General features: G+C 30.5%; 34 protein-coding genes and 5 tRNA genes. 10 read left to right on the top strand and 29 right to left on the bottom strand.

Going from position 1 to position 43,771, the window contains the following annotated elements:
- Positions 1 to 113: 113 nt before the first annotated feature.
- Positions 114 to 2,561 (bottom strand): glycoside hydrolase family 2 TIM barrel-domain containing protein, encoded by a 2,448-nt coding sequence (locus Q0352_RS10115; RefSeq protein WP_299527180.1) that lies wholly within the window; start codon positions 2,559 to 2,561, stop codon positions 114 to 116.
- 11 nt (positions 2,562 to 2,572) lie between these two features.
- Positions 2,573 to 3,712: a glycosyl hydrolase 53 family protein gene (locus Q0352_RS10110; protein WP_299527179.1), complete on the bottom strand. Its 1,140-nt coding sequence runs from the start codon at positions 3,710 to 3,712 to the stop codon at positions 2,573 to 2,575.
- Between the two features lie 191 nt (positions 3,713 to 3,903).
- Between Q0352_RS10110 and Q0352_RS10105 the strand changes: the two genes are divergently transcribed.
- From Q0352_RS10105 to Q0352_RS10070, 8 genes are all read left to right on the top strand, one after another.
- On the top strand, positions 3,904 to 4,056 hold the full coding sequence (locus Q0352_RS10105; RefSeq protein WP_299527178.1) for a hypothetical protein: 153 nt from the start codon (positions 3,904 to 3,906) through the stop codon (positions 4,054 to 4,056).
- Positions 4,057 to 4,134: 78 nt separating this feature from the next.
- Complete coding sequence (locus tag Q0352_RS10100) at positions 4,135 to 6,759, top strand: hypothetical protein (RefSeq protein WP_299527177.1); 2,625 nt, start codon at positions 4,135 to 4,137, stop codon at positions 6,757 to 6,759.
- A 45-nt stretch (positions 6,760 to 6,804) separates the two neighbouring features.
- On the top strand, positions 6,805 to 7,635 hold the full coding sequence (rluF, locus tag Q0352_RS10095; protein WP_299527176.1) for a 23S rRNA pseudouridine(2604) synthase RluF: 831 nt from the start codon (positions 6,805 to 6,807) through the stop codon (positions 7,633 to 7,635).
- A gap of 90 nt (positions 7,636 to 7,725) precedes the next feature.
- The gene (gene tgt / locus Q0352_RS10090) at positions 7,726 to 8,856 is read left to right on the top strand and encodes a tRNA guanosine(34) transglycosylase Tgt (protein WP_299527175.1); all 1,131 of its coding nucleotides are present in this window, start codon (positions 7,726 to 7,728) and stop codon (positions 8,854 to 8,856) included.
- Between the two features lie 15 nt (positions 8,857 to 8,871).
- Positions 8,872 to 9,960 carry an LptF/LptG family permease gene (locus Q0352_RS10085; protein ID WP_299527174.1) on the top strand — a complete coding sequence of 363 codons (1,089 nt, stop codon included), beginning with the start codon at positions 8,872 to 8,874 and terminating at the stop codon, positions 9,958 to 9,960.
- Positions 9,947 to 10,843 carry a DMT family transporter gene (locus Q0352_RS10080; protein WP_299527173.1) on the top strand — a complete coding sequence of 299 codons (897 nt, stop codon included), beginning with the start codon at positions 9,947 to 9,949 and terminating at the stop codon, positions 10,841 to 10,843. The genes Q0352_RS10085 and Q0352_RS10080 overlap by 14 nt, the downstream gene beginning before the upstream one ends.
- Before the next feature lie 39 nt (positions 10,844 to 10,882).
- Positions 10,883 to 11,836 carry an acetyl-CoA carboxylase carboxyltransferase subunit alpha gene (locus Q0352_RS10075; RefSeq protein WP_299527172.1) on the top strand — a complete coding sequence of 318 codons (954 nt, stop codon included), beginning with the start codon at positions 10,883 to 10,885 and terminating at the stop codon, positions 11,834 to 11,836.
- A 53-nt stretch (positions 11,837 to 11,889) separates the two neighbouring features.
- On the top strand, positions 11,890 to 13,431 hold the full coding sequence (locus tag Q0352_RS10070; RefSeq protein ID WP_299527171.1) for an NAD(P)H-hydrate dehydratase: 1,542 nt from the start codon (positions 11,890 to 11,892) through the stop codon (positions 13,429 to 13,431).
- Positions 13,432 to 13,496: 65 nt separating this feature from the next.
- Here Q0352_RS10070 and Q0352_RS10065 read toward each other — a convergent pair whose 3' ends face one another.
- Complete coding sequence (locus Q0352_RS10065) at positions 13,497 to 14,507, bottom strand: TlpA disulfide reductase family protein (protein WP_299527170.1); 1,011 nt, start codon at positions 14,505 to 14,507, stop codon at positions 13,497 to 13,499.
- 21 nt (positions 14,508 to 14,528) lie between these two features.
- A complete protein-coding gene (locus Q0352_RS10060) occupies positions 14,529 to 15,899 on the bottom strand; it encodes a TlpA disulfide reductase family protein (RefSeq protein ID WP_299527169.1) in 1,371 nt (456 codons plus the stop codon).
- A gap of 135 nt (positions 15,900 to 16,034) precedes the next feature.
- Between Q0352_RS10060 and hutH the strand changes: the two genes are divergently transcribed.
- On the top strand, positions 16,035 to 17,543 hold the full coding sequence (gene hutH, locus Q0352_RS10055; RefSeq protein ID WP_299527168.1) for a histidine ammonia-lyase: 1,509 nt from the start codon (positions 16,035 to 16,037) through the stop codon (positions 17,541 to 17,543).
- Positions 17,544 to 17,617: 74 nt separating this feature from the next.
- Here the strand turns inward: hutH and Q0352_RS10050 are convergent, their stop codons facing one another.
- The 4 genes from Q0352_RS10050 to Q0352_RS10035 all read right to left on the bottom strand — a co-directional run bounded on the left by Q0352_RS10050 (position 17,618) and on the right by Q0352_RS10035 (position 23,199).
- Complete coding sequence (locus Q0352_RS10050; protein WP_299527167.1) at positions 17,618 to 19,780, bottom strand: S9 family peptidase; 2,163 nt, start codon at positions 19,778 to 19,780, stop codon at positions 17,618 to 17,620.
- Positions 19,781 to 20,309: 529 nt separating this feature from the next.
- Positions 20,310 to 20,897: a peroxiredoxin-like family protein gene (locus tag Q0352_RS10045; RefSeq protein WP_299527166.1), complete on the bottom strand. Its 588-nt coding sequence runs from the start codon at positions 20,895 to 20,897 to the stop codon at positions 20,310 to 20,312.
- Between the two features lie 61 nt (positions 20,898 to 20,958).
- Positions 20,959 to 21,279, bottom strand: coding sequence for a DUF962 domain-containing protein (locus tag Q0352_RS10040; protein WP_299527165.1), 321 nt, complete (start codon positions 21,277 to 21,279; stop codon positions 20,959 to 20,961).
- Between the two features lie 120 nt (positions 21,280 to 21,399).
- Positions 21,400 to 23,199 carry a TonB-dependent siderophore receptor gene (locus Q0352_RS10035; RefSeq protein ID WP_299527164.1) on the bottom strand — a complete coding sequence of 600 codons (1,800 nt, stop codon included), beginning with the start codon at positions 23,197 to 23,199 and terminating at the stop codon, positions 21,400 to 21,402.
- Positions 23,200 to 23,267: 68 nt separating this feature from the next.
- Between Q0352_RS10035 and Q0352_RS10030 the strand changes: the two genes are divergently transcribed.
- Positions 23,268 to 24,767, top strand: a complete 1,500-nt coding sequence (locus Q0352_RS10030) for a PLP-dependent aminotransferase family protein (RefSeq protein WP_299527163.1) — start codon at positions 23,268 to 23,270, stop codon at positions 24,765 to 24,767.
- A 37-nt stretch (positions 24,768 to 24,804) separates the two neighbouring features.
- Here Q0352_RS10030 and Q0352_RS10025 read toward each other — a convergent pair whose 3' ends face one another.
- The 21 genes from Q0352_RS10025 to Q0352_RS09925 form a co-directional block, all read right to left on the bottom strand.
- A complete protein-coding gene (locus Q0352_RS10025) occupies positions 24,805 to 25,119 on the bottom strand; it encodes a DUF3467 domain-containing protein (protein ID WP_291804787.1) in 315 nt (104 codons plus the stop codon).
- 2 nt (positions 25,120 to 25,121) lie between these two features.
- A complete protein-coding gene (gene rpoC / locus Q0352_RS10020; protein ID WP_299527162.1) occupies positions 25,122 to 29,396 on the bottom strand; it encodes a DNA-directed RNA polymerase subunit beta' in 4,275 nt (1,424 codons plus the stop codon).
- A gap of 83 nt (positions 29,397 to 29,479) precedes the next feature.
- On the bottom strand, positions 29,480 to 33,295 hold the full coding sequence (gene rpoB / locus Q0352_RS10015) for a DNA-directed RNA polymerase subunit beta (RefSeq protein WP_299527161.1): 3,816 nt from the start codon (positions 33,293 to 33,295) through the stop codon (positions 29,480 to 29,482).
- A 120-nt stretch (positions 33,296 to 33,415) separates the two neighbouring features.
- Positions 33,416 to 33,790, bottom strand: coding sequence for a 50S ribosomal protein L7/L12 (gene rplL / locus Q0352_RS10010; RefSeq protein ID WP_299527160.1), 375 nt, complete (start codon positions 33,788 to 33,790; stop codon positions 33,416 to 33,418).
- Positions 33,791 to 33,835: 45 nt separating this feature from the next.
- The gene (gene rplJ, locus Q0352_RS10005) at positions 33,836 to 34,351 is read right to left on the bottom strand and encodes a 50S ribosomal protein L10 (RefSeq protein ID WP_299527159.1); all 516 of its coding nucleotides are present in this window, start codon (positions 34,349 to 34,351) and stop codon (positions 33,836 to 33,838) included.
- Positions 34,352 to 34,373: 22 nt separating this feature from the next.
- On the bottom strand, positions 34,374 to 35,063 hold the full coding sequence (gene rplA / locus Q0352_RS10000) for a 50S ribosomal protein L1 (RefSeq protein WP_299527158.1): 690 nt from the start codon (positions 35,061 to 35,063) through the stop codon (positions 34,374 to 34,376).
- 14 nt (positions 35,064 to 35,077) lie between these two features.
- Complete coding sequence (gene rplK, locus Q0352_RS09995) at positions 35,078 to 35,521, bottom strand: 50S ribosomal protein L11 (RefSeq protein ID WP_299527157.1); 444 nt, start codon at positions 35,519 to 35,521, stop codon at positions 35,078 to 35,080.
- 71 nt (positions 35,522 to 35,592) lie between these two features.
- Positions 35,593 to 36,144: a transcription termination/antitermination protein NusG gene (nusG, locus tag Q0352_RS09990; protein ID WP_299527156.1), complete on the bottom strand. Its 552-nt coding sequence runs from the start codon at positions 36,142 to 36,144 to the stop codon at positions 35,593 to 35,595.
- Between the two features lie 15 nt (positions 36,145 to 36,159).
- Complete coding sequence (gene secE, locus Q0352_RS09985; protein WP_299527155.1) at positions 36,160 to 36,348, bottom strand: preprotein translocase subunit SecE; 189 nt, start codon at positions 36,346 to 36,348, stop codon at positions 36,160 to 36,162.
- 17 nt (positions 36,349 to 36,365) lie between these two features.
- Positions 36,366 to 36,438, bottom strand: a tRNA-Trp gene (locus Q0352_RS09980).
- A 62-nt stretch (positions 36,439 to 36,500) separates the two neighbouring features.
- Positions 36,501 to 37,688 (bottom strand): elongation factor Tu, encoded by a 1,188-nt coding sequence (gene tuf / locus Q0352_RS09975; RefSeq protein WP_299527154.1) that lies wholly within the window; start codon positions 37,686 to 37,688, stop codon positions 36,501 to 36,503.
- A gap of 66 nt (positions 37,689 to 37,754) precedes the next feature.
- A tRNA-Thr gene (locus Q0352_RS09970) sits at positions 37,755 to 37,826 on the bottom strand.
- A gap of 9 nt (positions 37,827 to 37,835) precedes the next feature.
- Positions 37,836 to 37,908 (bottom strand) — tRNA-Gly (locus tag Q0352_RS09965).
- Between the two features lie 47 nt (positions 37,909 to 37,955).
- Positions 37,956 to 38,036: transfer RNA gene (locus Q0352_RS09960), tRNA-Tyr, on the bottom strand.
- An 18-nt stretch (positions 38,037 to 38,054) separates the two neighbouring features.
- A tRNA-Thr gene (locus tag Q0352_RS09955) sits at positions 38,055 to 38,128 on the bottom strand.
- Between the two features lie 94 nt (positions 38,129 to 38,222).
- Positions 38,223 to 38,522 (bottom strand): ribosome-associated translation inhibitor RaiA, encoded by a 300-nt coding sequence (gene raiA / locus Q0352_RS09950; RefSeq protein WP_299527153.1) that lies wholly within the window; start codon positions 38,520 to 38,522, stop codon positions 38,223 to 38,225.
- Between the two features lie 6 nt (positions 38,523 to 38,528).
- A complete protein-coding gene (locus tag Q0352_RS09945; RefSeq protein WP_299527152.1) occupies positions 38,529 to 39,419 on the bottom strand; it encodes a tyrosine-type recombinase/integrase in 891 nt (296 codons plus the stop codon).
- A gap of 74 nt (positions 39,420 to 39,493) precedes the next feature.
- Entirely contained in the window at positions 39,494 to 39,691 is a 198-nt protein-coding gene (rpsU, locus tag Q0352_RS09940) for a 30S ribosomal protein S21 (RefSeq protein WP_299527151.1), read from the bottom strand.
- 145 nt (positions 39,692 to 39,836) lie between these two features.
- The gene (locus Q0352_RS09935; RefSeq protein WP_299527150.1) at positions 39,837 to 41,006 is read right to left on the bottom strand and encodes an acyl-CoA dehydrogenase family protein; all 1,170 of its coding nucleotides are present in this window, start codon (positions 41,004 to 41,006) and stop codon (positions 39,837 to 39,839) included.
- A 28-nt stretch (positions 41,007 to 41,034) separates the two neighbouring features.
- Positions 41,035 to 41,907 carry a helix-hairpin-helix domain-containing protein gene (locus Q0352_RS09930; protein WP_299527149.1) on the bottom strand — a complete coding sequence of 291 codons (873 nt, stop codon included), beginning with the start codon at positions 41,905 to 41,907 and terminating at the stop codon, positions 41,035 to 41,037.
- Positions 41,908 to 42,060: 153 nt separating this feature from the next.
- On the bottom strand, positions 42,061 to 43,539 hold the full coding sequence (locus tag Q0352_RS09925) for a hypothetical protein (protein WP_299527148.1): 1,479 nt from the start codon (positions 43,537 to 43,539) through the stop codon (positions 42,061 to 42,063).
- Between the last annotated feature and the right edge of the window lie 232 nt (positions 43,540 to 43,771).

Here is a 43,771-nt window from a genome sequence, read left to right as displayed (position 1 = left end):
ATGCGGCAGTCTTGAAAACTGTTGAGGGTCACACCTCCGGGGGTTCGAATCCCTCATTCTCCGCAAAAACCCAATAAATCAAATGATTTATTGGGTTTTATTTTTAAATTAATTTATTCAATTTTAATTACAACAGAGTCTTTTAGTAACCCTTTTGTTGAAGCAATTACCTTTGTATTCCCTTTTTCGAAACCAGCTGATAAAATAAGCATCGCTTTTCCATAGAAAAGGTCTACATAGTTTGACTTAAATGGCTTAAATGATTGTGGGTTTCCATTCCCAACTCCTGCAATATACCCGTTTCCTTCAGTTGTTATTTCAATTTGATTATCTGCTAAAGGACATAAATTTCCATCTTTATCAAATGCTTCTATAAGAATATAGGAAAGATTCTTCTTCGTTGTATTTATAATTGTTCTGTCCGGAGTCAATTTTATTCTATAAGGTTTTCCTGTTGTTTTTATTATTTTTTCACCAATAAACTTACCTTCCTTATAAACAATCACTTTTACTTCCCCTGGCTCATAAACAACATCATCCCACATCAATCTAAATCGCTCTGTTGAAATTTTAGAAGAAGGTTTTTTACATTGCTTTCCTTGTGTTTTTCCATTTATAAAAAGTTCAGCGCAATCACCATTTGTATATACAAATACGGGAGTTTTTTTACCTTCTCTATCTTCCCAATTCCAATGAGGCAAAATATGAATTGTATTTTCCTCTGGTTTCCAATAACTTTTATATAAATAATATCTGTCTTTCGGAATACCAACCAAATCAACAATTCCAAAATAAGAACTTCGTGAAGCTTCTTTATCTGTCATTCCCATTTTTATAACTGCTTTATTTCCATAAGGTGTTGGCTCTCCCAAATAATCAAAACCAGTCCACACAAATTCACCTGCAACATAGTTTTCATCTTGTTGCCACATAAAATCATCATCAGCTATTTCAGCCCAATCAGGTGCATTAAAATCATACGAACTAACTTGTAAAGATTTAGTGAAGTCATCCTTTTTTAAAGGCAATGGAAATTCGTAAAACCCTCTTGTACTGAGTGTAGAAGCTGACTCACTAATAATTACAGATTTATTAGGTTCAAGCTGTCTTGCCAAACGGTAACGTCTTGTATAGTTCCAACTATGCACATCGTAATAATCAAAATGACGTAAATTAGCACTTTCCAAATTGTCATTTGCCAATGTAGTTGGACGTGTTGGATCATATTTGTTCACATAATTTACCATAGTGTGCAACTTCTTAAATCCGTTATTTAAATTCCATTGAACATCTCCAATTTCATTACCAACACTCCAAATAAATATGGATGGATGATTTCGATCACGAACTACAAAATTTCGAATATTTCTATGTGCATAATCTTCAAAATTGGTTTCTGAAGTAATGTCTATTTTAGCATCATATTTATCAAATGCCTCATTAAAAACTAAAATCCCCATCTTATCACACAAATCTAATACTTCTGGTGCAGTAACATTATGACTATTTCTAATAGCATTTGCACCCATTGATTTCATAATTTCTAATTGGCGTTCCATAGCTCTTTCATTAAAAGCAACTCCTAAAGGCCCAAAATCACTATGAAGATTTACTCCTTTTAATTGTATTCTTTTATCATTCAAATAAAAACCATCATCCGCTGTAAAACGAATTGTTCTAACACCAAATAATGTTGAATAAGTATCTATTATTTCATCATTTTTATAAATGGTAGTTACCGCTTTATAAAGTATCGGATTTTCTACATCCCAACGTATTGGATTGGCTATTTGTGCTGTAACCTCAAAATCTTTTGTTATTCCTGCTGAAATATTCCCTAAAATTGATGCTCTTGCAACTTCATCACCTTTTGAATTTAATATAATTTGTTCAACTTTAATAGCTTCTAAGTCTTTTGATTGATTTTGAACGGATGTACTTATCCTAACATCGGCATAATTAGGTTTCACAATTGGGGTAGTAATATAGGTTCCCCATACGGCAACGTGAATTGGATTAACGACTAACATTTGTACTTTTCTATAAATACCTCCTCCCGGGTACCACCTACTTTCATGTTCTCTGGTGTCTGCGTGAACAGCTAAAATATTTTCACCTCCAAAATTCACAAAATCAGTAATATCTAATTGAAATGAGTTGTATCCATAATCCCATTCACCTGCTAATTTTCCATTTACATATACTTTTGGGAAAGCCATAACACCATCAAAAATCAGATAAATTCTTTTATTTATATAATTTGAGGGGATTTCTAGTTGCTTTCTATACCAACCTTCACCTTTCCAAGGAAGTTTCCCTGTATCTCCATCACCATCAATAATAAACGGACCAGTTATTGCCCAATCATGAGGAATTATAACATCTTGCCAAGAAGTAGCATCAAAATCTGTTTGGGATGCATTTTCAGGGTTTCCTTTAGTAAATTTCCAATCTTTTTGAAGTGTAAAAACATCTCTTTCTTGTGCCTTAATTTCTGAAATTGTAATAAACAACATAAAAATAAGCACTGTTCTATTCAAGAATAATTTAAGTGATTTCATTTGTGTAAAAATTAATTACTTAAGGAAGCATTGTAAAATTTCATTCCTAAAGTAGATTGGTTATTAAAATCGAATAATGTGGCATTGTCCCAATGGGAACCTTGTTCCCAAAGCGTACTGCAATTTGTTGACACCCAAGCAGGCTCCCAATAAATGAGACCTTCTCCTCCTGAAATTTCAATAATACTTTTCAATTTATTAAGATAATTTAATTGTCCTATTTGTGTTGCGGGATAGCCAGTAATTATAGCATCACTTCCAAGTATATTGTTTGCTGAATCTGCATTTTCAAGAGTGAACGGATAGGCCGTTTCAACAATCATTAGCCTTTTTTTGTATGTGTTAATTAAAGTTGTTAATGGGGTTGAAAGAGTTGCCAATGTATAATCTGACCAAATAGGATAATAGGAAAGCCCAATCCAATCAAAATCTGTAACGCCATTTTGAGTTGCTTGTTCAAACCACCACAAACCGTTTTCAGGTTGTGCAATATGAAGCATTACTTCTATTTCTTTCTTTTTTGCAGCTGAAATATCTCTTACAGCTTTAATTCCTTTATTGATAAGATATGAATTTCTATTCCAGTCTATTGGCCATTGAAGTTCGCCTTGTTGAAGAATCATTGGGTTAATTTCGTTTCCAACCTGAACAATATCTGGTAATAAATTTGCATATGCTAAATCATTAAGTATTTGGTATGTATAATTGTACAACAAGTCTCCTAAAGTTACTGTATTATTTAATTCACTTTCCCAAGCAGCAGGAATTTCTTGCTTTGATGGATCGGCCCAAGTATCAGAATAATGAAAATCGAGTAAAACATTCATTCCTTCTGCTTTTGCTCTTGAAATTGTTTTTTTTACATCTTCATAATTTGAGTAATTCGTCCAAGATGGGTTATTCCAAAGTCGAACTCTAACCAAATTTGCGCCTGCTTCCTTAAATATTTTATATGGATCTTTTGAAATACCGCTTAAATCTTTATAAACGGCTCCACAATCTTCCATTTCATTAACATAGGATAAATCTGCACCATAATAAAAACTGGGAGGCTGATTGGTTATTACTTCTTCATCATTTTTTTCATCTAGGTTTTCCCCAGATGAACAAGAAATAAAAAATAATAGTATTAAAATGGTGAAATATTTCATTATTATAAATTTTGTAATATCATAAAAATCAATGCTAAAGTACATTTCATTTACACAAAAACAAACTAGTGCTCACCCGTTTTTCTTGAGAAATATTTTTACATTTGCTCAATAGAGTTTATTTTTAGTAAAACATACGATTTCAATAAATTATTTTATCTATTGAAAATGAACTTATTCCGAATAAAGAAATGGAAATCAATACTTTCATTAATAGCGTTATTTTAAGTGGTAATGTAATTGGATCAAAAATGAAGGGTAAAGGCTTTGGAAGTTGTGCAATAAATATAATTGCTAAAAATTCCGTAAATATTGTGAATGAATTTTCAAAATTACACCATTAAAAATTCAATAATGAATGTTCCGTTTATTTCGTTTAAATTTCTAAAGGAACTCATTTAATATATTAATAATCAATAAAAATGAACTCAACTTCTCTATTTCTAAATAACTATATTCAAAATTTAAAAGGATATTCAATAATAGTATTACTTACTTTTCTTTTAAGTTTTAGTTATTCTTTTGCTCAAAATCAATCCTCAGATGCTACTATTTATGTAGATACTAATGGAATTATGAAATGGACTGAAAACAATGAAGAAGTTCATGGTTTTGGCGTAAATTATACGGTTCCCTTTGCTCATGGTTTTCGCACAGCAAAACAATTGAATATTAATCTAAAAGAAGCTATTGACAATGATGTGTATCATTTCTCACGGCTTGGATTTGATTTATATCGTGTTCATGTTTGGGATACAGAGATAAGTGATACCCTCGGAAATCTAATAGAAAATGAACACTTAGATGCTTTTGATTATCTATTAAAAAAATTAAAAGAAAAAAATATTAATTTTATTATTACACCTATTGCTTTTTGGGGAAACGGTTGGCCTGAACCTGATGAAAACACGCTTGGATTTTCGTATAAATATGGGAAAAATGATTGCCTTACTAATCCTGAAGCAATAAAAGCGCAACAAAATTATTTGTTTCAATTATTAAATCATGTGAATCCATATACTGGAATTGCTTACAAAGACGAACCAAATATTATTGCCTTTGAGATTAGCAACGAGCCGCATCATAGAGGTGATGCTGAAAGTGTTACTAAATTTGTGCAAGGAATGACAAATTCAGTACGTAAAACAGGAACTAAAAAACCAATTTTTTACAATATAAGTCACGCAGTTCATTTTGCAGATGCTTATTTTAATGGTGGTATTCAAGGTGGAACCTTTCAGTGGTATCCAACGGGTTTAGGATATCAAAGAGAATTATCTGGAAACCTTTTACCTAATGTGAATAAGTATAATATTCCTTTTGAAGAAACGATTAAAAAGCACAAAGGAGCAAAATTAGTATATGAATTTGATGCTGCCGATGTTGGAAAATCATATATTTATCCGGCAATGGCTAGAAGCTTTAGAGAAGCTGGTATTCAAATTGCTACACACTTCGCCTATGACCCGACATATTATGCAAATGTAAATACCGAATACAATACGCATTATATGAATTTGGTTTATACACCACAAAAAGCATTGAGCTTGATGATTACATCTGAAGTATTTCATCAAATTCCAATGTATAAAAACTTCGGAAGATATCCCGACAATACTTCTTTTGATAATTTTAAGGTTGATTATGAAAATGACTTAGCTGAGTATAATTCAAGTGATAAGTTTATTTATACAAATAACACTTCTTCAAAACCAATAAATGAAAAAAAATTAACTCAAATAGTAGGTTTTGGAAATTCTGAAATAGTTAACTATGAAGGAAAAGGGGCTTACTTTTTGGATAAGTTAAGTAAAGGTACTTGGCGTTTAGAAGTAATGCCCGATGCTATTTGGGTAGACAATCCGTTTGGGCACAATAGCCCTAAAAAAATTGTTGGAGTTGTAAATTGGGAGGAATGGAAAATGAGAATTAATTTAAATGATTTAGGTTCAAACTATACTGTAGAAGCTATTAATGCTGATAATAATTACTCAACCACTGTAAATGAAACTTCATTTTTAATAATGCCCGGAACCTATATTATAAGTAAAAAAGGTGTCCCTGAAAATTGGTCATCAAATGACGAATGGAAAGATAATAAATTAAATGATTTTTTTGCTCCAAAGAGTAACGTTACAAAAACATATTTAAAACATATTCCTATTAAAGAAATTTCAAAAAATAGTGAATTGGAAATCACAGCTCAAATTGTGGCGCCAAAAAATCCTACAAAAGTTGAATTACAGATATATAATGGTTTCAAGAGAGAAATACTAGTCATGGAAAGAAATGGTTATAATTATTCAGCAAAAGTTCTATCTGAAATCATAACAACTGGTTATTTAAAATATCAAATTATTGTAAAAGAAGATGATAAATGTATAACATTTCCCGGTAATTCTGAAGGCGAGCCTTATGATTGGGATTTTTATGACAAAAGTACTTATGAAATTTCTGTTGTTCCTAATTCAAATCCAATCTATCTTTTTAACGCAAAAACAGATGCTGATTTATTAGTTAAAGAATGGCGAAATACATTTAAACTTTTACCAACAAAAAATGAAAATGAAGCAGAATATCAAGTAAATATTGAAAAATTATTTGTGCAGGACAATGAAAATTTAAATGCAAAACCAATTTATGATTATAGCTTTAAGCATTTTATTATTGATAAAATTGAAGGTCGAAAATCAGATGTAACTTCAAAAGAAAATCTTGTCTTTTATGGTAACGCTTTAAATAATAAGCCTTGTAAATTGCTTATAGCATTTGTAATGAATGATGGATCTTCGTTTGGAAAAGTTATTGAAATTGGCACTGAACTAAAAGAATACGAAATTTCACTAAATGATTTAAAGCCTGTAAAAACAGTTACGCTCCCTAGACCTTATCCAAGCTTTTTACCGTATTATTTGGAGCATAACATTCATTCTAATTTTAATATCCAAAATAGTGAAAGCATCCAATTTTCAATAGGTCCTGATATTCCAAATAGTCAATTAGAAGACGCTCACGGAATAAGCATAATTAGTGTTTCTTTGAAATAAATACAAAACATAATTTAGTAACTTTGTCGCTTTAAATTTCTATACGTGGAAAATACGAACGAAAATTCAATTAATTTAAATAAATATATCAGCAGTACCGGCATTTGTTCTCGCAGAGAAGCTGAAAAATTAATTGTAGATGGAAAGGTTACAATTAACGGAAAGCCTACTCAATTAGGAAATCGTGTTACGGATGGTGATATTGTTAAAATTAACGGTAAACTTTTACAAGTAAAACCTAAAACGCTGTACATAGCTTTTAATAAGCCTATTGGAATTGTTTGTACAACAGATTCTAAAGAACGTAAAAATATTATTACCTATATCAATCACCCTGAACGACTTTTTCCAATTGGCAGATTAGATAAACCTTCGGAAGGATTAATTTTTTTAACAAACGATGGTGATATTGTAAATAAAATTCTGAGAGCAGGAAATAATCACGAAAAAGAATATATTGTAACTGTAAATCAACTAATTACAACTGATTTTATTCAGAAAATGAGTCAAGGGATTCCTATATTAGGAACTATAACAAAAAAATGCTTCGTTGAACAACTCAATAAAAATACGTTCAAAATTATATTAACACAAGGTTTAAATAGGCAAATTAGAAGAATGTGCGAATATTTAGAATATGATGTAACCAAACTAAAACGCACAAGAATTATGAATGTTACTATTGGTAATTTGGAAGTTGGTCAATGGAGAGAATTAACTTCTGAAGAAATGAATCAAATTAACGAAATGATTGCTACTTCTTCTAAAACCGAAGAAGCATCAAATGATATTCAAAAAAAGACCTTTTCGAAGAAAGAATTTTCTCCAAAAAATAGAAAACCAAATTTTCAACCAAAAAGAAGAAGGAATAGCTAAAACCAAGCTTCATGTCTAACTTCAAGATTTAATACTATCTGTCATTTAATTTTTTACTCGTTCGAAATTATATAACTATCTTTGCCGACTATGCAATTTAAATTAGAGAAAACTGACGCTCAAAGCAAGGCTAGAGCTGGTAAAATTACAACTGATCACGGTGAAATTGAAACACCTATTTTTATGCCTGTTGGTACTGTTGGTACAGTTAAAGGCGTTCACCAATCCGAATTAAAAGATGAAATAAATCCTGATATTATTTTAGGAAATACGTATCATTTATACTTACGCCCACAAACACAAATTTTGGAGCAAGCTGGTGGTTTGCATAAATTTATGAATTGGGATCGTAATATTTTAACTGATAGTGGTGGTTATCAAGTTTATTCTCTTTCTAGTAGAAGAAAAATAAAAGAAGAAGGTGTGAAATTTAAAAGCCATATTGATGGTTCTTATCATACATTTACACCTGAAAACGTGATGGAAATTCAACGTACAATCGGTGCTGATATTATTATGGCTTTTGATGAATGTACGCCGTATCCTTGTGATTACAGCTATGCTAAACGCTCTATGCATATGACACATCGTTGGTTAAACCGTTGTATTACTCATTTAGATAAAACACCATTAAAATATGATCATACTCAAGCTTTTTTTCCTATAGTTCAAGGAAGTACTTACAAAGATTTAAGAAAACAGTCCGCTGAGTTTATTGCTTCTGTTGGTGCCGAAGGAAATGCTATTGGAGGACTTTCTGTGGGAGAACCTGCTGAAGAAATGTATGAAATGACTGAAATTGTTACAGCAATTCTTCCTGAAGATAAGCCAAGATATTTAATGGGAGTTGGTACACCAATCAACATTTTAGAAAATATTGCGTTAGGAGTAGATATGTTTGACTGTGTAATGCCTACACGAAATGCGCGTAATGGAATGTTATTTACAGCTCACGGAACCATTAATATTAAAAATAAAAAATGGGAAAATGATTTTTCTGCTATTGATGATATGGGAATAACTTTTGTAGATACAATCTATTCAAAAGCATATTTACGTCACTTATTTGCCGCTAATGAATTACTCGGAAAACAAATCGCTTCAATTCATAATTTAGGTTTTTATTTATGGTTGACTCGTGAAGCAAGAAAGCATATATTAGCAGGAGATTTTACGGAATGGAAAAACCGTATGGTTAAACAATTAGACAAAAGACTTTAATAAAAAAGTTAGCAATTGAGAATACTTGATAAATACATTTTAAAAAAATATTTAGGCTCTGTTGCTTTAGTATTAACATTATTGTTACCAATTGCAATTGCAATTGATGTATCTGAAAAAGTTGATAAATTTTTAAGATATGCTGACTTATCAGTCGGTGAAATTATTAAAGATTATTATGTAAATTTTATCATCATTTTCGGAAATACTTTTTTGCCTTTAGCGCTATTTATTGCTGTTATATTTTTCACTTCAAAATTATCGAGTAATACAGAGATTATTGCAATACACTCTGCAAAAATATCATTTACTAGATTTCTCAAACCATATTTTATAGGAGCTACAATTATCACAGTATTTGCATTACTTATGAATCACTTTATTGTACCTCGTAGTAATAAAATATATGAAGAATTTATAAGAACGTATGTAATCACTAAAAAATTTGACTCTAGTTATTTAACTAATGTTAATTTACAATTGGGTCCTAATGATTATATTTTCTTAAAAAACTTTAGAGTTGAAACAAATACGGGATATAGTTTCTCCTATGAAAAATTTGAGGGAAATAAACTAACTTATAAATTATTTTCTGACAATATTAAATGGAAAGAAAGTGATAGTACATTTACATTAACTAACTATAGAAAAAGGTACATTTATAAGGATAAAGATAGTATTGAATATGGTTCAAAACTAGATACTACTTTTACTTTTACACCTAAAGATTTAGTAAATGTTGCCTATATGGCTAAAGAAATGACTTCCTTTAAATTGTATGATTTCATTCAACAATCTAAAAAACGGGGAGTTAGTAATTTAAACACTTATTTAGTAGAATTTCATAAAAGAACTAGTTTACCAATATCATCATATATTTTAACTTTTATTGCTGTTGCCCTTGCATCAAAAAAACGAAGAGGCGGAATGGGAGTTAATCTCGCAATAGGTATTTCACTCATGTTTGTTTATGTGTTTTTCTTAAAAATTGCTGAGGTATTAGGTGCTGGAGCGAATACAAATTCATTTATAATGGTGTGGTCTCCAAATATTATTTTTGGAGCATTAGCAATCTATTTATACTTTAGAAATGCTAAAAACTAAACTAAACAACTACATACATCTTCACTTTTTAGTGTTTATTTGGGGGTTTACAGCTATTTTAGGAGCCTTAATTAGTGTTGATGCAATTCCATTGGTTTGGTACAGAATGTTTTTTGCTGTTCTAATTCTTTTTATTTATTTTTTAATTAAAAAAAAGTCTCTCAAAACTACTCCTAGAGGATTGTTAAAATTTTTAATTAGCGGTACTATTATAGCTTTACATTGGGTTGCGTTTTTTTCAGCCATAAAGGTTGCCAATGTTTCAATTGCTTTAGTTGCAATGAGTACAGGAGCATTATTTACATCACTTATAGAACCTCTATTCTTTAAAAGAAGATTAATTTTTTTGGAATTATTATTTGGATTAATAGTAATTGCTGGATTATACATTATTTTTAATGTTGAAAGTCAATATACATTAGGTATCATTTATGCTTTAATAGCTTCATTTTTATCTGCTTTATTTACGGTATTAAATGGCTTATACATTAGAGAATTTGAAGCTGATGTAATCTCGTTCTATCAGTTACTTTTTGGCGTAGCATTTATCTCCGTTTATGTTTTTGCAATATCTGATTTTTCAATTCAAGATTTCTCTTTAAAAAATTCAGATATTATTTACTTACTAATATTAAGCAGTATTTGTACCGCTTATGCTTTTGTGGTTTCAGTAAAAATTATGAAATACCTAACACCATACACCGTTATGCTAACAGTAAATTTAGAACCTGTTTATGGTATTATTTTAGCTGTGTTATTTTTTGGTGATAAAGAAAAAATGAGCCCCCAATTCTATATTGGAGGACTTGTTATTGTTATTACTGTTATAATTAACGGAATTTTAAAAAATAAAAAAAGTAAATATAATAACTCTCAAAATTGATAAGTTATTATATTTGTAATTACATCCAAACTTAAAAATATGGAATATTTAGATTTTGAATTACCTATTAAAGAATTAGAAGAGCAACTTACTAAATGTGAATTAATTGGTAAAGAAAGCGATGTTGACATGACTGAAAGTTGTAAAAACATTGAGGCTAAATTACTTAAAACAAAAAAAGACATCTATAAAAACTTAACTGCTTGGCAAAGAGTACAACTTTCTCGTCATCCAAACAGACCTTATACATTAGATCATATCAATGCACTTACAGGTGATACCTTTATGGAATTACATGGAGACAGAACGGTAGGTGACGATAAAGCAATGGTTGGTGGTTTAGGTAAAATTGGAGATCAGTCATTTATGTTTATTGGTCAACAAAAAGGTTACAACACTAAAACTCGACAATATAGAAATTTTGGAATGTCTAATCCAGAAGGTTATAGAAAAGCATTACGCTTAATGAAAATGGCTGAAAAATTTGGTATTCCAGTAGTAACTTTATTAGATACTCCAGGTGCATATCCAGGTTTAGAAGCTGAAGAACGCGGACAAGGTGAAGCTATTGCTCGTAACATATTAGAAATGACTCGTTTAAAAACACCAATTATTACTATAGTAATTGGAGAAGGAGCATCAGGTGGTGCATTAGGTATTGGAGTTGGAGATAGAGTATATATGATGGAAAATACATGGTATTCAGTGATTTCACCAGAATCTTGTTCTTCTATTTTATGGAGAAGTTGGGAACACAAGGAAAAAGCAGCTGATGCCTTAAAATTAACTGCTGAAGACATGAAAAAACAAAAGTTAATTGATGGTATTATTAAAGAACCTCTTGGTGGGGCACACTATGATAGAGAAGTTGCTTTTAAAGAAGTTGAAAAAACCATTCTTAGTGCTTATAAAGTCTTAAAAGATTTATCTTCTAAAGAATTGGTAAAACAACGAATGAATAAATACGCAAACATGGGCGTTTTTAAAGGATAAAAAATTAAAAAACCTCTCAACTTCGAGAGGTTTTTTTTATTAACTTTATTAGTATGTATATACTATCTCCAAAACAACTAATAAAAGCCGACAAGGCAACTGTTTTAAACAACAATATTTCTTCTTTAGATTTAATGGAGCGTGCTGCCACACTTTGCTTTCAATGGCTAGACAGTCGTTTACAAGGTGTAAATATTCAAATTCATGTGTTTTGTGGTATTGGGAATAATGGTGGAGATGGTTTAGTAATTGCAAGACATTTATTTGAAAAAGGTTATAATGTAAAGTGTTATATTGTTAATTTTAGCGATAAAAGAACTGATGAATTTTTAACTAATTACGATCTAATAAAAGAATTAGGAAAATGGCCAACAGTAATTAATAGCGAAAAAGATTTCCCAGATATATCTGCTGAAGATATTATAATTGATGCTATTTTCGGAAATGGGTTAACAAGAAAACCTGAAGGATTTACAAAAAAATTAATTCAATATATCAATAATATAAAAGCATTTACACTTGCAATTGATACTCCTTCTGGTTTATTTGCAGATAAAACTGTCACTGATAAAAATTCAGTATTAAGAGCAGAACATACACTTTCTTTTCAAACTCCTAAATTAGCATTTCTACTTCCTGAAAACAAAGAATATATAAACACTTGGGAAGTTCTTGATATTGGTTTAGATGAAGATTATATACACAGTTTACATCCAAAATTACATTATATATCAAAAAGTGACATCATCCCTTTATACAAGCCACGTAATAAATGGTCGCATAAAGGAACCTATGGACATTCATTACTAATTGGTGGAAGTTTTGGTAAAATTGGAGCCGTTACATTAACAACAAAGGCTGCTTTAAAAATTGGTAATGGTTTAGTTACTGCTTATCTGCCAAAATGCGGTTATAACATTTTACAAATTTCAATACCTGAAGCAATGGTTGAAGTTGATGATGAGCAAGTTTTAACTTATTATAATTTTAAAACAACCCCAACTGTAATTGGCATTGGACCTGGAATGGGAACTTCTGAAAAAACTGCTATAGGATTTGATAAATTTATTAAAGAAAATAAACTGCCATTAGTTATTGATGCGGATGCTATTAATATACTTGCTCAAAATAAATCATTGCTTGACTTTTTACCCGAAAATACAATACTAACTCCACATCCTAAAGAGTTGGAACGTTTAATTGGCACATGGAAAAACGATTATGAAAAACTAGAAATTGCTTCAAAATTTTCTAAAGACTATCGAGTTATTTTAGTTATTAAAGGCGCAAACACCGTTGTTATTGATGGTAAATCTATGTATTTTAATTCTACTGGGAATCCAGCCCTTGCAACTGCCGGAAGTGGTGATGTATTAACTGGTTTAATTACAGGACTTATAGCGCAAGGTTATCAACCAAAACACGCCGCCATATTTGGGGTTTATTTACATGGGAAAACAGCTGATATTGCGATTCAAAAAACTGGTTATGAAACTTTTACTGCAAGTACTATTTTAGAATATTTACCCAATGCTATATTAGATTTATTTAATCAAGAAGGTGATCTTCAAGAAAAAGAAGAAAAGAGTTCGTGAAAATAATGACTAAACAAAAAAAACGCTGATAAATCAGCGCTTTTTTTGTTGAAATTTTTGAATTATTATATACCTAATTCAAGAAATAACTCTTTTAATTTCGGATTTGATGGTCTTTCTGCATCAGAATCAACAATATTTCCTTGAGGATCTAATAAAATAAACCTTGGAATAGAACTTATACCAAACTCTAAAATAAATTCTGATTCAAAATTATTATCCGCAAATAATTGAACACCGCCTAAACTTTCGTTCTTCACCATTTGAACCCAAGTTTCATGAGCTTCTGGTCTATCTACTGAAATACTTACAAATTCAATATTCTTTCCTTCAAATTCCTTCTCTAATGCTTTTAAATGTGGTATTTCAGCTTTACAAGGCGCACACCAAGTTGCCCAAACATCAATATAAACATATTTTCCTTTTAAATCTACCAATGAAGTAGTTCCTCCTTTACTATTCTCATAGTTAATAAATGTTGGAGAAGGTTTTCCTTTTGCAAAACGCATAACATTTTCATGCATTTTTTCATAATTAGATTCAATATAACCAAAAAACATATCATCGTTTCTTTCGTCCATTTTAACAATTAGTGTATCTAAATTATCAAATTTGACTTTATATCCTTTCAATAAAGATTTAGCTTCATTAATTTTAGCTTCATAAGCTTCTTTATCTAATTTAAAATACGTTTTAGGATTTGCGAAATCGCTCATGTAAAAAGAGCGTTTATTTTCCATAAAATTATTTGTTTCAGCTCCATTTCCTGTAAAAGAAATACCATCTGAAAATTTTTCTCCTTTAAACTCTAAATTTAAATCATAACCATTTTTTAAAAACAATGTAATTCTATCGTTCCCATTAGAAATTGCATGAACACCATCAGTTATTTTTAAAGTATCTGAGAATACTCCATTGGCATCAACTATAATATCTTTAGAAAAACCTCTTCCCTGTACCGTTATTTTTTCAACTCCAGCAGTTTTAATAGTTCCATTTAAAGTTACATAATCTTTAACCTCGTTATTACAAGATACGATTAGAGCTATTACAAAAATCCAAATTATTTTTTTCATTGATTTATATTAGTTATTATTTTAAATACTTAATTCATTAAATAAGTCAATCAATTTACTTTCAGATGGTCTTGGAGCATTAGAATTTACAATATTCCCATTTGGGTCAATTAAAATAAAACGTGGAATACCTTTTATCAAATATCCTGTTACAAAATCTGACTCCCAACTTTTATCTGCAAACAACTGAATGCCTCCTAATTCTTCTTCTTTTACCATTTCTTGCCATTTATTATGGTCATCAAGCTTATCAACCGAAAGACTTACAAACTCAATATTTTTACCATGGTATTGCTTTTCAACTTTTTGAAGAAAAGGTATTTCTCTTTTACAAGGTCCACACCAAGTTGCCCAAACATCTACATATACATATTTCCCTTTTAAATCACTTAAAGAAGTTGTTCCACCTGCAAAATTTTCATAATTATCAAATTGTGGTGATGGCTGTCCTTTAGCAACCGTTTTCAATTTATTATAGCTTTCAGTAATTAATTTATTATTGTCTTCATTAGTTGAAACCTTCATAAATTCACTATAATAAGCTTCTAAATCATTTGTGTACGTCACAGAATATTTTGCATTATCAACTAATAAATTATTTTTAATTACATCATTCTGAATAGCACCAACAACTTTTAAAAATGCAATATCTTCTGCAATAGAATCTGTTTCAACTAATTTTGCTGCTTCATCATTAAAATGTGAAGTAACCATAGACTTATAACTTTGTGAAAACGAAAAATCTTCTTCACTATCATAGCTTAAACCTTCTAATTCATTTAAAAAACCTTCTGAAGTTTTAAAATCAGGTTTTTCAGCATAATGAGAATGATATCTTTCATAAATACTTATTTTGTTTAAATAAGCATAGTCAATATTTCGTTTCTCTTTCACTTTAAATTCCTCAGAAATTCCTTCAAAAGAAGTAATCATTTCAGTTAAGGCTGTTTTAATTTTATTAAAATTAGCCTTATAATCTATTTCTTCAAGTTCATAAACTTCAGTACCATTAACTGATAATTCCTTTTCTTTTTTCTCTTTGGAGAATAAATAATTACTTATTTCAGAACCAACGCCCGAAAATATTAAACTATTTTCAAAATCATTAGCATCGTAACTAACATTTATGTTATTTCCAGCATCAATATAAACTGATGCTCTATTTTTTCCGTCAAAAAGTATGTAGGTCTCCGTTTTAACTCTAAGAGTATCGGTAAAACTTCCATCTTCAGCAACATTCATCACTTTTTTAATTAATCTATCGGCACTATTAATAGTTAGTTCACCCACTTGATTGGTAATATTTCCTGATATAATTGCATAATCAACAGGAGCTTCTTCTTTACAAGAAACCACCATTAAAACAGCAACAAAAAACCATATATATTTCATATAAAACATTTAATTTGTTAATAATTTGTCAAAGATAAAATTTATTATCTTACACAAAAGAAATAACATTACTTTAACAAATAATTTGCATATATCAATAGGATTATTGACTTTTGACATCACTAAAAACAAGACATGAACAACATACATTATATAGATTCAAAACAATTAAATTTCGAAATTTTAAGTGATATTGTATTAACTGAAAAGAAACTTAAACTTTCTGAAGAAGCTATAGTAAAAATTAATAATTGCAGAAACTATTTAGATACAAAAATAAAATCAGACTCTGCTCCTATTTATGGAATTAATACAGGGTTTGGTTCCTTATGTAATGTAAAAATTAACAGCGATAATTTACAATTGCTACAAGAAAACTTAGTGATGAGCCACGCATGTGGAACTGGAAGCGAAGTTTCAAAAGATATTGTGAAACTGATGTTAATTCTAAAAATTCAGTCATTAAGTTACGGTCATTCTGGTGTTCAGTTAAAAACGGTTGAACGACTGATAGATTTTTACAATAATGATATTATTCCCGTAATTTATTCCCAAGGTTCTTTAGGTGCTTCAGGTGATTTGGCTCCTTTAGCACATTTATCGCTTCCATTAATTGGAATAGGTGAAGTATATTATAATAATGAGCGAATTTCAGGAGAAGAACTTTTGAAGACATTTAATTGGGATAAAATTGAATTAAAATCAAAAGAAGGTTTAGCGTTATTAAACGGAACTCAGTTTATGAGTGCTTTTGGAGTTCATTTAATTTTAAAATCTTTCAAACTTTCATATTTAGCTGACTTAATAGGTGCATTATCTTTAGAAGCTTTTGATGGAAAAATTTCACCATTTAATGAACTAATTCATTTTATTAGACCTCATAATGGTCAAATAAAAACGGCAAAACGAATTAGTGATTTTTTAGATGGTAGCGAAATAATTGAACAATATAAAGAGCATGTACAAGACCCTTATTCTTTTAGATGTATGCCACAAGTTCATGGGGCAAGTAAAGATGCTTTAGATTATTGTAAAAAAACTTTTTTAACTGAAATTAACTCTGTTACAGATAATCCAAATATATTTATTGAAGATGACGAAATAATTTCAGGTGGAAACTTTCACGGGCAACCTTTAGCTTTAGCCTTTGATTTTTTATGTATTGCTATGGCTGAATTAGGAAGCATTTCTGAAAGAAGAACGTTTCAACTAGTTTCTGGTCTTCGTAATTTACCTCCTTTCTTAGTGAAAAATCCAGGATTAAATAGTGGTTTTATGATCCCTCAATATACTGCCGCAAGTATTGTAAGTCAAAACAAACAATTAGCAACACCTGCTTCCATTGACTCAATAGTATCAAGTAACGGGCAAGAAGATCACGTAAGTATGGGTGCTAATGCCGCAACAAAAGCAAAACTAATTGTTGATAATATTGAAACTATATTGGCAATTGAATTGTTAAATGCTTCACAAGCACTACATTTTAGATTGCCTGTTAAAACATCACCATTTTTAGAATCGTTTTTGAAACTTTATAGAAATGAAGTTCCTTTTATTGAAAATGATAAAGTTTTGAGTATAGAGATAAATAAAACTGTTTCTTTTATCAACAGTTTGGATATAGATATAGAAGAATTATTCTAAGATAAAAAAAAGGGTTAAAAACCCTTTTCTTTATTCATTAAACTTTTTAAAAATTGTATTATAATTTTTTAATGTTATTCTGTAATTTTTTCCAAATCAAACATAAACGCATATGTTAAAGCGGTTCGTTTATACCTTTCAAAACGTCCAGAAGCTCCTCCATGTCCAGTTTCCATATTACAATCCATAATTAATAAATTATCATCTGTTTTTAATTCCCGAAGTTTTGCAGTCCATTTTGCAGGTTCCCAATATTGCACTTGACTATCCCAGTAACCAGTTGTAATTAAAATATTAGGATACTCTTTAGCTTCAACATTATCATAAGGAGAATATGATTTCATATAATCATAATATTCTTTATTCTTAGGATTTCCCCATTCATCAAATTCAAAAGTAGTTAACGGAATTGTTTCATCTAACATTGTAGAAACAACATCAACAAAAGGTACGGCAGCTACAACACCATTCCATAATTCTGGTTTCATATTTAATACTGCTCCCATTAATAATCCACCAGCACTACCTCCATAAGCATACATATGTTCACTACTTGTATATCCTTGGCTTACTAAAAATTCACCAACATTTATAAAGTCTGTAAATGTATTTTTCTTTTTTAATAATTTCCCGTCTTCATACCAATACCTTCCCATTTCTTGTCCTCCCCTAATATGAGCAATAGCATAAATAAAACCTCTATCTAATAAACTTAATCTAGTTGAACTAAAAGTTGGTTCGGAACTACTTCCGTAGGAACCATACGAGTACAGTAATAATGGAGTATTCTCATTTTTATTAATTCCTTTTTTATATACCAATGAAACTGGAATTTTTGTTCCATCATTTGCTGTGGCAAATAAACGCTCTGATGTATAATTATCTGGTAAAAAGTTAGGATCAATTACCTCTTGTTGCTTAAGTAATACTTGATCTTTAGTATCCATGTTTATTTCAAAAGTGCTACTTGGCGTTGTTAACGATGAATAGCTATATCGTAAAACAGATGTATTATAATCTAAATTTGAAGTTGGATTTGCTAAATAAGCAGGATCACTAAAATTAAGATAATATTCATCTCCTTCCCATTTTTTAATTCGAATAGCCGTTAAACCATTAATTCGCTCTGTAAGTACTAAATGATTTTTAAAAATATCAAAACCTTCAAATAAAACGGATTCTCTGTGCGGAATAACATCTACCCAATTTTCTTTTGCAGTTTTGGAAATTGGTGTTTTTATTAATTTAAAATTCTTTGCGTTTAAATTTGTTCGTATGTAAAAATTATCCCCAAAATGATCTACATTATATAATAAATCTTTTTCTCTTGGTTGAACTATCGTCCAATTACCATTAGGATTGTCAGCATCTATATAACTATATTCCGTAGAAAGAGTCTGATAGCTTACAGTCATTATATACTTTTTAGATTTTGATTTAATAACACCACAGCCAAAAGTTTCATCTTTTTCTTCAAAAACTAATACATCATTAGATTGGTCTGTACCCAAAACATGTTTATAAACTTTATCCGTTCTTAAAGTAACAGGATCTTTTTTAGTATAAAAAACTGTTTTATTATCGTTTGCCCAAGTTGCTTCACCACTTGTATTAGTAAGAACATCTAGCAATAATTCTCCTGTTGCTAAATTTTTGAAATATATTGAATATCTACGTCTAGAAACGGTATCTATACCATATGCTAATAGCTTATTGTCTGGGCTCACTGAACGCGCACCAACTCCAAAATATGAAAAACCTTTTGCCATTTCAGGTCCATTAAGTAAAACTTCTTCCTTATCAATTTCTATTTTTTTTCTACAATAAAGCGCATAATCGGCGCCCTCCTCAAACCTCGAATAATAAGAATATCCATTATCATTTACTGGAACTGATTGATCGTCTTTTTTAATTCTTCCAACAATCTCGTTGTATAATTTTTCCTGAAACACTTCTGTATGTTTCATAGCTTCTTTTAAATAAGCATTCTCATCATTTAAATAACCTAGAACGTCATTTGTTTGATTGTCAGGTATTTCAGAGTTTTTTTGATCATCACTTAAACGCATCCAAAAATAATTATCTATTCTTGTGTCTCCATGATTAGTTAATTTTTCTGGTAAAATTTTAGCTGATGGTGCTTTTAATTGGCTATTATCTACTGATTTTTCTTCATTGATTTTACAACCAGATAAAAACAGTAAAATTGTAAAAAGAAAATATAATGTGTTTTTCATAATTTATTTAAGTTATTATTCTATTAAATATTTCAATTAACTAAAATAGTAAAAAAAAATGAAGTAATGATTTCTAAATAAGTTGTATGCTTAATTAGAAATTCAAAAATGGCAAGGAAAAATAAACACCAAAAAGTCAAATACCTTTTAATATATTACCTGTATTTATTATAAATAAAAAAGCGATAGGTATGCCTATCGCTTTTAAATTCAAATAATTATTATAATCTTTTTGTCTACTCTTATATTTCAAATCTTCTTTTACTGTTCCAAGTTATACTTTTCAAGGTTTTAAAATCAACCGTGTTTGTTCTTCCTTTGTTCTCTTGTGCTTTTTCTTTTTTCACTTTCATGCCAAAATATTTTATTAGTTTTTTGCGACTGCAAATGTACTTCATATATCCAATTCTCACAATACATTATTGTCGATTTCACATTTTATTAACAATGAATACGTTTTTCGTTATTTTATTCATACTTATTACCTTTTTTATTAACTTATTCTCAATAAGTAACAAAGATTACATAATTATAAATTATTCAATATCTCAGTAAAATTAGAACGCTCACAATAATTAGGATTATAATGTACATAACTTATCGTTTTATCGCTGTTAATTATATAAGTTGCAGGTACAGGAAGCACATTATTATCTTTCACATTATATTCTTGAATTTTATTCTTAGTGAAATCTAAATAACTTGTAACATTATTTTCGTTTACTTCGAATGCAACTTTATAATCATTCATTATTTTATTATTAATATCGTGAACAATAGAAAATGTTGAATTGAATTTTGTAGTAGTTTCCTTAGTTTTTTCGACCTTTTCAGGAGTTACTACAATAACATATATTCCCTTTTCAGTAAGCTTTTCTAGATTCTCTTGTAAGCTTGCTAAATGTTTTTTACAGTAAGGACACCAATTTCCTCGATAAAAAAGTAATAAAATTTTATTTTCTTTTAGAATTTCGTCTGAATCAATTTCAGTATTAAACTGATCAATCCCCACTATTTTTGGAGCAAGTTCGCCAACTTTCAAATGCTCATTATTAATTTGTGATGTAGCTTTTCCAATGGTAAAAACTAAAAAAAGTGATAATAATACAATTCTCATTTTAAATTATTTTAAGTTATAAACGAACAGTCGAAAATAACTTAATGTAATTACAAAAAAGCTAATCTTTTGTTGCGTCTAATGAAATTTTTCCGCTGAGAATATCAAAGTACATTTTAAAATCAGATTTCAAACTCCAAAGTGGATATTGAAATGTTGCAGGCTTATTTTTCTCAAAAAAGAAATGTCCAACCCAAGCAAATCCATAGCCGCTTATAGGTATAAAAATAAGCCAATATGGGTTTAAATGAATAATTGAAGTTAAAGCTAGTGCTAATACTATTGTTGTTCCTATTACATGTAATAATCTACACGTTTTATTACTATGCTGTTTCAAATAAAATGGGTAGAAATCTTTATATGACTTTATTTTTTCTTTCATAAAGGAACAATTTAGGTTTACATCTCAATTTACAATTTAATAATTATTTTAAATGATACAATGTTTTTAATATAAAGAAACCGAACAAAAGTTCGGTTTTTAAAAATTTATAATAACTAATTAGTAAATACTATATCTAAACCCAAACATCATATTTCCTTTAGGCATAGGCACTAAGTTAGTTTCAGTATATTCAGTATTAAAAATATTATTAACCGATAATGAAAACTCAACACCTTTTTTTACAGTTGCTAAAATTTTAGTATCTACAATATTATATGTTTCACCTCTAGATCTCTCAACAAATCTATAAGATATATTTTGACTAAATATTTTTGAAAATTTAAAATCTATTCCTGATGTTAAATGATGTTTAATGCTATTTAATGCATATCTAGTATACTCATCTTTATTTTCATCTTCAATAAAACTGTAGCCAATATTAATCTTTTGTCCAAAATCCCATAAATTAAACCTATAGCCTAAATCAATTTCAAATCCTTTTGTATTAACTTCACTAAAGTTTCTCGCTTCCCATTTCTCATCCATGTCATCTGGATTATCCTTAGCCCAATCAATTAAATCCTCCGCATTTCTATTAAACATTGCCATATTTATATCAATATTTCCAGTAGTGTATTTAAATCCAATTTCTTCAGACAATGCAGATTCTGGTTTCAAATTTGGGTTTCCTAATTCATTTCTTCCAACATAATATAAATCTGTAAATGTTGGGACTCTATAAGTATAACCAATATTACCATACAATTTAAAACGCTCAGAAAATCTATACCCAAGATCCAATCCAGGGAAAGCCTTTGTATTAAAATCTGAATATGAACTAATTGCAATTCCTGGAGTGATATCGAAATTGTCTATTTCAAAACGATGCTCTAAAAATCCAGTTATTACAGTTCTATTATGATCGTTCAAATTATTACTAACTAAAAATATTCGTGAAACATCAATACCAACACCTGTTTTACCTAATGATGAATTGATAACAACATTAGTTTCTGCTCCAACTTTATTTGAAATATGTAAATTACGATATACTGGTGGATTGTGCCTTAAATACAAATACAAATCCTGATTTCTTTTCCAATATACTCTTGGTTTAATAGTAATATTGCCTGTTGAATATTTAGCGTCTAATGCTACTAAACTTGTTTGTGTTTCTTCATATTGATCAATTGCAGCAGGACTTGCATAAAATCCATTAGCTCCAAAATCTCTCGATGTAAAAGAAGTTGTAAAATTATAGTTTCCTAAATTTGCTTTTACAAAAACTGACTTATTTTCAAAATCAGTATTGTGTCTGTAACCTTCAGATTCTTGATAATTAAATGAAGCCAATACTCCTCCATTATCAAATTTCTGACTGAAAGTAACTCCACCTTTTAAATTTTCATAAGAACCATACCCAAGATTAACATTTAAGGTATTGTCGCTTATTTTTTTTGTTACAATATTTATTGCACCTGTAAATGCATTTTGTCCATAAATACGGGCAGCAGGTCCTTTTATAATTTCAATTCTTTCAATATTATCTAAAGATAAAATTGCATTCATTGAATGGTGACCTGTTTGAGGGTCATCCATTTTAACTCCATCAATAAGAACAAGAGTCTGATCAAAATTTCCTCCTCTTATATATAAATCTGACTGCATTCCGTCTGTTCCTCTCCTTCTAATATCAACACCAACTACATTTTGTAATAAATCGGCTACATTTGTTGCCGATGATTTTATAATGTCATCAGCTGTTATTAAAGTAATAGTTCGAGAAGTTTTTGAAAATGGTAATGTTATTCTGTTTGATGAAACAATTACTTCTTTCAGATTAATAGTGTCATTTTGTGCATTTACCGTTAATGCTGTAAACACAAATAGTATAATTATTTTAATTGAATTTTTCATAAATAGTGATTTAAAAACCGCTGCAAAAGTAGTAACTTTCCGGACGATTAACATAGTCCAGTTTTAAAATGAAAGATAGTCCGGTTAATGCTCTTTTTAAACAACTAATTGATTTAGATAAATCTAAATCACAACCGCTTTATTTACAGGCCTCGGTACAAATAACAAATGCTATCCAGCGTAACTATTTAACCAAAGGAACAATGCTACCAGGAACAAGAGTATTAAGTAAATTATTAAATGTTCACAGGAATACTACAGTTGCTATCTACGATGAGTTGGCCTCACAAGGTTGGGTTGAAATTATACCAAATAAAGGTACATTTGTTATAGAACCTGAGCAAAAAAAGGCAAAAATAAAAGCAACTTCTCAAAAAATGAATGAAGTATTTATTTCTGCAAAAAAAACAGGATTTCCTTTTCAAGAGTCATTTCATTTAGCTTCAACTATTCAGTTTTCAAACACAAAGTATTCCATTAATGATGGTAAACCAGATTTACGCTTGCATCCTGTGCATCAATTCTCAAGGTGGTATAGCGCTTCAATGAAACGTAAAACTTTAATCAATAAATGGAACAGATCAGACCCTTTCTTCAACTCTTTATTCCAAACTCAATTATGTAATTACCTAAATGCAACTAGAGGTTTTCATATTAGACCAAATAATATATTAAATACACGTAGTACTGAAATGAGTTTATATGTGGTATGTCAACTCTTAATAAAACAAAACGATATTGTATTAGTAGGACATTTAAGTAATTATGCATCTAATATGATTTTTCAACAAACAGGTGCAAGAATAAAAACAATTCCAGTAGATAAAAATGGTTTAAATATTGAATATATAAAAAAGCACTACGTAAAACATAGTATTAGATGTGTATATATATGCGCTCATAGAGATTATCCAACTGTTGTTACATTAAGTGCAGCACGTCGTTTAGAGTTACTACAACTAGCTAAAGAGTATGGATTTGCTATTATTGAAGATGATTATGATTATGATTTTCAGTTTGAAGGTTCAGCAATGTTACCTATGGCGTGTTCAGATGCAAATGGTATGGTTATATATTTAGGAAAACTTGGGCAGTCCTTATTTCCAAGTTTTCAAACAGGATTTGTAATAGCCCCAGAAAATCTGATTTCGGAAGCTAAGAATTATTTAGAGTTAATAGATAAACAAGGTGATTTAATCCAAGAACAAATGCTATTGGAATTAATTAATGAAGGGGAAATATACCGGCTTACGAAAAAGAGTATTGTAATTTATAAAAAAAGACGAGATGTTTTATGCAATCTTTTAACTAAATATTTTTTAGATAACACGCAATGGGAAATTCCTTCAGGTGGCTTAGCCATATGGTTAGAGTTTGAGCCGAAAATATCGCTACTAAAACTAGCTAAAGAAGCCGAAAAAAATGATTTATTGCTACCAAAAACAATTCTTTATCAGGATAAAAACACTTGTGCTATTCGTTTTGGTTTTGGGCATTTAAATGAAGAAGAAATAGAACCTGTTATTAAAAAATTAAAAAGCGCTTATGATAAGGTAATTCTAAAATAAAAAAACCCGAACAATTGTTCGGGTTTTTTTATTTTAATTATGCTTCACCTGTAGGTCCAAAATTCATTGGAATTGGTGGCTGTTCATAATCTTTAATCTCACCATGATTTTTCTCAAATCTTTTAACATTTTCAGCTAAGGCCTTCACCAATCGCTTCGCATGTTGAGGGGTTAGAATTATTCTAGATTTTACTTTTGCCTTTGGTTGCCCAGGCATAACACTTATAAAATCAACAATAAATTCTGAAACTGAATGATTAATAATAGCGAGGTTTGCATATGTACCCTCAGCCATTTTATCATCTAATTCAATATTAATTTGCCCTTCTTTTTTAGATTTTTGATCGCTCATAATTATAATTTTGAGTCCATTTCTTCTTTAGAACCTACAATAATATTATCGTAATCTCTCATACCTGTACCTGCTGGAATTCGTTTACCAACAATTACATTTTCTTTCAATCCTTCTAAATAATCAACTTTACCACTAACAGCAGCTTCGTTTAATACTTTAGTCGTCTCTTGGAATGATGCGGCAGAAATAAATGACTTCGTTTGTAATGAAGCTCTTGTAATACCTTGCAAAATTTGCTCAGCTGTTGCTGGTTTTGCATCTCTAGCTTCAACTAAATTTTTATCTTCTCTTCGTAAAACAGAATTTTCATCACGTAATTCACGAGGTGTAATAATTTGACCTTCTTTTAAATTTTTAGAATCACCAGCAATTTCAACTACTTTCATTCCATAAATTTTGTCATTATCTTCAATAAATTCGTTTTTATGTATCAATTGATTTTCAAGGAATAAAGTATCCCCTGAATCAATAATTTTTACTTTACGCATCATTTGACGTACAACAACCTCAAAATGTTTATCATTAATTTTCACCCCTTGTAAACGATATACCTCTTGAATTTCATTTACTAAATATTCCTGAACTTTTCCAGGTCCTTCAATATTTAAAATATCATTTGGTGTAACGGCTCCTTCTGAAAGTGGCATACCCGCTTTAATAAAATCGTTTTCTTGAACTAAAATTTGATTAGAAAGTTTAATTAAATACTTTGTAACTTCTCCTAATTTAGATTCAACAATTATTTCACGGTTACCACGTTTAATTTTTCCGAAAGAAACAACTCCATCAATTTCAGATACAACTGCTGGATTAGAAGGATTACGTGCTTCAAACAATTCTGTTACACGTGGTAAACCTCCTGTAATATCTCCAGATCTACCTGATTTACGAGGAATTTTTACAATAATTTTACCTGAAGGTATTTTTTCTCCATCTTCCACAATCAAATGTGCCCCCACTGGTAAGTTATAAGATCTAATAACATTGTCATTGTCATCCATCACTAATAATGTTGGAATCGTTTTTTTGTTTTTAGATTCAATAATTACTTTTTCTTGGAAACCTGTTTGTTCATCAATTTCAACAAGATAGTTGATACCTACTTCAATATTTTCGAACTTAATTGTTCCTGCAAATTCAGAAATAATTACACCGTTAAATGGATCCCATTTACATACAATATCTCCTTTTTTAAGTTTTTGACCATTCTTAACAAAAATGGTAGAACCATAAGGAATATTATTCGTGCTTAAAGTTAATCCTGTTTTTTCATCAATCACTTTAAGTTCAGATGTTCTTGAAATTACAATATCAGCGTCATTCCCATCAGCATCCTTACTTTTAACAGTACTTAGATCTTCAATAACTGCTTTACCAGTAAATTTTGTATCTAAATGATTTTTTTCTGAAATATTACCTGCAACCCCTCCAACGTGGAATGTTCTTAATGTTAACTGAGTTCCTGGTTCTCCAATTGATTGAGCTGCAATAACTCCAACTGCTTCACCTTTTTGAACCATTTTTCTGGTTGATAAACTATGTCCATAACATTTTGCACAAATACCTTTCTTAGCCTCACAAGTTAATGCAGAACGTACTTCAACTCCAATTAGAGGAGAATTTTCAATTCTTTTTGCTATTTCAGTAGAAATTTCTTCACCTGCTGATACCAATAATTCTTCTGTAAGTGGATCTATAACATCGTGTAATGATACACGTCCATCAATTCTTTCACTTAAGCTCTCAACTATTTCATCATTCTTTTTAAGTGGTTCAACAAACAACCCTCTTAAAGTTCCACAATCAACTTCATTTACAATAACATCTTGAGAAACATCAACTAAACGACGAGTTAAATAACCTGCATCGGCTGTTTTTAATGCTGTATCGGCCAAACCTTTACGAGCACCGTGAGTTGAGATAAAATACTCAAGAATTGATAATCCTTCCTTAAAGTTAGAAAGAATTGGATTCTCAATAATTTCACCACCACCAGCAGTAGATTTTTTAGGCTTCGCCATTAATCCACGCATACCAGTTAACTGACGAATTTGTTCTTTAGAACCCCTTGCACCAGAATCAAGCATCATAAATACCGAGTTAAACCCTTGTTGGTCTTCTCGTAAACGTTTCATTGAAAGTTCTGTCAAACGGTTGTTTGTAGAACCCCAAATATCAATCACCTGATTGTAACGCTCTTTGTTTGTTAACATACCCATATTATAGTTTACCATAATATTGTCAACTTGCGCGTTAGCTTCAGCAATCATTGTATGTTTTTCTGGTGGAATAATAATATCCCCTAAACTAAATGATAGACCACCACGGAATGCAAACATATATCCCATGTCTTTCATTGCATCCAAGAATTTTCCTGTTGTAGGAACATCGGTTACCTTTAATATTTCACCAATAATATCTCTTAAAGATTTTTTTGTTAAAACTTCATTGATATAACCTGCTTCTTCTGGTACAACTTCATTAAATAAAACTCTACCAACAGTAGTTTCAATTATTTGATTTACAAGCTCTCTTTTTTCGTTAAAATCTTTTGTTCTAACTTTAATTACAGCATTTAAATCAACTTGCTTTTCGTTATATGCAATGGTAACTTCTTCAGGAGAATAAAAAGTTAATCCCTCGCCTTTAATTGGATATTCTGGAGTAGATTTTCTTTCTTTAGTCATATAATACAACCCTAAAACCATATCCTGAGAAGGTACAGTAACTGGAGCACCATTAGCAGGATTTAATATATTGTGAGAACCTAATAATAATAATTGGCACTCTAAAATAGCTTCAGGACCTAATGGTAAATGTACTGCCATTTGATCTCCATCAAAATCGGCATTAAATGCCGTACAAGCTAATGGATGCAATTGTATTGCTTTTCCTTCAATTAATTTTGGTTGAAAAGCTTGAATACCTAAACGGTGTAACGTAGGAGCACGGTTTAACATTACAGGATGTCCTTTTAAAACATTCTCTAATATATCCCATACCACTGGTTCTCTTTTATCTATAATTTTCTTTGCAGATTTTACTGTTTTTACAATACCTCTTTCAATTAGTTTTCTAATTACAAAAGGTTTGTAAAGTTCTGCTGCCATATCCTTTGGAATACCGCATTCAAATAATTTTAATTCTGGTCCAACAACAATTACAGAACGTGCAGAATAATCAACACGCTTACCTAATAAGTTTTGACGGAAACGTCCTTGCTTACCTTTTAAGGAATCTGATAATGATTTTAGTGGACGATTAGATTCAGTCTTTACTGCTGAAGATTTACGTGTGTTATCAAATAATGAATCTACTGATTCTTGTAACATACGTTTTTCATTACGTAAAATAACTTCAGGAGCTTTAATTTCAACTAATCTTTTTAAACGATTGTTACGTATAATTACTCTACGGTATAAATCATTTAAATCTGACGTTGCAAATCTACCACCATCTAAAGGTACTAATGGACGTAATTCTGGTGGAATTACTGGAATCACTTTCATAATCATCCATTCTGGACGATTTTCTCTGTTTTTATTAGCATCTCTAAAAGATTCAACAACGTTTAATCTTTTTAATGCTTCAGTTTTACGTTGCTTAGAAGTTTCAGTATTAGCTTTATGACGTAATTCATATGAAAGTTCATCTAAATCAATACGATTAAATAAATCTATTAAACAAGCTGCTCCCATTTTAGCAATAAACTTATCTGGGTCATTGTCGTCTAAATATTGATTTTCAACTGGGAAACTTTCTAGAATATCTAAATATTCTTCTTCCGTTAAGAAATCCATTTTTCGTAATGGTTCTCCTTCAGCATTTTTTGCTCCAGCAGGTTGAATTACTACATATCGCTCATAGTAAATAATCATATCTAACTTTTTAGATGGCAAACCTAAAAGGTATCCCATTTTGTTAGGTAATGATTTAAAATACCAAATATGAGCAATAGGAACTACTAAATTAATGTGTCCTACTCTATCTCTTCTAACTTTTTTCTCAGTTACTTCAACACCACAACGGTCACAAACTATTCCTTTATAGCGAATTCTCTTGTATTTACCACAAGCACATTCATAATCTTTTATTGGGCCAAAAATTCGTTCACAAAATAACCCATCTCTTTCAGGTTTATGTGTACGGTAATTAATGGTTTCTGGTTTTAATACTTCTCCTTTTGATTTCTCTAGAATTGCTTCTGGAGATGATAACCCAATAGAAATTTTATTAAACTTTTTTACAGTGTATTTCTCGATTTTTCTTGCCATGATATAATGATGGATTCGAATTTTAAAAATGAAAAAATATATAAATAGCTAAGAGGACAAACCTCTTAGCTATCTCTTTGTTGTTATTCCTCTAATCTAACGTCTAATCCAAGACCTTTAAGCTCGTGCATTAATACGTTAAATGATTCTGGTAATCCTGGTTCTGGCATTGGATCTCCTTTTACAATAGCCTCATAAGTTTTAGCTCTACCTAAAACATCATCCGATTTTACTGTTAAGATTTCTCTTAAAGTACTTGATGCACCGTATGCTTCAAGTGCCCAAACTTCCATCTCTCCAAAACGTTGACCTCCAAATTGCGCTTTACCTCCAAGTGGTTGTTGCGTAATTAATGAGTACGGACCAATAGACCTTGCGTGCATTTTATCATCAATCATATGACCTAATTTAATCATATAAATAACTCCAACTGTTGCTTTTTGGTCAAATCGCATTCCTGTTCCACCATCATATAAGTAAGTATGTCCATATTGTGGTACACCTGCTTCCTCAGTTATTTCATTAATCTGATCAATGGTTGCTCCATCAAAAATTGGTGTTGCATACTTTTTATCTAATTTTTGACCAGCCCACCCAAGAACTGTTTCATAAATTTGTCCAATATTCATACGTGAAGGTACACCAAGTGGATTTAAAACAATATCAACCGGTGTTCCATCTTCTAAGAAAGGCATATCTTCTTGACGAACAATACGTGCAACAATACCTTTGTTACCGTGACGTCCTGCCATTTTATCACCTACTTTTAATTTACGTTTTTTAGCAATATAAACCTTCGCTAATTTTAAAATTCCAGCTGGTAATTCATCACCTACTGATACCGTAAATTTCTCACGACGTAAACTTCCTTGTAAATCATTTACTTTAATTTTGTAATTGTGAATTAATTCAACTACTAATTTATTTGTATGAGAATCAGTTGTCCAAACTCCTTTTGTTAAATAAGCGAAGTCTGGTACTGAGTTTAACATTTTTAATGTAAACTTTTTACCTTTTTGAAGTATTTCCTCTCCTAAATCATTCAGTACTCCTTGCGAAGTCTTTCCACTAATTAGTGTAAACAATTTTTCAGTTAAAACAGAACGTAAATCTTCAAACATTGCAGTATACTTACTTTCTAAATTAGCAATACTAACTTTGTCTTGTGCTCTTTTAGTTTTGTCTTTTACTGCACGTTCAAATAACTTTTTACCAATAACTACACCTCTAAGTGATGGTGAAGCTTTTAATGACGCATCTTTTACATCACCTGCTTTATCTCCAAAGATAGCTCTTAGTAATTTTTCTTCAGGTGTTGGATCTGATTCTCCTTTTGGTGTAATTTTACCAATTAAGATATCACCAGGTTTTACTTCAGCACCAATACGAATCATTCCATTTTCATCTAAATCTTTAGTAGCTTCTTCAGAAACATTTGGAATATCGTTTGTTAATTCTTCAGCACCTAATTTAGTATCTCTAACATCCATTGAATATTCATCAATATGAATAGACGTAAAGATGTCTTCTTTTACAACTCTTTCTGAAATTACAATTGCATCCTCAAAGTTATACCCTTTCCAAGGCATAAAGGCTACTTTCATATTTCTACCTAAAGCTAATTCACCTTTTTGAGTTGCATAACCTTCACAAAGTACTTGTCCTTCTTCAACTCTATCCCCTTTTTTAACAATAGGTTTAAGGTTAATTGAAGTTCCTTGATTGGTTTTTCTAAACTTAATTAAGTTATATGTTTTACTATCACTTTCGAAGCTAACCATACGGTCTTCTTCGGTTTTATCATACTTAATTTCAATCGTATCTGCATCTACATATTCAACTACACCAGCACCTTCAGCATTCATTAAAATACGTGAATCTTTTGCTACTCTACGCTCTAAACCTGTACCAACAATTGGTGATTCCGGTTTCATTAAAGGCACAGCCTGACGCATCATATTCGATCCCATCAAAGCACGGTTGGCATCATCATGTTCCAAAAACGGAATTAATGAGGCTGAAATTGAAGCAATTTGATTAGGAGCAACATCCATAAAGTTTACTTTTTCAACTTCAACTACTGGATAATCTGCTTCTTCACGCACAATTACTTTATCAGATACAAATCTACCTGAATCATCTAAAGGAAGATTTGATTGTGCAAATTTCATTCCTTCTTCTTCTTCAGCACTTAAATATCTAGGCTCATCTGTAATATTTACATTACCATCTAAAACTTCTCTATAAGGAGTTTCTATAAACCCTAAATTATTCACTTTTGCAAAAACCGCTAAAGATGAAATTAAACCAATATTTGGTCCCTCAGGAGTTTCAATTGGACATAAACGTCCATAATGAGTATAGTGAACATCTCGAACCTCAAAACCAGCTCTTTCCCTAGATAAACCTCCAGGTCCTAATGCTGACAATCTACGTTTGTGAGTTAACTCAGCCAATGGATTTGTTTGATCCATAAATTGAGATAATTGGTTAGTACCAAAAAACGAGTTAATAACTGAAGACAATGTTTTCGCGTTAATTAAATCGATTGGTGTAAACACCTCATTATCACGCACATTCATACGTTCACGAATAGTACGAGCCATACGAGATAAACCAACTCCAAACTGACTTGCTAATTGCTCACCAACTGTACGTACACGACGGTTAGATAAGTGGTCAATATCATCAACTTCAGCTTTAGAATTTACTAATTTTATCAAGTTTTTGATAATAGTAATAATATCAACTTTAGTTAAAACTTTTTGATCAATACTTTCGTTTAAGTTTAACTTTTTATTCATTCTATAACGTCCAACTTCACCTAAGTTATAACGTTGTTCTGAAAAGAATAATTTATCTATAATACCTTTTGCCGTTTCAAAATCTGGCGGTTCAGCATTACGTAATTGTCTATAAATATGCTCAACAGCTTCTTTTTCAGAGTTTGTTGGATCTTTTTGTAGCGTATTATGAATAATTGCATAATCAGCCATTTCATTATCTTCTTTATGAAGTAAAATGGTTTTTGTTCCTGATTCAATTATTTCTTCAATTTGTTCTTTTTCTAGAATTGTATCTCTATCTAAAACAATTTCATTTCTTTCGATAGAAACAACTTCGCCGGTATCTTCATCTACAAAATCTTCAAACCATGTTTTTAATACACGTGCGGCTAATTTTCTTCCTATATACTTTTTAAGACCACTTTTTGAAACTTTTACTTCTTCTGCAAGGTCAAATATTTCAAGTATATCTTTATCTCTTTCATAACCAATTGCTCTAAATAGCGTGGTTACAGGTAATTTTTTCTTTCTATCAATATAAGCATACATTACTTGATTGATATCTGTTGCGAACTCTATCCAAGAACCTTTAAAAGGAATTACTCTTGCTGAATATAATTTGGTTCCATTTGCATGGAATGATTGCCCAAAAAATACCCCTGGAGAACGATGTAATTGAGAAACTACAACTCTTTCTGCTCCATTAATACAAAAAGTACCACTATGAGTCATGTAAGGAATTGTACCAAGATAAACATCTTGTACTATGGTTTCAAAATCTTCGTGTTCAGGATCTGTACAGTATAATTTTAAACGTGCTTTTAAAGGCACACAATATGTTAATCCACGTTCTATACATTCTTGAATTGAATATCTAGGTGGATCTACAAAGTAATCTATAAACTCTAACACAAAATTGTTACGAGTATCTGTAATTGGGAAGTTGTCAAGGAAGGTTTTATATAATCCTTCGGTACTTCGTTCGTCAGCTTTGGTTTGTAATTGAAAAAAATCTTGAAATGATTTAACTTGAATATCTAAAAAATCTGGATATTCAGTTACCAATTTAGCTGATGCAAAGTTTATTCTTTCGGTAAATTGTTTAGTGGCCAATGGACAAAACTTTAAGTTAAAAAAACTATTAAAATATAAGAACGAATATATACGCAAAATGGTTTAGGTCTAAGGATTACCCCTAAGACCTAAACCTTAAATTGTTTTAGATGCTAAAACTTACTTAAGTTCAACCTCTGCTCCTGCTTCTTCTAATGATGCTTTTAAGCCTTCTGCTTCATCTTTAGTTATACCTTCTTTAATAGGTGCTGGTGCGCTATCTACAATTTCTTTAGACTCTTTCAATCCTAAACCAGTTAATTCTTTAACTAATTTTACAACTGCTAATTTAGATTGACCTGCTGCTTTTAAAATAACTGTAAATTCAGTTTGCTCTGCCTCTGCTTCTGCGTCTCCGCCTGCTGCAGGACCTGCTACTGCTACTGCTGCTGCTGGTTCAATACCGTATTCGTCTTTTAAAATATTAGCTAACTCATTTACTTCTTTAACTGTTAAGTTAACAAGTTGTTCTGCGAAATCTTTTAAATCTGCCATTTCTCTTTGTTTAAATTTTATTATTTAGTTTATTAGTGCACTTATTTATTTTTCTGATAAAGTTTTCAGAATTCCTGATAATTTATTACCTCCAGACTGTAATGCTGAAATAACATTTTTAGCTGGTGATTGTAATAAAGTAATAATATCTCCAATTACCTCTTCTTTTGATTTAATGCTTACTAATGAATCTAATTGGTCATCACCAACATAGATCGCTTGTTCAACATAAGCACCTTTTAATAAAGGTAATTTAGATTTCTTACGAAATTCTTTAATTAATTTTGCTGGAGCATTCCCTATATCTGAAAACATCAAAGATGTATTTCCTTTTAATACAGATGGTAATTCTCCAAAATCTTTATCAGATTTTTCCATTGCTTTTTCAAGCAATGTATTTTTAACAACAGCTAGTTTTATGTTTGCTTTAAAACAAGCTCTACGTAAATTAGATGTTTCTAAAGCATTTAATCCTGATATATCAGCTAGATATATAATGTTACCTTCAGTTAACTGTGTTGTTAAAGCTTCTATTACTTGTGATTTTTCTTCTCTCGTCATAATTACTAAGTTTTAACTTTAATTAAACTGATTTAGGTTCAACATTCACTCCAGGACTCATAGTACTAGATAAGTAAATACTTTTAACATACGTTCCTTTTGATGCTGTAGGCTTTAACTTCATAATAGTATGAATTAATTCTACCGCATTTTCAGTAATTTTATCAACATCAAATGATGCTTTAGCTATTGCAGCATGTATAATTCCTGTTTTATCAACTTTAAAGTCAATTTTACCAGCTTTTACTTCTGCAACTGCTTTTGCAACATCCATAGTTACTGTACCCGTTTTTGGGTTAGGCATTAAACCTCTTGGTCCTAAAACACGACCTAAAGGACCTAATTTCCCCATTACACTTGGCATAGTAATAATAACGTCAACATCTGTCCAACCTTCTTTAATTTTTTGAAGATACTCATCTAATCCAACATAATCAGCTCCCGCTTCTTTAGCTTCAGCTTCTTTATCTGGTGTTACTAATGCTAATACTTTAACATCTTTACCGGTTCCATGAGGTAATGTTACCACACCTCTAACCATTTGATTTGCTTTACGAGGATCTACTCCCAATCTAACAGCTAAATCAATAGATGCATCAAAATTTACAGAAGTAATTTCTTTTACTAAAGCGGAAGCATCTTTTAAAGAATAAGCTTGAGTTTTATCAACCTTACCGTGTGCTTCTTTTTGCTTTTTAGTTAATTTTGCCATTTTTAATAACTGTTTTATTGTTTAATTGGAGCTTTTCCACTTACTTTAATACCCATTGAACGTGCTGTTCCTGCCATCATTAACATAGCCGATTCAACAGTAAATGCATTTAAATCTACCATTTTATCTTCAGCAATAGTTTTCAATTGATCCCAAGTAACCGTAGCTACTTTTTGACGATTAGGTTCTGGTGAACCTTTTTTTACTTTGGCTGCTTCTAAAATTTGAACAGCTGCTGGTGGAGTTTTAACAACAAAATCAAAAGATTTATCTTTATACACAGTAATTGCAACTGGTAAAATTTTTCCTTGTTTGTCTTGAGTTCTAGCATTAAACTGCTTACAAAACTCCATTATATTAACTCCGGCAGCTCCTAAAGCAGGTCCAACTGGTGGTGACGGGTTTGCCGCTCCTCCTTTTACTTGTAATTTTACAACCTTAAATACTTCTTTTGCCATTTTTTAATCTTAAATTAGAAATTACCTATTCATTGGAAGCGAATAAGTAATATCACAAATTACTGTAACAATTATGAAATTTTATCTACTTGCATATAACTTAATTCTAATGGTGTTTTTCTTCCGAAAATCTTTACCATAACCTCAAGTTTACGCTTTTCTTCATTTATATTTTCAATAGTACCATCAAAACCATTAAATGGTCCATCAATAACTTTTACTGTTTCACCAATAACGTATGGTATAGCTACATTATCATTTTGAACTGATAATTCATCAACTTTACCAAGCATACGGTTAATTTCAGATTTTCTCATAGGAACAGGATCTCCTCCTTTTACTTCACCTAAAAAACCAATTACACCAGTTATTGATTTAATAACATGTGGTAATTCTCCACTCAAATTAGCCTCAATCATTATATACCCTGGAAAATAAACACGCTCTTTATGTATTTTTTTCCCATTACGTATTTGAATAACTTTTTCTGTAGGCACTATTACTCTATCAACATAATCAGTCATACCTAAACGAGCAATTTCATTTTCAATATAAGTTTTCACTTTATTTTCTTGCCCACCTATAGCCCTAACTACATACCATTTTTTTACAGAATCAGTCATAATAAATATTAATAATTAAAATAATTTAAAATATTCCCCTAAACCTGTTTGAAAAAATTTATCTACAGCAAACACTGCTAAAGCAAATAATATTGTAAAAACGGCAACAACTACAGTAGATTTTTGAGCCTCTTCCCATGAAATCCAAGATACTTTATTACGTAACTCTTCAAATGAGTCTTTTATATAATTAACTAAATTCATTTCTTTATATTATTTTGCACGGGTGGAGAGACTCGAACTCCCGACACCTGGTTTTGGAGACCAGTGCTCTACCAACTGAGCTACACCCGTAAACATAAGGTGCTCCTCTAAAAAGAAGCACCTATATTTACTATTTTAATTTGGTGTATTTATTAGTCTAACATTTCTGTTACCTGACCTGCACCTACTGTTCTACCTCCTTCACGAATTGCGAAACGTAAACCTACGTTTAATGCAATTGCTTGGTGTAATTCAACATGAATAGTTAAGTTATCACCTGGCATTACCATTTCAACTCCTTCAGGTAACATAATTGTTCCTGTTACATCAGTTGTACGTACGTAAAACTGCGGACGATAGTTATTATGGAATGGTGTATGACGACCACCTTCTTCTTTTTTAAGGATATAAACCTCAGCTTTAAATTTAGCGTGTGGAGTAACTGATTTAGGCTTACAAATTACCATACCTCTACTGATATCTTCTTTTGCAATACCTCTTAATAAGATACCTACGTTATCACCAGCTTCACCTCTATCTAATATTTTACGGAACATTTCAACTCCTGTGATTGTAGAAGTTAATTTTTCTGCTCCCATACCAATAATTTCAACTGGATCACCAGTGTTAGCTACACCAGTTTCAATACGACCTGTTGCAACAGTTCCACGACCTGTAATTGAGAATACATCTTCAATTGGCATTAAGAAATCTTTATCAACATCACGCTTTGGTAATTCAATCCAAGAATCAACGGCATCCATTAGTTCTAAAATTTTCTCTACCCATTTAGGCTCCATATTCAATCCTCCTAAAGCAGAACCTTGAATAACTGGAGTATTATCACCATCATAATCATAGAATGATAATAAATCTCTAATTTCCATTTCTACTAATTCTAATAGTTCTTCATCATCAACCATATCCACTTTATTCATGAATACAACTAATCTTGGAATACCTACCTGACGACCTAATAAGATATGCTCTCTAGTTTGAGGCATTGGACCATCTGTAGCAGCAACAACGATTATTGCACCATCCATTTGAGCAGCACCAGTTACCATGTTTTTTACGTAATCCGCGTGACCTGGACAATCAACGTGTGCATAGTGACGATTAGCAGTTGCATATTCAACGTGCGCAGTGTTAATTGTAATACCTCTCTCTTTTTCTTCAGGAGCATTATCAATCTGATCAAAGCCTTTTACTTCACAAAATCCTTTTTCGTGCAATACTGTAGTAATTGCAGCAGTTAAAGTTGTTTTACCGTGGTCAACGTGTCCAATAGTACCAATATTTAAATGTGGTTTGGAGCGATCAAAATGTTCTTTTGCCATGATTATTTAATTTTTAAATCTTAGTTATATATAGTGTTAAATTCAATTCTATTTTATTTTTACTTGAGCCAATGATGGGAATTGAACCCATGACCTCTTCCTTACCAAGGAAACGCTCTACCCCTGAGCTACACCGGCCAAAAAATGAGCGAGAGACCGGGCTCGAACCGGCGACAGTCAGCTTGGAAGGCTGAAGCTCTACCAACTGAGCTACTCTCGCAATATTTTTTCATTTTCTCATTAATTTATATTCCTACAAATTAATTGTGGTGAGAGAAGGATTCGAACCTTCGAAGCTTGCGCAGCAGATTTACAGTCTGCCCTCGTTGGCCACTTGAGTATCTCACCATTCTTTTCAAAGACCTGAGCCGATAGAGGGACTCGAACCCACGACCTGCTGATTACAAATCAGCTGCTCTAGCCAGCTGAGCTACATCGGCTTTTTACTCCATAAAAGAAGTCCGCTATTTCTAACGGACTGCAAATGTATTAAAGTTTTAATTTTAAACAAAACTTTTCTAATTATTTTTTTATTTATTTTTCACTAACCTTTTCTTTCTTTTTCGCTAACTGCCTCTTTAAAGAATCTGCAGCAAGCATAACACCTTCTTCAAAGGTTTTACACTGCTTTTTAACCACTAAATCATTTCCAGGAATATTCAATTTAATATCCACAAATTTATTTTCTTTTTCGCTTGTTTGTTGAACCTTTAAAAAAACTTCTGCATCAACTATTTTATCATAATATTTATCTAAACTATTTAATTTTTTTTCAACAAAATCAATTAGACCACCATCGGCATTGAAATTAACAGACTGTACGTGTACTTTCATAATAAATTAGTTTTTTTGGCTCCTTGGGTGAGCTTGGTTATATACTTCCTTTAATTTACCCAAACTACTGTGGGTGTAAATTTGTGTTGATGCTAAACTAGAATGCCCAAGCAATTCTTTAACTGAGTTTAAATCAGCACCTTCATTTAATAAATGTGTAGCAAAAGAGTGTCTTATAATGTGAGGACTCTTCTTTACTTTTGATGACACTTTACTAAAATAATTATTAATTACTCGATACACAAGTGTATCGTACATTATTTTTCCTTTTTTTGTAAGAAACAAATAAGACAGATTTGTATTAATTCCTTCTCTTTCTTCTATATATTTTATCAACGATTTTTGAACTGATTTTAATAACGGGATATATCGTTCTTTATTTCTTTTCCCTACTACTTTAACAGTTTCATTTGCAAGGTCAATATCTTTAATTTTTATGTTGATTAATTCACTTCTTCGAACACCCGTTGAATAAAATAATTCAACTATCAATTTGTTTCTAAGTGATTCAAAATTAACTTCTTCTTCCTCTAACAAATTAAGTACATTTATTATTTCTTTTTCAGAAAATGGCAATTGCACTTGTTTAGCAACTTTTAAAGCTTTGTGTTTAATTAAAGGATTACTTTCAATTTCTTTGGTTTTTTGAAGAAATTTATAATAAGATTTTAAGGAAGAAACTTTTCTGTTAATTGAGCTATTTGACAAACCAGCTTCAACTAAACTAACAATCCAATTACGTATTTGAGAGTAATTAACTTCAACAACACTTTGGTTGTCATATTCATTATCGCAAAATAGCTGGAATGAATTTAAATCATTTAGATAAGCTGTTATAGTATGCTTAGAGTATTTTTTTTCTAGCTCTAAATAATTTAAAAAGGAATATATAGGCATAAAAAAACCGTTAGTATACAAATTTACGAATTGTTATTTGTAATTACTAACGGTTTATTTGTTTTGGCTAAAAATTAACCTTGCTCTTCTGCTGTTCTTAATTTTTGAACATACTGAGCTTTTATATTTTGCGCACGGTTTACAACTGAAGGTTTATCAAATTGCTTACGACTACGTAGGTTCTTCATTGTTTTTGTACGGTCAAATTTTCTTTTGTAACGTTTTAACGCTCTATCTATATTCTCTCCGTCTTTAACTGGTATAATTAACATATTTTGGCACCTCCTTTCAAGTTGTTCTCTTTTAAATTTTAAGATTGCAAATATATAACTAATTATTATATTCAGTATCTTTTAAATAAAAAAAAACTAAAAAATAATTTTAAATGATTTTTAAAGCTTTGAGTGAAATACCTCCTTAATCTGTAGCAGGCTTATATTCTTTCTTATCAATTACTATTTTCGATATAATTTCTCTCATAATTTCCGAAGTTCCTCCACCAATTGACCCCAATCGACTATCTCTTAGCATTCGCGCCATAGGGTAATCTTCCATATAACCATATCCACCTAACAACTGTAAACATTCGTTTATAACAGTATCTGCAATTTTTGTTGATAGCAATTTAGACATACTTGCTTCTTTAACTATATACTGCCCTTCATTTAGTCTTTTAGCAATCGAATAATTAAATTCTTTACACATTTCAACTTCGCTTGCCATATCTGCTACTTTATGTCTTAAAGCTTGAAACTTATTTAAAGTTTGCCCAAAAGCTTGCCTTTCAGACATATATTGTATTGCATATTCTAAAGCATGTTCTGCTCTAGCGTGTGCGTTAATTCCCATCACTAAGCGTTCTAATGCAAAATGACTCATAATATAAGAAAATCCTTTCCCTTCTTCTCCCATTAAATTAGCAGCCGGAATTACTACATTATCAAAAGCTATTTCAGCAGTATCAGATGCTTTCCAACCCAATTTATCTAATTTAGTTGCTGAAACTCCTACAGTATCTCTATCAATAATAAAAATACTCATTCCTTTATTTCTTAAAGTTATATCTGTTTTTGCAGCAACCACTAAATAATCAGAATAAACACCATTAGTAATAAAGGTTTTTGAACCATTAATAACATATGAATCTCCATTTTTAATAGCTGTTGTTCTCATCCCTGCAACATCAGAACCTCCAAATGGCTCTGTAATACACAAACAACCAATTTTTTCACCATGAATACTTGGAGTTAAATATTCTTTTTTAATTCTATCATCTCCTTCTTTTGCTAAATGAGTCATTGCTAAATACGTGTGAGCCCACATTGCAGCAGCAAAACCACCAGAATTAACTTTTTGGAGTTCTTCTAAGAAAATAACAGTATAAAAAATATCTAAATTCAATCCACCATATTCCTCAGGAGCATTTAAACCAAAATAGCCCATTTCTCCAAACTTCTGCCAAATAAAACGTTCAACTTCACCTTCCTTTTCCCATTTATCAATATGAGGTACCACTTCCTTTTGTAAAAAATCTCTAAAACTTTGTCTAAATGCGCGATGTTCTTCAGTAAAATACATACTATTCATTATGGGAAGTAGCTTTAAATTATTATAATTATTTAGCCACCAAATATAAGGCTATTCTTTCGAATTTTTCAAGAGGAAATTTTTCAATTTTTTTTAGTTCTTCAATATCTTGAATTTCAGCAACTTCTTCTCTAAAATTAACTATTTTTATGGTAAGTTCATAATCAATATAAACAATGGAAAGTATTTGTTTAAAAGTTGCTTCATTAATATTTAACTTTTCAATTCTTGGTTTTTCAATTACTTCAAAGTACAGCAGTACTTTATCAACCAACTCTTTATCTAAATTCCAAACTTCATATAACTGACTATTAAAAGAAAATCCTTGTAATTTAGTTCTGTACTCAATAATTCTATTAGATAATTTTTCTCCAATTCCACTTACAATTCTTAAATCCGCAGCTTGGACTAAATTTATATCTTGCTTTACAATTACTTCATTAACAGTATTTATATATTCTTTTTTATAATTCTTATTTTTAGAAATTACCCATTCCGGAAATTTAAAATATGGACTTATTATATTCAATAAAGAGTCATTAACACCAGTAACTTTTTGAAATTGTTTTACTGAATTAATAAAATTTCCTTTATCTCGGAAACTATTCAATTTATCAATTTCTTGAATTGACATACCTAATTGATATCCTTTATAATCTGTAATAAAATTTGGATTGAACGAGTAAATTTTTGAAGTTTTACGCTCTAATTCTTGAGTTTGCAGAGAATCCATTTCTTTTTGAAATAAAAGAATTTCTGATGAAGAAAAATTGAAATCTTCTTTTGAAGAAAAATCAACAAAAAAGAAAACTGATTGAAGTGAAACTATTATTAGTAATAAAAAGAAAATCCCATTTCGTTGACGCTTATTATAGCCGAAATGGGATTTAAAAATATTCATATTTTTATTAAACTTAGATTTTTATTTATTTCGCAATAACAAATCTATTAAATATATTTTACTTCTTAAGAAATCATTTATAAGATTTACATAAACATTTTACAATGTTCAAAATAAAAATCTAAGTTTTATATATGCTGTGTTCAAAAACAATTAAGGGTCTACTCTTACTATTAACAATTGTAAATCTTCGTTTGCATCAGATCCTTCAACTGCATCACAAATTACAATAGCATAATCACCTACTGTAGGGATAAAGTCAGTATGAGTTAATGCCTCAAGTGCAAACGCGTTTGTAGCTGGATCTAAACCTTCAGGGTTTGCAGTGTCAGTATCTGTACTATTCACAACTTGCCATATAGCCTCTTGAATTTCAAGAGATGTTCCAGTTAAATTATTCATTATCCAATTTAATGAACCCCATTCAATATCCTGATATTGACTAGGTATAATTGTTAGCTCTAATGAAGAATAGAAATCAACATCATAAGTAGGGCCTACAAAAATAGTATTATGTTCAGCTGCACACCATCCGCCTAAAATTGCTCCATTAAAAATTTCAAATGTTGGATCAACAATATCACTAAAAGTAATATCTAGATACGCATTAACATTAGGGAAATTTGACAATGTCATCTTCCCTGAAGTTGGTACTGGTAAATACGGTGGTAATTCCATATTAGCGTCATTTCCATCATAAGAACAATTACCTACAACAAAATCAAATATACCATCAGAACCTCCAAAACCACTATCATTACCAATAGCAGAACTATCTGTATCATCAAATGTACCAGTGTAAACCAGTTTACTAGAACCATCAGGCATTGTTAACAAAATATCAAATGTAAAAGTTTCATCAACACCTACATAATCTGGATACTCTATACATAGTGGTGCTCCTGCTCCATACCAACCTACATTGCTGTTCATTTGTGGATCATTTACAACATTATCTCCATTTTTTATAACAATTTCAAAAATAGCTGGAAAATCATACCCATCATACGTTTGTCCATTATAAGCGCTTCCTATTTTATGGAATTCTTCATAAAACTTCGTACAAATATCTCCAAAGAAACATACTGTATGAATTTCTATTTTAGCATATGCAAACCATGCAAAACCAAATTTTTCATAATCAAAAGGCTTATAACAAAGTACATCTAAAGCTATTCTTCTTTTTTCAAATTTATCAACTGTAAAAGTAAGGTCATTTACTCCTTTTAAGTTCCATAAAGCTTGATAATAACTCCCCATCGTAGGCGATGCCCAAATAGCAATATTATTAACATCATATACTATAAATGATTTTATATCATAATCTCCTGGTGCTAACTTTATAACTTCGGTTTCTGTTTTATCATTTAAAGTTACTAATTGCAATGTATAAGGAGTAGTACCTATCATAATTTCAACATAAGAAGCTTCCGCATCTGAACACTCTGGTAGTTTAACCTCATCATTATCTTTTGCAAATACATTTTTACCTGCAACTTGAGGCACAAAGTTTGTAATATCAAATACTACATCTTGGCTTTCTGAAACAACCGCAGTTGCATCATCTTTGCTACACGATATAGCAGCGGTTACTAAAAATAATCCTAATAGGATTTTAAATAAATTTTTCATAATAAATAGTTTAAATTAATGGTTTATAAAATCTTACTATAAAGGCATAGGTATCTTGAACTTATTATGAAGCTATACTATTATTCAACCATTTAGGCAAAATAAATGTAATACAGCATATAAAGCTTTATACAATTATAATAAGGGGTGTTAAAAAATAATATTAAAATTTGTGGGGTATCGCAATTTTAGTGGGGATCGTAAAATTTCAGAAAATTAAGTTTATATATTT

It is taken from the genome of uncultured Lutibacter sp., from assembly GCF_937891065.1.
In the GTDB taxonomy this organism is placed as follows: Bacteria; Bacteroidota; Bacteroidia; order Flavobacteriales; family Flavobacteriaceae; genus Lutibacter.
This window is presented reverse-complemented; position numbering and strand designations above follow the sequence as displayed.

Excerpts from the sequence above, each read along its gene's own strand:
- rplA (WP_299527158.1), bottom strand. The coding sequence starts at position 35,063 with ATGGCAAAATTAACTAAAAAGCAAAAAGAAGCACACGGTAAGGTTGAT.
- Q0352_RS10060 (WP_299527169.1), bottom strand. The coding sequence starts at position 15,899 with ATGAAATATATATGGTTTTTTGTTGCTGTTTTAATGGTGGTTTCTTGT.
- hutH (WP_299527168.1), top strand. The coding sequence starts at position 16,035 with ATGAACAACATACATTATATAGATTCAAAACAATTAAATTTCGAAATT.
- Q0352_RS10035 (WP_299527164.1), bottom strand. The coding sequence starts at position 23,199 with ATGAAAAATTCAATTAAAATAATTATACTATTTGTGTTTACAGCATTA.
- rplK (WP_299527157.1), bottom strand. The coding sequence starts at position 35,521 with ATGGCAAAAGAAGTATTTAAGGTTGTAAAATTACAAGTAAAAGGAGGA.
- rpsU (WP_299527151.1), bottom strand. The coding sequence starts at position 39,691 with ATGTTAATTATACCAGTTAAAGACGGAGAGAATATAGATAGAGCGTTA.
- secE (WP_299527155.1), bottom strand. The coding sequence starts at position 36,348 with ATGAATTTAGTTAATTATATAAAAGACTCATTTGAAGAGTTACGTAAT.
- Q0352_RS10045 (WP_299527166.1), bottom strand. The coding sequence starts at position 20,897 with ATGAGAATTGTATTATTATCACTTTTTTTAGTTTTTACCATTGGAAAA.
- Q0352_RS09935 (WP_299527150.1), bottom strand. The coding sequence starts at position 41,006 with ATGAATAGTATGTATTTTACTGAAGAACATCGCGCATTTAGACAAAGT.
- Q0352_RS10075 (WP_299527172.1), top strand. The coding sequence starts at position 10,883 with ATGGAATATTTAGATTTTGAATTACCTATTAAAGAATTAGAAGAGCAA.
- Q0352_RS10115 (WP_299527180.1), bottom strand. The coding sequence starts at position 2,561 with ATGAAATCACTTAAATTATTCTTGAATAGAACAGTGCTTATTTTTATG.
- tuf (WP_299527154.1), bottom strand. The coding sequence starts at position 37,688 with ATGGCAAAAGAACATTTTGATCGCTCCAAACCACATTTAAATATTGGT.
- rpoC (WP_299527162.1), bottom strand. The coding sequence starts at position 29,396 with ATGGCAAGAAAAATCGAGAAATACACTGTAAAAAAGTTTAATAAAATT.
- Q0352_RS10100 (WP_299527177.1), top strand. The coding sequence starts at position 4,135 with ATGAACTCAACTTCTCTATTTCTAAATAACTATATTCAAAATTTAAAA.
- Q0352_RS10065 (WP_299527170.1), bottom strand. The coding sequence starts at position 14,507 with ATGAAAAAAATAATTTGGATTTTTGTAATAGCTCTAATCGTATCTTGT.
- Q0352_RS10080 (WP_299527173.1), top strand. The coding sequence starts at position 9,947 with ATGCTAAAAACTAAACTAAACAACTACATACATCTTCACTTTTTAGTG.
- rplJ (WP_299527159.1), bottom strand. The coding sequence starts at position 34,351 with ATGACGAGAGAAGAAAAATCACAAGTAATAGAAGCTTTAACAACACAG.
- raiA (WP_299527153.1), bottom strand. The coding sequence starts at position 38,522 with ATGAAAGTACACGTACAGTCTGTTAATTTCAATGCCGATGGTGGTCTA.
- Q0352_RS10105 (WP_299527178.1), top strand. The coding sequence starts at position 3,904 with ATGGAAATCAATACTTTCATTAATAGCGTTATTTTAAGTGGTAATGTA.
- rplL (WP_299527160.1), bottom strand. The coding sequence starts at position 33,790 with ATGGCAGATTTAAAAGATTTCGCAGAACAACTTGTTAACTTAACAGTT.
- Q0352_RS10040 (WP_299527165.1), bottom strand. The coding sequence starts at position 21,279 with ATGAAAGAAAAAATAAAGTCATATAAAGATTTCTACCCATTTTATTTG.
- Q0352_RS10110 (WP_299527179.1), bottom strand. The coding sequence starts at position 3,712 with ATGAAATATTTCACCATTTTAATACTATTATTTTTTATTTCTTGTTCA.
- tgt (WP_299527175.1), top strand. The coding sequence starts at position 7,726 with ATGCAATTTAAATTAGAGAAAACTGACGCTCAAAGCAAGGCTAGAGCT.
- Q0352_RS10070 (WP_299527171.1), top strand. The coding sequence starts at position 11,890 with ATGTATATACTATCTCCAAAACAACTAATAAAAGCCGACAAGGCAACT.
- Q0352_RS09945 (WP_299527152.1), bottom strand. The coding sequence starts at position 39,419 with ATGCCTATATATTCCTTTTTAAATTATTTAGAGCTAGAAAAAAAATAC.
- Q0352_RS10025 (WP_291804787.1), bottom strand. The coding sequence starts at position 25,119 with ATGAGCGATCAAAAATCTAAAAAAGAAGGGCAAATTAATATTGAATTA.
- nusG (WP_299527156.1), bottom strand. The coding sequence starts at position 36,144 with ATGACTGATTCTGTAAAAAAATGGTATGTAGTTAGGGCTATAGGTGGG.
- Q0352_RS10050 (WP_299527167.1), bottom strand. The coding sequence starts at position 19,780 with ATGAAAAACACATTATATTTTCTTTTTACAATTTTACTGTTTTTATCT.
- Q0352_RS09930 (WP_299527149.1), bottom strand. The coding sequence starts at position 41,907 with ATGAATATTTTTAAATCCCATTTCGGCTATAATAAGCGTCAACGAAAT.
- Q0352_RS10030 (WP_299527163.1), top strand. The coding sequence starts at position 23,268 with ATGAAAGATAGTCCGGTTAATGCTCTTTTTAAACAACTAATTGATTTA.
- Q0352_RS09925 (WP_299527148.1), bottom strand. The coding sequence starts at position 43,539 with ATGAAAAATTTATTTAAAATCCTATTAGGATTATTTTTAGTAACCGCT.